50 protein-coding genes and 1 pseudogene (2 of these 51 cut by a window edge) are annotated in these 57,671 nt (G+C 34.5%); 21 read left to right on the top strand and 30 right to left on the bottom strand.

Translation table 11 applies throughout. The features are described 5' to 3' along the window. The 4 genes from ABDW27_RS11705 to ABDW27_RS11690 all read left to right on the top strand — a co-directional run. Window positions 1-932 carry the 3' portion of a lycopene cyclase family protein gene (locus ABDW27_RS11705; RefSeq protein ID WP_343696072.1) on the top strand. Its footprint begins 241 nt before the window's first position, so the window shows 932 of its 1,173 coding nt (coding positions 242-1,173); the start codon falls outside the window, past its left edge; the stop codon is at window positions 930-932. 15 nt (window positions 933-947) lie between these two features. After that, on the top strand, window positions 948-1,748 hold the full coding sequence (locus tag ABDW27_RS11700) for a tetratricopeptide repeat protein (protein ID WP_343696071.1): 801 nt from the start codon (window positions 948-950) through the stop codon (window positions 1,746-1,748). Window positions 1,749-2,061: 313 nt separating this feature from the next. Then, window positions 2,062-2,493, top strand: coding sequence for a metalloregulator ArsR/SmtB family transcription factor (locus ABDW27_RS11695; RefSeq protein ID WP_343696070.1), 432 nt, complete (start codon window positions 2,062-2,064; stop codon window positions 2,491-2,493). 151 nt (window positions 2,494-2,644) lie between these two features. Further along, window positions 2,645-3,055, top strand: coding sequence for a BrxA/BrxB family bacilliredoxin (locus ABDW27_RS11690; RefSeq protein WP_343696069.1), 411 nt, complete (start codon window positions 2,645-2,647; stop codon window positions 3,053-3,055). Between the two features lie 333 nt (window positions 3,056-3,388). On the opposite strand, the gene ABDW27_RS11685 is transcribed toward ABDW27_RS11690, so the two are convergent. The 3 genes from ABDW27_RS11685 to ABDW27_RS11675 are packed head-to-tail and all read right to left on the bottom strand — an operon-like array spanning window position 3,389 to window position 9,054. Further along, window positions 3,389-4,753 carry an efflux transporter outer membrane subunit gene (locus ABDW27_RS11685; protein ID WP_343696068.1) on the bottom strand — a complete coding sequence of 455 codons (1,365 nt, stop codon included), beginning with the start codon at window positions 4,751-4,753 and terminating at the stop codon, window positions 3,389-3,391. Further along, window positions 4,750-7,896 carry a multidrug efflux RND transporter permease subunit gene (locus ABDW27_RS11680; RefSeq protein WP_343696067.1) on the bottom strand — a complete coding sequence of 1,049 codons (3,147 nt, stop codon included), beginning with the start codon at window positions 7,894-7,896 and terminating at the stop codon, window positions 4,750-4,752. Before ABDW27_RS11680 ends, ABDW27_RS11685 begins: the two co-directional genes overlap by 4 nt. A gap of 3 nt (window positions 7,897-7,899) precedes the next feature. Then, window positions 7,900-9,054 carry an efflux RND transporter periplasmic adaptor subunit gene (locus ABDW27_RS11675; RefSeq protein ID WP_343696066.1) on the bottom strand — a complete coding sequence of 385 codons (1,155 nt, stop codon included), beginning with the start codon at window positions 9,052-9,054 and terminating at the stop codon, window positions 7,900-7,902. Window positions 9,055-9,315: 261 nt separating this feature from the next. On the opposite strand from ABDW27_RS11675, the gene ABDW27_RS11670 reads away from it, so the two are divergent. The 4 genes from ABDW27_RS11670 (at window position 9,316) to ABDW27_RS11655 (ending at window position 12,871) form a co-directional block, all read left to right on the top strand. Next, window positions 9,316-10,674, top strand: a complete 1,359-nt coding sequence (locus ABDW27_RS11670) for a rhodanese-related sulfurtransferase (RefSeq protein WP_343696065.1) — start codon at window positions 9,316-9,318, stop codon at window positions 10,672-10,674. Between the two features lie 24 nt (window positions 10,675-10,698). Continuing rightward, on the top strand, window positions 10,699-11,133 hold the full coding sequence (gene tnpA, locus ABDW27_RS11665) for an IS200/IS605 family transposase (protein WP_343696064.1): 435 nt from the start codon (window positions 10,699-10,701) through the stop codon (window positions 11,131-11,133). Between the two features lie 266 nt (window positions 11,134-11,399). After that, window positions 11,400-12,641: a peptidase U32 family protein gene (locus tag ABDW27_RS11660; protein WP_343696063.1), complete on the top strand. Its 1,242-nt coding sequence runs from the start codon at window positions 11,400-11,402 to the stop codon at window positions 12,639-12,641. Beyond that, window positions 12,641-12,871: a ferredoxin gene (locus tag ABDW27_RS11655; protein ID WP_343696062.1), complete on the top strand. Its 231-nt coding sequence runs from the start codon at window positions 12,641-12,643 to the stop codon at window positions 12,869-12,871. The genes ABDW27_RS11660 and ABDW27_RS11655 overlap by 1 nt, the downstream gene beginning before the upstream one ends. 92 nt (window positions 12,872-12,963) lie before the next feature. Here the strand turns inward: ABDW27_RS11655 and ABDW27_RS11650 are convergent, their stop codons facing one another. Continuing rightward, window positions 12,964-13,767, bottom strand: a complete 804-nt coding sequence (locus ABDW27_RS11650) for a hypothetical protein (RefSeq protein ID WP_343696061.1) — start codon at window positions 13,765-13,767, stop codon at window positions 12,964-12,966. Between the two features lie 352 nt (window positions 13,768-14,119). Between ABDW27_RS11650 and ricT the strand changes: the two genes are divergently transcribed. The 7 genes from ricT to ABDW27_RS11615 all read left to right on the top strand — a co-directional run bounded on the left by ricT (window position 14,120) and on the right by ABDW27_RS11615 (window position 23,804). After that, complete coding sequence (gene ricT / locus ABDW27_RS11645) at window positions 14,120-15,499, top strand: regulatory iron-sulfur-containing complex subunit RicT (protein WP_343696060.1); 1,380 nt, start codon at window positions 14,120-14,122, stop codon at window positions 15,497-15,499. After that, window positions 15,483-15,962 (top strand): gliding motility lipoprotein GldH, encoded by a 480-nt coding sequence (locus tag ABDW27_RS11640; protein WP_343696059.1) that lies wholly within the window; start codon window positions 15,483-15,485, stop codon window positions 15,960-15,962. Before ricT ends, ABDW27_RS11640 begins: the two co-directional genes overlap by 17 nt. A 10-nt stretch (window positions 15,963-15,972) precedes the next feature. Beyond that, window positions 15,973-18,279 (top strand): transglycosylase domain-containing protein, encoded by a 2,307-nt coding sequence (locus tag ABDW27_RS11635; protein WP_343696058.1) that lies wholly within the window; start codon window positions 15,973-15,975, stop codon window positions 18,277-18,279. Between the two features lie 410 nt (window positions 18,280-18,689). Further along, window positions 18,690-19,391 carry a CoA transferase subunit A gene (locus tag ABDW27_RS11630; RefSeq protein ID WP_343696057.1) on the top strand — a complete coding sequence of 234 codons (702 nt, stop codon included), beginning with the start codon at window positions 18,690-18,692 and terminating at the stop codon, window positions 19,389-19,391. A 97-nt stretch (window positions 19,392-19,488) separates the two neighbouring features. Next, window positions 19,489-20,145 (top strand): CoA transferase subunit B, encoded by a 657-nt coding sequence (locus ABDW27_RS11625; RefSeq protein WP_343696056.1) that lies wholly within the window; start codon window positions 19,489-19,491, stop codon window positions 20,143-20,145. A 127-nt stretch (window positions 20,146-20,272) separates the two neighbouring features. Further along, entirely contained in the window at window positions 20,273-20,710 is a 438-nt protein-coding gene (locus ABDW27_RS11620; protein ID WP_343696055.1) for a hypothetical protein, read from the top strand. A 322-nt stretch (window positions 20,711-21,032) separates the two neighbouring features. Next, window positions 21,033-23,804, top strand: a complete 2,772-nt coding sequence (locus tag ABDW27_RS11615) for a M4 family metallopeptidase (protein WP_343696054.1) — start codon at window positions 21,033-21,035, stop codon at window positions 23,802-23,804. Window positions 23,805-24,220: 416 nt separating this feature from the next. Here ABDW27_RS11615 and ABDW27_RS11610 read toward each other — a convergent pair whose 3' ends face one another. Further along, window positions 24,221-26,875 (bottom strand): TonB-dependent receptor, encoded by a 2,655-nt coding sequence (locus tag ABDW27_RS11610; protein ID WP_343696053.1) that lies wholly within the window; start codon window positions 26,873-26,875, stop codon window positions 24,221-24,223. 190 nt (window positions 26,876-27,065) lie between these two features. On the opposite strand from ABDW27_RS11610, the gene ABDW27_RS11605 reads away from it, so the two are divergent. Next, window positions 27,066-27,953: an S-adenosyl-l-methionine hydroxide adenosyltransferase family protein gene (locus ABDW27_RS11605; RefSeq protein ID WP_343696052.1), complete on the top strand. Its 888-nt coding sequence runs from the start codon at window positions 27,066-27,068 to the stop codon at window positions 27,951-27,953. Between the two features lie 72 nt (window positions 27,954-28,025). Here ABDW27_RS11605 and ABDW27_RS11600 read toward each other — a convergent pair whose 3' ends face one another. Beyond that, window positions 28,026-28,553, bottom strand: a complete 528-nt coding sequence (locus tag ABDW27_RS11600; protein ID WP_343696051.1) for a DUF6646 family protein — start codon at window positions 28,551-28,553, stop codon at window positions 28,026-28,028. Window positions 28,554-28,602: 49 nt separating this feature from the next. Then, entirely contained in the window at window positions 28,603-29,337 is a 735-nt protein-coding gene (locus ABDW27_RS11595) for a metallophosphoesterase family protein (RefSeq protein WP_343696050.1), read from the bottom strand. A gap of 141 nt (window positions 29,338-29,478) precedes the next feature. Between ABDW27_RS11595 and dinB the strand changes: the two genes are divergently transcribed. Both dinB and ABDW27_RS11585 read left to right on the top strand, forming a co-directional pair. Next, window positions 29,479-30,561: a DNA polymerase IV gene (gene dinB, locus ABDW27_RS11590; protein ID WP_343696049.1), complete on the top strand. Its 1,083-nt coding sequence runs from the start codon at window positions 29,479-29,481 to the stop codon at window positions 30,559-30,561. Between the two features lie 95 nt (window positions 30,562-30,656). Further along, window positions 30,657-31,157 carry a PAS domain-containing protein gene (locus ABDW27_RS11585; RefSeq protein ID WP_343696048.1) on the top strand — a complete coding sequence of 167 codons (501 nt, stop codon included), beginning with the start codon at window positions 30,657-30,659 and terminating at the stop codon, window positions 31,155-31,157. Between the two features lie 136 nt (window positions 31,158-31,293). Here the strand turns inward: ABDW27_RS11585 and ABDW27_RS11580 are convergent, their stop codons facing one another. The 8 genes and pseudogenes from ABDW27_RS11580 to ABDW27_RS11545 all read right to left on the bottom strand — a co-directional run bounded on the left by ABDW27_RS11580 (window position 31,294) and on the right by ABDW27_RS11545 (window position 39,454). Then, complete coding sequence (locus tag ABDW27_RS11580) at window positions 31,294-32,898, bottom strand: fumarate hydratase (RefSeq protein ID WP_343696047.1); 1,605 nt, start codon at window positions 32,896-32,898, stop codon at window positions 31,294-31,296. An 84-nt stretch (window positions 32,899-32,982) separates the two neighbouring features. After that, a complete protein-coding gene (locus ABDW27_RS11575) occupies window positions 32,983-34,422 on the bottom strand; it encodes a nucleoside recognition domain-containing protein (protein ID WP_343696046.1) in 1,440 nt (479 codons plus the stop codon). 120 nt (window positions 34,423-34,542) lie between these two features. Further along, on the bottom strand, window positions 34,543-35,616 hold the full coding sequence (locus ABDW27_RS11570) for a winged helix DNA-binding domain-containing protein (protein ID WP_343696045.1): 1,074 nt from the start codon (window positions 35,614-35,616) through the stop codon (window positions 34,543-34,545). Window positions 35,617-35,694: 78 nt separating this feature from the next. Then, window positions 35,695-36,408, bottom strand: coding sequence for a 3'-5' exonuclease (locus ABDW27_RS11565; RefSeq protein ID WP_343696044.1), 714 nt, complete (start codon window positions 36,406-36,408; stop codon window positions 35,695-35,697). Between the two features lie 84 nt (window positions 36,409-36,492). Beyond that, window positions 36,493-36,970, bottom strand: a pseudogene (locus ABDW27_RS11560) (methylated-DNA--[protein]-cysteine S-methyltransferase). A 171-nt stretch (window positions 36,971-37,141) separates the two neighbouring features. Further along, complete coding sequence (locus tag ABDW27_RS11555) at window positions 37,142-37,975, bottom strand: NAD-dependent epimerase/dehydratase family protein (protein ID WP_343696043.1); 834 nt, start codon at window positions 37,973-37,975, stop codon at window positions 37,142-37,144. A 142-nt stretch (window positions 37,976-38,117) separates the two neighbouring features. Beyond that, window positions 38,118-38,567 (bottom strand): GNAT family N-acetyltransferase, encoded by a 450-nt coding sequence (locus ABDW27_RS11550; RefSeq protein ID WP_343696042.1) that lies wholly within the window; start codon window positions 38,565-38,567, stop codon window positions 38,118-38,120. Then, entirely contained in the window at window positions 38,552-39,454 is a 903-nt protein-coding gene (locus ABDW27_RS11545; RefSeq protein ID WP_073415343.1) for a LysR family transcriptional regulator, read from the bottom strand. Before ABDW27_RS11545 ends, ABDW27_RS11550 begins: the two co-directional genes overlap by 16 nt. Before the next feature lie 146 nt (window positions 39,455-39,600). Between ABDW27_RS11545 and ABDW27_RS11540 the strand changes: the two genes are divergently transcribed. Further along, window positions 39,601-39,996, top strand: a complete 396-nt coding sequence (locus tag ABDW27_RS11540) for a rhodanese-like domain-containing protein (protein WP_343696041.1) — start codon at window positions 39,601-39,603, stop codon at window positions 39,994-39,996. 49 nt (window positions 39,997-40,045) lie between these two features. Here the strand turns inward: ABDW27_RS11540 and ABDW27_RS11535 are convergent, their stop codons facing one another. Genes ABDW27_RS11535 through ABDW27_RS11520 form a run of 4 tightly spaced genes read right to left on the bottom strand, consistent with a single transcriptional unit; the run spans window position 40,046 to window position 44,766 of the window. Beyond that, window positions 40,046-40,465 carry an SRPBCC family protein gene (locus tag ABDW27_RS11535; RefSeq protein ID WP_343696040.1) on the bottom strand — a complete coding sequence of 140 codons (420 nt, stop codon included), beginning with the start codon at window positions 40,463-40,465 and terminating at the stop codon, window positions 40,046-40,048. 18 nt (window positions 40,466-40,483) lie between these two features. Then, the gene (locus tag ABDW27_RS11530; RefSeq protein ID WP_343696039.1) at window positions 40,484-42,883 is read right to left on the bottom strand and encodes a M28 family peptidase; all 2,400 of its coding nucleotides are present in this window, start codon (window positions 42,881-42,883) and stop codon (window positions 40,484-40,486) included. A gap of 9 nt (window positions 42,884-42,892) precedes the next feature. After that, complete coding sequence (locus tag ABDW27_RS11525; protein WP_053473094.1) at window positions 42,893-43,240, bottom strand: hypothetical protein; 348 nt, start codon at window positions 43,238-43,240, stop codon at window positions 42,893-42,895. Next, window positions 43,237-44,766, bottom strand: a complete 1,530-nt coding sequence (locus ABDW27_RS11520; protein WP_343696038.1) for a bifunctional GNAT family N-acetyltransferase/carbon-nitrogen hydrolase family protein — start codon at window positions 44,764-44,766, stop codon at window positions 43,237-43,239. Before ABDW27_RS11520 ends, ABDW27_RS11525 begins: the two co-directional genes overlap by 4 nt. A gap of 176 nt (window positions 44,767-44,942) precedes the next feature. Here ABDW27_RS11520 and ssb point away from each other — a divergent pair, with 176 nt between their 5' ends. After that, window positions 44,943-45,275, top strand: coding sequence for a single-stranded DNA-binding protein (gene ssb, locus ABDW27_RS11515; RefSeq protein WP_343696037.1), 333 nt, complete (start codon window positions 44,943-44,945; stop codon window positions 45,273-45,275). Window positions 45,276-45,348: 73 nt separating this feature from the next. Here the strand turns inward: ssb and ABDW27_RS11510 are convergent, their stop codons facing one another. The 10 genes from ABDW27_RS11510 to metG form a co-directional block, all read right to left on the bottom strand. Then, window positions 45,349-46,041: a DUF2461 domain-containing protein gene (locus tag ABDW27_RS11510; RefSeq protein ID WP_343696036.1), complete on the bottom strand. Its 693-nt coding sequence runs from the start codon at window positions 46,039-46,041 to the stop codon at window positions 45,349-45,351. 89 nt (window positions 46,042-46,130) lie between these two features. Further along, window positions 46,131-46,316, bottom strand: coding sequence for a hypothetical protein (locus ABDW27_RS11505; RefSeq protein WP_343696035.1), 186 nt, complete (start codon window positions 46,314-46,316; stop codon window positions 46,131-46,133). 82 nt (window positions 46,317-46,398) lie between these two features. Then, window positions 46,399-46,917 carry a ferritin gene (locus ABDW27_RS11500; RefSeq protein WP_343696034.1) on the bottom strand — a complete coding sequence of 173 codons (519 nt, stop codon included), beginning with the start codon at window positions 46,915-46,917 and terminating at the stop codon, window positions 46,399-46,401. A gap of 94 nt (window positions 46,918-47,011) precedes the next feature. Continuing rightward, the gene (locus ABDW27_RS11495) at window positions 47,012-48,475 is read right to left on the bottom strand and encodes a hypothetical protein (protein WP_343696033.1); all 1,464 of its coding nucleotides are present in this window, start codon (window positions 48,473-48,475) and stop codon (window positions 47,012-47,014) included. Between the two features lie 166 nt (window positions 48,476-48,641). Continuing rightward, on the bottom strand, window positions 48,642-49,772 hold the full coding sequence (locus tag ABDW27_RS11490) for an OmpA family protein (protein ID WP_343696032.1): 1,131 nt from the start codon (window positions 49,770-49,772) through the stop codon (window positions 48,642-48,644). Between the two features lie 99 nt (window positions 49,773-49,871). Continuing rightward, window positions 49,872-50,510 carry a chloramphenicol acetyltransferase gene (locus ABDW27_RS11485; RefSeq protein WP_343696031.1) on the bottom strand — a complete coding sequence of 213 codons (639 nt, stop codon included), beginning with the start codon at window positions 50,508-50,510 and terminating at the stop codon, window positions 49,872-49,874. Then, complete coding sequence (locus ABDW27_RS11480; RefSeq protein ID WP_343696030.1) at window positions 50,510-51,217, bottom strand: HAD family hydrolase; 708 nt, start codon at window positions 51,215-51,217, stop codon at window positions 50,510-50,512. The genes ABDW27_RS11485 and ABDW27_RS11480 overlap by 1 nt, the downstream gene beginning before the upstream one ends. A 170-nt stretch (window positions 51,218-51,387) precedes the next feature. Continuing rightward, window positions 51,388-52,275 carry a DMT family transporter gene (locus ABDW27_RS11475; RefSeq protein WP_343696029.1) on the bottom strand — a complete coding sequence of 296 codons (888 nt, stop codon included), beginning with the start codon at window positions 52,273-52,275 and terminating at the stop codon, window positions 51,388-51,390. 78 nt (window positions 52,276-52,353) lie between these two features. After that, window positions 52,354-53,958, bottom strand: coding sequence for a hypothetical protein (locus ABDW27_RS11470; protein WP_343696028.1), 1,605 nt, complete (start codon window positions 53,956-53,958; stop codon window positions 52,354-52,356). A 121-nt stretch (window positions 53,959-54,079) separates the two neighbouring features. Beyond that, entirely contained in the window at window positions 54,080-56,137 is a 2,058-nt protein-coding gene (metG, locus tag ABDW27_RS11465; RefSeq protein ID WP_343696027.1) for a methionine--tRNA ligase, read from the bottom strand. A gap of 432 nt (window positions 56,138-56,569) precedes the next feature. Between metG and ABDW27_RS11460 the strand changes: the two genes are divergently transcribed. Then, on the top strand, window positions 56,570-56,797 hold the full coding sequence (locus ABDW27_RS11460; protein ID WP_343696026.1) for a CDGSH iron-sulfur domain-containing protein: 228 nt from the start codon (window positions 56,570-56,572) through the stop codon (window positions 56,795-56,797). Window positions 56,798-56,850: 53 nt separating this feature from the next. Here the strand turns inward: ABDW27_RS11460 and ABDW27_RS11455 are convergent, their stop codons facing one another. Then, window positions 56,851-57,671: the 3' portion of a PhzF family phenazine biosynthesis protein gene (locus ABDW27_RS11455; RefSeq protein WP_343696025.1), read on the bottom strand. Its footprint extends 79 nt past the window's final position; the window shows 821 of its 900 coding nt (coding positions 80-900); its start codon lies off the right edge, out of view; the stop codon is at window positions 56,851-56,853.

The raw sequence follows: 57,671 nt of genomic DNA, 5'->3' as shown, positions 1-57,671 counted from the left end.
TTAAACGCCATTTGACGTTAAAACCTTATCAATACAGCCAAATTAACGGAATTGATTTTTACAGTTTTGTTTTCGAAGAGCTTTTAAAGCATTCCAATATTATTTTTCTAAATGAAAAAGTAACCGATATCAACGAACTCAAAACCCATGTTTTTGTGGGTACCGAAGAAAACCGATATACATGCAATTACTTATTCAACAGTATTTACACAAAAGCTTTCGCTAAAGCTCAAACTAAATATCCTGTTTTACAACAGCATTTTGTAGGCTGGTTTGTAAAAACAGAAACAGATGCTTTTAATCCGGATGAAGCCACTTTCATGGATTTTTCTATAGAACAAAAAGGCAATACGAGGTTTATGTATGTTTTACCCATTTCTAAAACAGAAGCTTTAATAGAATATACTTTATTTTCAGAAAAACTCCTTCAAACAGTTGAATACGAAAATGAGATTCAGAAATATCTTGAGCAATTAGGAGCAAATCAGTTTGAAATTCTGGAAAAAGAGCAGGGAAGCATCCCAATGACCAGTTATCCTTTTTGGGAGAAAAATACAAAACGGGTTCTCAATATTGGCACCGCCGGCGGGTGGACGAAGGCCAGTACAGGTTACACATTTAAAAACGCAGATAAAAAATCTTCTCAATTAGTACAATTCATTCAAAAAGAAGATTTCAAAATGAATGATTTTCATAAAAAAAACCGATTCTGGTTCTATGATTTACTGCTTCTGGATATTCTTTATCATCAAAATGAATTAGGAAGCCGTATTTTTTCTTCTTTATTTAAAAAAGCATCTCCAGCTTTGATCTTCAAGTTCTTAGATGAAGAAACTAATTTTATTGAAGATGTTAAAGTTATTTTAAAATGCCCAAAAGTTCCATTTTTAAAAGCGTTATTTAGAGTGATTTTTCTTTCAAATAAAGTTTAACCTAAAACACAGCCTTTGAAAAATATTACTTTAGGATTTTGTTTCTTTTTTACTTTTTTATCTTTTGGTCAGGTTTCTTTAAACAAAGCGCATGATGGCATCATCGAAGAATATTTAACAAATTGTGCCGAAAAACATAACTATAATATTGAAATGTCTGAATGGCAGACCTGTCTCGATGAAGGTTTGAAGAAAGACAGTACAGTTGCTTATTTGTGGCAGGAAAAAGCAATGCCGTATTTTAAATGTAAAAAATACGAAGTTGGAATGCCATATTTAGATAAGGCAGTTATGTATAATAAACAGGAATGGCTTCCGTACCGTGGTTTTATTAAATGCATTTTTGCAAAAACATATCAGGATGCCATAAAAGACTTTGAAGAATGTATCAAGCTTTACGGAAATAGCTATGTAATGGATCATTCCTACAACTTTTATATCGCTTTGTGCTATTTACAATTAAATGAATATAATAAAGCAGAGAAACTTTTGGATGACTACGTAAATGATATTTATAAAAACAGAGATCACTTAGAACATCCTACAGCTTATTTTTATCAGGGAATTGCTAAATATGAACTGAAAAAATGGGACGAAGCAATTGCAATTTTTGATAAAGCCTTAAAAATCTATCCGGAGTTTTCAGATGTTAAGTTCTATAAAGCAATCTGCTGGTTTAAACAAGGAAAACCGAAAGAGGAATTCATGGCTTTAGTAAATAATGCTAAAGAAGATGCCTCAAAAGGATTTTCTATTAATGAAGATAATACGGTTTATGAAACCTATCCTTATCAAAGGAAATTCATCAAACAATAATCATAAAATTCCTTTTATCGTTAAAAATAGTGCATGCCTTAAAAATAAGGCTGCGAACTTTGTTTTGTACTGAAAAATATACCCTATTTTCTTCTTTTATTGACTTTTTGAGGAGGTAGTGTAAACCGGTCGGGTTTTAATTTTGTTTATTCAATAACAATGCTCAATTCAATTTTTGAAAACAATAAAAAAGTTTTTTTAAGAATGATTGAATGAGTAAAATAAAGAAGAAAAATAAACAAAATAACGGTCTTCAAGATTATTATAAATGTGGTATGATCGGTTATTTACGATTAAGATGATTGTTTGATTTATGGGAATTACGAAAAACTTAAATTTTGATGCAGAAACTGCTGCGATAGGAAAAATATGTAAAGCACTTGGGCATCCTGCGCGAATTCAGATTATGACACTTTTGTGGAAAAAAAACAACAGAACTTGTGGTGAAATAGTAGAATTGATTCCGTTAGCGCAGTCAACTATATCCAAACATTTGTTAGAGTTAAAAAAAGGGAATCTGGTAAATATTAAAAACGAAGGAAAAAAGACAATTTATTCAATTGAGGTTGACAATATTGAAAATTTAAAAAAATTCTTTACCAGTTATCTTTCTACTATGGAAGTTTCTGAAAAAGAAAAAGCAACCGTTTTAACTACCAGACGTAAAATCAAAGGCAAAAAAAACTATTTGAAGCAATACAATTACGAGTTTGAACATAAAAAAACAGATAAAGTGGCGGTTTAAATTTTCTAGCAGTATTTGCGTTGCAAGGCAAACTTTACCAGACTAAAAATTTAATATCGAACTATAACAAAACTTTATACTTCAAATTAACTAGTTGCGAGTAAACTTTGTAACTTTGCAGATCAAAAGTAAAATTTTAAAAGACAAAAATATGTATCCACTAGATATGGTAAAACCAATGGAAGCTGAATTAACAGCTGCTGGGTTTCAAGATTTACATAGTGCTGAAGCTGTTGAGAATGCTATCAAAGCTGAAGGTACCACTTTAGTTGTTGTAAACTCTGTTTGCGGGTGCGCTGCAAGAAATGCACGTCCGGGAGCAAAAATGAGTTTAGAAGGAGCTAAAAAACCAGATCACCTTGTAACTGTTTTCGCTGGTGTTGACAAAGAAGCAGTTGATGCTGCAAGACAACACATGTTTCCTTTTCCTCCATCATCGCCATCTATGGCTTTATTCAAAAACGGAGAATTGGTTCATATGTTAGAGCGTCATCACATCGAAGGACGTCCAGCTGAAATGATCGCTGAGAATTTGCAAGATGCGTTTAACGAATTCTGCTAATTTTTTTTAAGGTGCTAAGGTTCTGAGTTGCTGAGGTTCTAAGGTTTTAGATACAAAGTGACAAAGGTACAGAGTTACAAATATTAAAAAAGGGTTGTTTCATTTATGAAACAACCCTTTTTATTTTAATGTTCTATAGGAATGTTTGGTTAGTAGAAAATTTGTATTGTTGTCATTGTTTAACGTTCTGGATGAACGTTTGATTGCTATTTTTTTCTACCGACGAAACATTCCTACGGAATGATGGCATTATTTAAAAAGCTGAGTTTTTATTAAATGCGCTGAGAAACCTTAGAATCTTAGCACCTTAGTACCTCAGAACCTCCAAAAAAACTAATTCCATCCCCCGCCGAGTGCTTTATACAGCTGAACCATAGAACTCAATTGTTTTTGGGTTAACTGTGAAAGACTTAACTGCGCTTCAAACAACGATCTTTGTGCGTCTAGTACTTCCAGATACGAAACATAACCGTTGTAATATCTTGCGTTAGATAAATCATAGTTTTTTTGTGCGGCAACCACTTGTCGGTTTCTGGCGGTCCATTCTTCTTTGAACATGGCAGTATTTTGAAGTGAATTTTCTACTTCTGCAATTGCCGTTAGGTATGTTTTCTGAAAGTTGAATTTCATTTCCTCGGTTAACTTTCTATTGTAATCCACACGGCGTTTGTTTTTTCCAAAATTGAAAATAGGTCCGGTAATGCCACCACCAACATTTTGGATGTAAGAGCCATCATTAAACAAATCATTAATCATAATGTTGGTAAAACCTGCGATAGCTGAAATGTTAAATGATGGATATCGCATCGCTTGCGCAACGCCAATTCTTTCAAACGAAGCTTTATATAAATATTCCTGACGTTTTACATCGGGTCTGTTTTCTAATAAAGCCGATGGAACAGAAGTTGGAAATTCAGTAAGAATTAATAATTCGCTATTGGTTTTTCCTCTCGGAATGGCTTGCGGAATCTGTCCAATCAAAACCGAAATAGCATTTTCTAAAGCCGTAATTTGTCTTTTGATTAACGGAATATTCGCTTCGGCGATGGCAACCTGTTGTTCGATTTGTACTTTATCCAATTCGGCAACATAACCACTTATAAAACGTTCGTTGATGATGTCATAAGCTTTTTGTCTGGTTTCTAAAGTATGAATGGTAATTTCCAATTGATTGTCGAAATCACGCAGTTCGAAATAAGAAATGGCAATGTTGCTGACAATTGTAGAAAGAACTACTTTTCTGGCTTCATCAGTTGCTAAAAGCTCATTTTGAAGTGCTTTTTTCTGATGGCGGTATTTTCCCCAAAAATCCAATTCCCAAGACATATTAGCCAATGCAGCCGAAGGCCACTGAAAAGTTTGAGCACTATTTACCTGACCAGAATATTGAAAAGATGGAAATAAATCAGCTTTTGCCATTCCGAGATTGGCCTGTACTTGCTCCAAACGAGCAATTGCAATTTTAAGATCGTAATTGTTTTGGATTCCTTTTTCAATTAAACCAATCAAAACATCATCGTTAAATATCGATGACCATTTTATAGTCGTAACCGATTTTGTAGTATCAGCAGGCTGATTGCTATATCGGAAAGAATCTGCCTGAGGCTGTTCTGGTTTGGCATATTTTGGTCCGACCATACATCCGTAAGGAAAAACAGCTATCAAAAAGAGCGCTAAAAATATCTTTAGAGTTTTCATTGTTCTTCTGTTTTAGGTTCATCGGTTTCCTCGGTTTTTTTCTTTCCGAATGTTTCAATAAAAACAAATAAGACGGGAATCAAACAAACTCCCAAAATGGTCGCTACGAGCATTCCGCTGAATACGGTCATTCCCATCACTTTTCTGGCTTGAGCTCCGGCACCGGTTGCAGTTAACAACGGAACAACTCCCAAAATGAAAGCAAAAGCGGTCATCAAAATAGGGCGGAAGCGCAGTTTTGCAGCGTACAAAGCAGCGTCTTTTGCGGGCATTCCTTTTTCATATTCTTCTTTGGCAAATTCTACAATCAGAATCGCATTTTTGGCAGCAAGTCCGATAAGCATTACCAATCCGATTTGAGCAAAGACATTGTTTACATAATCGGGACTCAGCAATCGACAAATGTATAATCCGAGAAAGGCTCCAAAAACAGCAAAAGGCGTCCCGAGTAAAACGCTGAAAGGCAGTTTCCAGCTTTCGTATTGCGCAGCGAGAATTAAAAACACAAAAAGCAATGCCATGAGAAAAACGGTGTTTCCTTTTCCTTCAGCCTGTTTTTCCTGATAACTCATGTTTGCCCATTCGTAACCCATTCCTGCAGGAAGTACTTTAGTTGCAGTTTCCTGTAAAGCAGTCATGGCTTGCGCCGAAGTAAATCCGGGAGCGGGAGTTCCGCCAATTTCGGCTGCTCGGTACAAATTGAAACGGGTTGTAAACTCGGGACCGCTTACTTTTCGAATTGTGGCTATACTTGTGATCGGAATCATTTTGTTGTCTTTGCTCCGAACAAATATTTTATTAATGTCTTCGGGATTTACAGTATAACTCGGATCGGCCTGAAGCAGTACGATATATTGTCGCCCGAATTTGTTGAACTCGTTAATATATTGTCCTCCTAAACTGGCTCCAATAGCGAGATTCACATCAGATAAAGAAAGATTGAGTTCGGTGACTTTTTCCCGATCGATATCCAGACTAATCTGTGGTACATTTGGATTAAAAGTCGTTCGAATGGTTCCAATTTCAGGCCTCTTTTTGGCTTCGGCCATAAATTGCTGCGCGTTTGCAAAAAGATACTGCGGTGTATTTCCTTCCCGATCCTGAAGCATCATCGAGAATCCGGCTGCATTTCCGATTCCCGTAATAGGCGGAGGACCAAAAGCAAAGACTGTAGCTTCGGGAATTCCGAAAACTACTTTTCCATTGACTTCTTTTAAAATTTGAAAAACATCTTGTTCGCGTTCTTTCCATTCTTTCAAAGCAACAAAGAAAAATCCGTTATTAGTAGCCACAGAATTTTTGATTAAACTAAATCCGGCAACCGAAGTGTAATATTCAACACCTTGATTTTGAGAAAGAATATGTTCTACTTTCTGAATCACTTTTCCTGTTCTTTCTAAAGATGAAGCACCAGGAAGTTCAATATTCACAAACATATATCCCTGATCTTCTTCGGGAACGAAACCGCCCGGAATTTTTCCTCCCAAAAGAATAATAGCTCCAACCACAATTCCGATGAAGATTAAGCTTCGTGCTGTTTTTTTAATTAGAAAACCTGAAAAGCCAGTGTATTTATTGGTGAATTTTCCAAACTTATCATTAAACCATCCGAAGAATTTTCCAAGCCAGCCTTTTGCTTCCTGATTCGGTTTTAATAAAAGAGAACATAAAGCCGGACTTAAAGTTAAAGCGCTTAATGCAGAGAAAATCACAGATATAGCAATTGTAATAGCAAATTGCTGATACAATCTTCCCGTAATTCCGGGCGTTAAAGCTACGGGAATAAATACGGCTGTCAATACAATTGCAATCGCAATTACAGGTCCGGAAACTTCTTTCATTGCCTGATTGGTAGCATCCCGTGGCGACATTCCTTGTTCGATATGATGCATTACGGCTTCAACCACCACAATGGCATCGTCGACGACAATTCCGATGGCCAATACTAATCCTAAAAGGGAAAGTACATTTATGGAAAAACCAAGCAAAGGGAAAAGCATAAAAACCCCAACTAACGAAACAGGAACAGTCAAAAGCGGAATTAAAGTCGCACGCCAGTTTTGAAGAAAGATAAAAACCACGATAATTACCAGAATAATCGCTTCGACCAAAGTGTGCATGATTTCGTTGATACCTTCAGAAATGGCAAGAGTTGTATCTAAAGAAACACGGTATTTTAAATCCTGCGGAAATCTTTTGCTGAGTCTTTCTATAGTATTTTTTACATTTTCGGCAACTTCCAATGCATTCGAACCTGGCATTTGTTTGATTCCGATTGTTCCGGCAGGGTTTCCGTTTAATTTGGCAATTGAAGCATAACTTTCGGTTCCTAAGGTTACCGTTCCAACATCTTTTAAACGAACCTGCTGATTGCTGATATTGGATTTTAAAATAATATTTTCAAAATCTTCAGGATTTACCAAGCGATCTTTCAGCATAACATTATAAGTAAACTCGTTATTTTCGGTTGCTGGCGGAGCACCAAATTTTCCTCCAGGCGCAATAGCATTTTGATCTTGAATGGAGCGAATGATATCAGGAACGGTCAGATTGTATTTGGCCATGATATCGGGCTTGACCCAAATTCGCATCGCATAATTGCTTCCTCCGTAAAGTGTAACTTCTCCAACTCCTTTAATACGTGCCAAAGCATCTACAATGTTGATATTGGCATAATTGGTTAGAAAGTTTCCGTCGAAAGTTTTGTTTGGAGAATACAAGGATAAAATCAGCATGGGCATTGAGAGCGACTTTTTGGTCGTAACTCCCGTTGTTTTTACGTCATTTGGAAGTTTATTGGTTGCTTCGTTAACTCGGTTTTGGGTCAGCATAGTGGCGTTATCCAAATCGGTTCCCATGTCGAAAGTAATGTTAAGCGTCATACTTCCATCACCTGTATTGGTAGATTGCATATAAAGCATATTTTCAACTCCGTTTACTTTTTGCTCGATTGGTGTGGCAACTGCCTGCTCAACATTTAGGGCATTGGCACCACGATAACTCGTAGAAACTTGTACCAAAGGCGGGGCAATTTCCGGATATTGAGCAATAGGAGTCGAAAGGACAGAAAGACCTCCAATTAAAACAATGAAAATGGAGAGAACAATAGCAACGATTGGTCTGCGTACAAAGAAATTATCCATAATCTAGTTGTTTAGAGATGATGCAATCTGCTTTTTATCTTTGTCGGCAACATAAGGAACCGGAACAACGGTTGATCCGGGCTGAATAAACTGATTACCAATAATGGCTACTTTTTCGTCGGGTTTTAAACCTTTGGTAATGATCCAGTCGACACCAATTTTCTGGCCAACCTCGACCATTCGGGTTTGAATGGTGTTTTTTTCATCTATAATGGAAACCTGAAAAAGTCCCTGAATTTCAGTTACTGCTTTTTGCGGAATCACTATAGCATCTTTTTGAGTACGAATCAAAACACGCACTTTTGCAAATTGACCAGATCGTAAAGTACCGTCAGGATTTGGAAATTGTGCTTCGATGGTTACAGTTCCGGTTGTGGGATCTATTTTGGTGTCGGAGAAATTTAAAGAACCTTTATAAGGATGTGTGCTTCCGTCTGAAAGAATTAAAGCAAGATCAGTAATACGTTCTCCGGCTTTGACTTGTTTTTGATAACGAAGATAATCGGCTTCGCTCACTGTAAACTGAACTCTGACTTTTTCGAGTTTAGAAACGGTATTGAGTTTAGAATCATTTCCAACTCGGGTAATATAATCTCCCAATCTGGCATTCGAAAGTCCGATAACGCCATCAATTGGAGATTTTATATCGCAATAACCTCGTTCAATTTGCTGATTTCTCAAACTCGCCTGCATACTATTTAGGTTCGAACGTGCCGCTTTGTCTTTCGCGACAGCGGCATCCAACTCTCGTTTACTTACGGCATTCATATCGGCAAGCGGGCGGATTCTTTTAAGTTCTTCTTCGGCATTTACCAAATTGCTTTGAGCACCGGCAACTTGACCGCGAACCTGCTCTACTTTGGTATCATATTCTAACGGGTCGATGGTATACAAAAGTTGGCCTTTTTTGACTCTCTGGCCTTCTTTAAAATGAATTCCGGTGAGAATACCATCAACTCTTGCGATTAATTCAATGTCTAAATCTCCAAAAGTCTGTCCTGCAAAATCTTTATAAATGGGGACATCTTCACTTTTGACCGTAACAAAAGGAGCCTGCATTGGAGGAGGTGCTTTGGGCTGTTCTTTTTTGCAGGAAGTAAATAAGGTAAAAAGAATGAAGAGGGGAAGGATTGGTTTTGGTAGTTTTAAAGCATTCATGATCATAAATGTTAAAATTATACCACATAAATTTAATGAATTTTTGTAACCAATTGATAAACAAGGGCTGTTTTTTGTTAAAGCAACTTTGTTGCGTATAAAAATCGCTTTAATAATGAACTTACATTTCTTAGTATGGTTCCAAAAATCAAGCATTTTTATTGTTTTTAAAATTGAAAAGAAAGCCTTACCTTTGCGCCCGAATTTATTCCATTTATAGATTCGTAATTAATTTATTCTTAACTTAAAACTGTTTATAGCATGCAACTGTATAACACTTTAAGCGCAGAAGAAAGAGCCATCATGATCGATGATGCGGGTAAACAACGACTAACGTTGTCTTTCTATGCGTATGCCAAAATTCAAGATCCACAAAAATTTCGTAACGATTTGTTCATTGCCTGGAATGCACTAGATGCATTGGGAAGAATTTATGTTGCCTCTGAAGGAATTAATGCTCAGATGAGTGTTCCTGCCGAAAATTTTGAAGCTTTTAGAGAAACTCTTGAAGCTTACGATTTCATGAAAGGTATACGATTGAATGTTGCCGTAGAACAAGACGATCATTCTTTTTTAAAATTGACCATCAAAGTGCGACACAAAATCGTTGCAGACGGTTTAAACGACGAGACTTTTGATGTTACCAATATTGGCGTTCACTTAAAAGCCAAAGAATTCAACGAAATCCTTGATGATCCAAACACAATTGTAGTAGATTTTAGAAATCATTACGAAAGTGAAGTTGGACATTTTAAAGGCGCGATTACTCCAGATGTAGAGACTTTCAGAGAGAGTTTGCCAATTATCAACGAACAGCTTAAAGATCACAAAGACGATAAAAATCTGGTAATGTATTGTACTGGAGGAATCCGTTGCGAAAAAGCTAGTGCGTATTTCAAACACCAAGGTTTCAAAAATGTTTATCAATTGGAAGGCGGAATTATTAATTACGCTAAACAATTGAAAGAAGAAGGTTTGGAAAGCAAATTCATTGGAAAAAACTTCGTATTTGATAATCGTCTGGGTGAAAGAATTACAGATGATATTATTTCGCAATGTCACCAATGCGGAAAACCTTGTGATAATCACACGAACTGTGAAAATGACGGTTGTCATTTATTATTCATCCAATGTGATGAATGTAAAGCGGCAATGGAAAACTGTTGTTCGACAGAATGTTTAGAGATTATCCATATGCCATTGGTGGATCAGGTTCGTTTAAGAACTGGAAAACAGGTTGGAAATAAAGTATTCAGAAAAGGAAAATCTGAAAATCTGAAATTTAAACACTCAGGCGAACTACCAGAAACTGCGTTGGCGACTGCACAAAAGCCAGCGGATATTCGTCAGAAAATAAAAGTAAAGAAAGTACTTCTTGGAAAAGCAGAACATTATTATGTAAAAGCACAAGTTGGACAGTTTACAATCGAAAACCAAGAGTTAAGCAGTGGTGATAAAATCTTAATTTCTGGTCCAACTACTGGAGATCAGGAAATGATTTTAAATAGAATCATTGTTAATGGTGCAGAAACTCAAACTGCTAAAATTGGAGATAAGGTTACTTTTGAGGTGCCTTATCGTATTCGTTTGTCAGATAAATTGTATAAAATTGTAAATTAGCGGTTTTTTAAACCCTAATTTACAATGTCACATTCTTTTACCAAATTATGGATTTATGCCATTTGGGCAACTAAAAATCGTAAGGAATTAATTGATTTTTCAATTGAGAAAAACGTGCATGATTATATTCACGATGAATTAATTGACTTGGATTGCCCTGTTAGAATCATTAACGGAATGACTGACCACATACATGTTTTATTTTTATTAAATCCGAAAAAATCTCTATCAGATATAATTCGTCAAGCAAAAGGAGGATCTTCTCATTGTATAAATGGAGTAAATCTAATTCCTGAAAAATTCGCGTGGCAAACTGGTTACGCAGCTTTTGCAGTAAGCGAATCTCAGTTAGATGCTGTTTATAATTATATAAAAAATCAAAAACAACATCATCTGAAAAAAAACGGACAGCAAGAATTTGATGAATTTGTAAAATTACATGGATTGTATACACCATAAAGATATTCAACCAACACAGCATATAAACATAGCCCACGGTTTCAACCGTGGGTACACAATGCAAATCCTTAACGTTGCATAACAATACGTTTCCCACGGTTGAAACCGTGGGCAATGTTTAACAAAAATTGTCTAACGCTTTACAAATAATTTTTAAAATATAAACTATGATAAAAGTCATAGGAATCTAATCTACCACCACATTATTTTTGTCAATTCTTAGATGACTGATCAAAAATCATTTCATTGGAATAATAGAATCAAAAATGACAATTAACAATACAATCGAACTCATGTCTCCGGCTGGAGATTTTGAGTCACTTCAGGCTGCTTTAGATAATGGCTGTAATTCGGTATATTTTGGAGTTGAACAGCTTAATATGCGTGCGCGTTCGACAATCAATTTTACGATTGATGATTTAAAAGAAATTGCCAATCGATGCGAAGCCAAAAACGTTCGAAGCTATCTTACTTTAAACACGATTATTTACGATCACGATTTATCAGTCGTAAAAACATTATTGACGAAATCCAAAGAAGCCAATATTACAGCCGTAATTGCGTCAGATCAAGCTGTCATTGCGATGGCGAGATCTATCGGAATGGAAGTTCATATTTCGACACAATTGAATGTAACGAATATCGAAACCATAAAATTCTACAGCTTATTTGCCGATACAATGGTTTTAAGTCGTGAATTAAGCTTACGTCAAGTAAAAAATATCACCGACCAAATTGAAAAAGAACAGATTAAAGGGCCAAACGGAAATTTAGTAGAAATCGAAATTTTTGGACACGGAGCACTGTGTATGGCGGTTTCAGGGAAATGTTATTTGAGTTTACATTCTCATAATTCTTCTGCGAATCGCGGTGCGTGCAAACAAAACTGCCGAAAAAAATATACCGTTATCGATCAGGAAACAGGTTTTGAAATCGAATTGGATAACGAATACATGATGTCGCCAAAAGATTTATGTACACTGCATTTCTTAGATCAGGTTATCGATTCTGGAATTAAAGTTTTAAAAATTGAAGGACGTGGCCGTGCACCAGAATACGTTGCAACAGTAACTAAAACGTATCGAGAAGCGATTGATGCGTATTACGAAGGCACTTTCTCAAAAGAAAAAACAGCAGTTTGGATGAAAGCTTTAGAAACCGTTTACAATCGAGGATTTTGGTCTGGATATTATCTGGGTCAGGAATTAGGCGAGTGGAGCGATATTCCAGGATCAGCGGCAACGCAGAAAAAGGTTTATGTTGGAAAAGGAATACATTATTTCCCAAAAGCCGAAGTTGGACAGTTTAGGATTGAAGCTTATGACATTAAAATCGGAGATAAAATTTTGGTAACCGGACCAAGTACAGGCGCTCAGGAAATGATTATTGATGAAATGTTTGTAAACGATGCTGCGGCAGAAAAAGCAACAAAAGGTGATGATTGCAGTTTCAAAATGCCATTCAGAATCAGAATGTCTGACAAACTGTATAAAATTGTTGAAGCATAATGGTTGTAGTTACTTTACAAAGAGATAAATGCATTGGCTGTAATTACTGTGTTGAAATGGATCCTATTCATTTTCAAATGTCCAAAAAAGATGGAAAATCGGTTTTGATTCATTCGCAGAATGCAAAAGGCTTTTTTACATTGAAATCAACAAATCATACGATTGTTGAGAGTTGTGAATTGGCGGCAAAAGCTTGTCCGGTTAAGATTATTACGGTTAAGGAAACTTAGAAATCATTAAATAAAAACAAAAATCCCCTTTTTGAAAAACAAAATAGGGATTTTTTGCTGTTACCTCATGTAACTTAAACATTATCGACGATTTATTCAATAGTTGAGTAACTCTTAATTTGAATGTAATCATCTTTGTTTTCAGTATCTCTAAAAAGAAATACAACATAATTGCTAAAAAAATCAGAAAGATTACGATCTTCAATTATATTTAGTTCACTGTTGTAAAATCGGGATGAATGTACGAAACTTTCTAAATTAAGTATTTTTTTAGATTTAAATCTTGGTCGGGTTTGTACATCGAATTCTTCAAAGAAAAAAGTACCGGTTTTAGATTTTCCGCCATCTTTTAATAAATATCTTTTTGGTGTACAATGCTCAGGTTCGTAAATGTATTTATTGTCCAGTTTAAAAAAAAGCGTATCCTTTCTTCTGTTTTCTACAATTTTTAAATCTTTTTGAATTGGATAATAAGAAATATATTCTAAATTTTTAGACTTAATCAATTCATTACCGTTGACAAAAAAGATAACGTACTTATCAGTTAATGAGTCTTTAAGTTTCCATTTGTCGACTATTTTATTATGATTGCCGTCATAATAAAATTTCTTATTTTCAATATAATCCTTTATTGATAATATTTTCTTGGGTTTAATTTCTTTCTGAGGAAGAGAATCTGCAGTAAAATAAATGTAGCCGTCTGTGTTTGTCTGTCTAAATTGCATTTTTTGAAATGCCAGCTTTTGAGTATATTTTTCGTTTGACTGTTTTAGTTCAATCGATGACGATATTGTATAATACTTATCGAGATTAAAAAAAAGAGTATCTTTTTCCTTAACTTGTGCTGTAAGGATAATAAATTTTAAGGACGATATAATTAAGAGAAATGTTTTCATTAGTTAAATCTCAATGATTTGTTGTTTTTAGAAAATATTAATTATTTTAAGCCTAAATTTTGTCTTTATGATAAGACAATTTCAAAAGCTGACAAATGTATCTATAAATTTCTTACAAAAAACTTAATGCTTCGTGAAAATTAAATTAAACGTAAGTTAAAAGCTTTAAAATTGAACGAAGAAGAGTTTGTAAGTGATTCAGATACAGTGGTTTTTCTTTAATAAAAAGCCGGTTAATCTTTTAACACCCCTTTAGAATTAATCTATAAATAGCCAAATAAAAAAATACTATCTTTACCGATCAAACGTTTATGAACTTAAGCTGTATTTTGGCAGCACTACATATATAATTATGGCATGTACAAGTTGTTCAACCTCAGATGGTGGCGCACCAAAAGGTTGTAAAAATAATGGGACTTGCGGCACCGATAGCTGCAATAAATTGACGGTTTTTGACTGGCTTTCAAACATGAGTCCGTCTAATGGAGAGTCGATTTTTGATTGTGTTGAGGTTCGTTTTAAAAACGGACGTAAGGAATTTTTTAGAAATACAGAGAAATTAACTTTAAGTATTGGCGATATTGTAGCAACTGTTGCTTCGCCGGGACATGATATTGGAATTGTTACTTTGACAGGAGAATTGGTAAAAATTCAAATGAAGAAAAAAGGAGTAAATCCGGATAGTAATGAAGTTCCTAAAATTTACAGAAAAGCATCTCAAAAAGATATCGATATCTGGTCTGTGGCACGTGATCGTGAAGAACCAATGAAAGTTCGTGCACGTGAATTGGCTATTCAGCATAAATTAGAAATGAAAATTTCGGATATTGAATTTCAGGGAGACGGATCAAAAGCAACATTTTACTATACGGCAAATGACAGAGTTGATTTTAGACTTTTGATTAAGGATTTTGCTAAAGAATTCAGTACAAGAGTCGAAATGAAACAAGTAGGTTTCCGTCAGGAAGCAGCTCGTTTAGGTGGGATTGGTTCTTGCGGACGTGAACTTTGCTGTTCGACCTGGCTGACTGATTTTAGAAGTGTCAATACTTCGGCAGCACGTTATCAGCAATTATCATTGAATCCACAAAAACTGGCCGGACAATGCGGAAAACTAAAATGCTGTTTAAACTATGAGTTAGATACTTACATGGATGCATTGAAGGATTTTCCGGATTACGATACAAAGCTAATAACCGAAAAAGGAGATGCAGTCTGCCAGAAACAAGATATTTTTAAAGGATTGATGTGGTTTGCGTACACGAATAATTTTGCCAACTGGCACGTTTTAAAAATAGATCAGGTAAAAGAGATTATTGCCGAAAATAAACAAAAAAACAAAGTTTCATCTTTAGAAGATTTTGCAATTGAAGTTACTTCAGAACCTGAAAAAGACTTTAACAATGCAATGGGTCAGGAAAGTTTAACGCGTTTTGATCAGCCAAAGAGAAAGAAAAAACCAAATCGCAAGAAAAAACAAAATGCTGAAACAGCAGCTGTTGCGACAACTGAAAAACCAAAACAGGTACATAATCACAATAATAAACCTGCTGGCGGCGAAAATCCAAATCAGCAGAATAATAAATCAAACAACCCAAATAAACCAAATCATAAGAATAAGCACAAAAATTCGAATAAATCAAACAATCCGAATAAGCAGAATTCTAATGAAAACAAACCTAATGAACCTAGAAAACCTATAATTAATACAAAAAATGAGAATAAAAAATAGCGGGATTCTTCTTTTGGCAGCGATACTTCTTTTTTCGTGCGACAAAAAGAGAGTATTCGATGAGTATAAATCTGTTGGAAATGCCTGGCACAAAGACAGTGTTGTAACTTTTGACCTGCCGGTTTTAGATTCTAAAAAAAATTACGATTTATTTGTAAATGTGAGAGATAACAATAATTATCCCTTCAATAATTTGTTTTTAATTGTAGCTATCGAAACGCCAAGCGGTTTTACAAAAGTGGATACTTTAGAATACCAAATGGCTAATCCTGACGGAACATTGATGGGAAATGGTTTTACGGATATTAAAGAAAGTAAGCTTTTTTACAAATCAAATGTTAAGTTTAAAGGGAAATACAAAGTTCACATTAAACAAGCCGTTAGAGAATCAGGTAAAATTACAGGAGTTGAAGCTTTAGAGGGTATTACAGACGTAGGTTTTAGAATAGAACAAAAAGATTAGAAAAATAGTTATGGCTGCCAAAAAAAACAATCAAACCAATACCGTAAAGGATATTAATTACTACAAAAAGAAGTTTTGGAGAATTTTCGCCTATTCACTTTTAGGGGTTCTGGCTTTCTTTTTATTTGCCTCATGGGGATTTTTCGGTTCTATGCCTTCTTTTGAAGATTTAGAAAACCCAGATTCAAATTTGGCAACCGAGATTATTTCTTCAGATGGAGTTGTACTCGGTAAGTATTTCAAAACTAACAGATCACAGCTAAAATACTCAGATTTACCAAAAAGTCTGGTTGAAGCTTTGGTTGCAACAGAAGATGCGCGTTTCTATGAACACTCTGGAATTGACGGGCGTGGTACTTTAAGAGCTGTTTTCAGTTTAGGAACAAATGGAGGAGCAAGTACATTAACGCAGCAGTTAGCAAAACAATTATTTCACGGAGAAGGATCTAAATTTCTTCCTTTCAGGATTGTACAGAAAATAAAAGAATGGATTATTGCCATACGTTTGGAAAGACAATACACTAAGAACGAGATTTTGGCCATGTATTGTAACGTTTACGATTTCGGAAACTATTCAGTAGGAGTAAGTTCTGCGGCACAAACGTATTTCTCAAAAGATCCAAAAGATTTAACAATGGACGAATCGGCTATTTTGGTTGGTATGTTCAAAAACTCAGGCCTTTATAACCCGGTTAGAAATCCAGAAGGTGTAAAAAACCGTCGTAATGTTGTGCTTGCGCAGATGGCAAAAGCAAAAATGATTTCAAATGCTGAAAAAGAAAGATTGCAGGCATTACCAATCGCATTAAAATTCAAGTTAGAAAGCCACCGTGAAGGAACAGCTACCTATTTCAGAGAATATCTTCGTGATTACATGAAAAAATGGGTGACTGAAAACAAAAAACCAGACGGAACAGAATACGATATTTACAAAGATGGTTTAAGAATTTATACTACTATCGATTCAAGAATGCAGCAATATGCAGAAGAGGCAGTTTCTGAGCACATGAAAAACCTTCAGCAGCAATTTTTTATTGAAATGAAAACCAATAAAAATGCCCCATTCGTAAATATCACACAGCAAGAAACAGACAGAATCATGATGCAGGCCATGAAAAATTCTGTTCGCTGGGCTCAAATGAAAGATGCGGATAAAAGCGAAGATGATATTATTGCTTCTTTCAAAGTAAAAACAAAAATGCGAGTATTTACCTGGAAAGGAGAACGCGATACAACAATGACACCACTTGATTCTATTCGTTATTACAAACACTTTTTACAGTCTGGTTTAATGGCGATGGAGCCACAAACAGGAAATATTAAAGCGTGGGTTGGTGGAATCAATTACAAATATTTCCAATACGACCACGTAGGTCAGGGAGCAAGACAAGTAGGTTCTACATTTAAACCTTTCGTTTATGCTACAGCTATTGAGGAATTAAATATGTCACCTTGTGATTCTATTCTTGACGGACCTTTCATGATTCATAAAGGACGCCACCACGTAACAGAAGACTGGGAACCAAGAAACTCTGACAACAGATACCGCGGAATGGTTACTTTAAAACAAGGTTTGGCCAACTCTATCAACACCGTTTCGGCAAAATTAATTGACAGAACAGGGCCGGAAGCCGTTGTTGACTTGACAAGAAAATTGGGAGTAAAAACTGAAATTCCGGTACAGCCTTCAATCGCATTAGGAGCAGTTGATATTACGGTTGAAGATATGGTTGCGGCGTACAGCACATTTGCCAATCAGGGAGTTTATGTAAAACCACAGTTTTTAAGCAGAATCGAAAACAAAAGCGGTGAAGTTATTTACGAACCAATTCCGGAATCTCATGATGTTTTAAATAAAGATATCGCCTTTGCCGTAATCAAATTATTAGAAGGTGTAACCGAAACTGGTTCTGGAGCACGTTTACGTACGCAGGGCGGAGGAAGTGGAGATAATCGCTGGACAGGATATCCATACATGTTCAAAAACCCAATTGCAGGTAAAACAGGAACAACACAAAACCAGTCAGATGGTTGGTTTATGGGAATGGTTCCAAACTTAGTAACCGGAGTTTGGGTGGGTTGCGAAGACCGTTCGGCACGTTTCAAAAGTTTAACTTACGGACAAGGTGCAACGGCAGCTTTACCGGTTTGGGCTTATTTTATGAAACTTTGCTACAAAGACGAAAGCCTCCAAATTTCTAAATCAGAATTTGAGCGTCCGGCAAACCTTTCTATAAAAGTAGATTGTTACCAAAGACCGGCAGTTGTAAAAGACACAACGCAGACAGAACAAAATACAGACGAATTCGAGTTATAATTTAAATTCGTTTTTTAAAATAATAAATCCTCTTATGATCTTCTAAATATGGAAGAATATAAGAGGATTTTTTTGGATATCAGTTTTATTCTTAAGCTCTATAAAAAATATTTTCAATACTCCGTTAGGAGTTAAATATCGGCAGCGTATAATGATAAAACTTCGAAAATGTCCCGTAGGGACTACACGTTTACAAACTTTTGATGAACTTTGTGTATAGTCCCTACGGGACAAAAATACTATAACAAATAAATTTTCTACCAATATTTAATCTCTACGAAATATTTCCTATGATATAATTGATTGTAATTAATAATTTATTTCAAATTTTATTTTTTACGAAATCGATATAATTTAATCTAAAAATCTTATTTTTATCAAAAAATATACGGTAATAAAGACAGTTTGTTATGATAACAAAAAAAGTAAATAATGTTCAGGACGCAATTAAAGGAATCGAAACCGGAATGACGATTATGTTTGGCGGATTTGGTTTATGCGGAATTCCGGAAAATACAATTGCGGCTTTAGTAAATACTTCAATTTCAGATTTAACTTGTATCTCAAATAATGCAGGTGTCGATGATTTTGGTTTAGGATTGCTTTTGCAGAAAAAGCAAATCAAAAAAATGATTTCATCTTATGTAGGTGAAAATGCCGAGTTCGAGCGTCAGATGCTTTCGGGAGAACTTGAAGTAGAATTAACGCCGCAGGGAACTTTGGCAGAAAAATGCCGCGCCGCTCAGGCCGGAATTCCTGCTTTCTTTACACCAGCTGGTTACGGAACTGAAGTGGCAGAAGGAAAAGAAGTCCGTGAGTTCAATGGCAAAATGCACATTATGGAAGAAGCCTTCAAAGCTGACTTTTCAATCGTAAAAGCCTGGAAAGGCGATGAAGCCGGAAATCTAATTTTTAAAGGAACTGCCAGAAACTTTAATGCTTGTATGGCGGGTGCCGGAAAAATTACAATTGCTGAGGTTGAAGAACTGGTTCCGGTTGGAACTCTTGACCCAAATCAAATTCATATTCCGGGAATTATGGTACAGCGTATTTTTCAGGGAGAAAAATTTGAAAAGAGAATCGAACAGCGTACGGTAAGACAAAAAGCGTAATTAGATAATTAGAAAATGTGATAATTAGATAATTATTGGATTGCACAAAGTATGGCATTATCTAATTATCTAATTTCCAAATTGACACATTAGAAATATGGCACTTAATAAAGAAGATATAGCGAAAAGAATCGCCAAAGAAGTAAAAGACAGATATTTTGTAAACCTAGGAATTGGAATTCCAACTTTGGTTGCAAATTATGTGAGAGAAGATATTGCGGTTGAATTTCAAAGTGAAAATGGCGTTCTCGGAATGGGGCCTTTTCCTTTTGAAGGAGAAGAAGATGCCGATATTATCAACGCGGGAAAACAAACCATTACAACATTACCGGGAGCCAGTTTTTTTGATTCGGCTTTTAGTTTTGGAATGATCCGAAGCCAAAAAGTAGATTTAACTATTTTGGGCGCAATGGAAGTTTCTGAAAATGGAGACATTGCCAACTGGAAAATTCCGGGAAAAATGGTAAAAGGAATGGGAGGCGCAATGGATTTAGTGGCTTCCGCCGAAAACATTATCGTAGCCATGATGCACGTTAATAAAGCGGGAGAATCAAAAATTCTTAAAAAATGTACTTTACCCTTAACAGGTGTAGGATGCGTTAAAAAGATCGTAACTGAACTTGCTGTTCTGGAAGTAACTGAAAAGGGTTTTAAGCTCTTAGAACGAGCGCCAGGTGTGTCGGTTGAGCATATTATAGCTTCAACTGAAGCCGATTTGATTATTGAAGGTGAAATTCCCGAAATGGATATCTGATTTTAATCTTACAATTAATTTATATAAAAGAGAATTTTCATTATTGAGGATTCTCTTTTTTTATTTTTAAGATGAAATAACAAGTAATCTTTTTATTTAGATTTGCTGTGAATTAAAAAGCGCACATTTGGAAAAGTTTGAAATAGATATTAAATGGGGAAGTTATTTGTTTATAGTAAATGTTGTTTCTTCAATTTGTATAATATTAGTAATATGTTTAATAGATATTAATAGTTTGGAATATCTTTATAATATTCTTATACCTCTTTTTGTACTTCAACTCATTTATTTTACTGTTAAAGCTATTATCGAAAATAATAAATATGATTTAAGTAAAGGTTTTCGAAAGATTTTTGTATTTGTTAGACTTTTGGTTTTCTATTATTTATTGGCAATGTTTCCAAGCGCAACAACAAATGATACGAATAGTTCAATTTTCTTCTTATTCCTTCCTTATAGAAAAAAAGATATTTCAGAATTAATTCAAGATGATTCAAATGAAGAAGATGAAATTACATTGAAAGAGTTTATTTTTAAATTAAAAAGAAAGTTTTCCAGACCTTAATTTATTTGCACATATTAAAATATAAACCGCCTTTTTGAGCGGTTTTTTTTATTGATTTATCTTTCAGAAAGCTTTTTTATCTGTATTTAAGTACTTTAAAATTAATTGATATATTAATTTTCTCACATATTAGCTGCAAAATTCTTAAAGTATGTTATATAATTGTGAAATTTAAGTAAAAAATGTTGCATTTTATCGATTAACGGCAAATTTCATCGATTATCTAACAAAATTAAAATACTTTTATCTCGAATTTAAGTATTTACTTACTTTTAATTTATTTGATTTTTAATCATTTAACTTAACTTAAAACCCCCTTATTATGAAGAAAAAATTACCAAAAATTGCCGCAACAGCCGTTGTGCTAACTTTTTCGTTTTCTGCCTTCGCTCAGGTTCAAACTGACAAACGGATCAATCAGAAAAGCATTTCAGAAAACGGCCAGCCAAACTTAATTACATTTAACGAACTTTCGACTTATAAAAGTTCAGAATCACAAAAGGTTTTTAAAGAACAGCTGGGTTTAAAAGATTCTCAAACTTTCACAAAAATTAGAACCGAGTCGGATAAACTGGGTTATACGCATGAAAAATTTCAATTGTATGAACAGGGTATCAAAGTAGAATTTGCAAATTATACTTTACACTCAAAAGATGGAAAATTAGTTTCAATGAACGGTGAATATTACAACATCGAAAATGTGAAACTTACTCCGGCACTATCTTCACAAGATGCATTTAATAAAGCATTAAGTTATACACATGCAACAGAATATCTTTGGGAGAAACCACAAGATGCTATCGAATTGGGTTACGAAAAACCTAAAGGAGAATTGGTTTTACTTCCGGATATGGAACAACAAGGTTTGAAAAGAGGTAATGATAAACTTCGCCTGGCATATAAATTTGATATTTATGCCACAAAACCGCTAAGCCGCGGAGATCTTTATATTGATGCCGAAACCGGAAAAGCTTTGTTTTATAATGCAACAATAAAGCACCTGAATGACAATGTTCATGGAAGCAAGATTTCAAGTTCAGCTAATAACAATGCCGCTGCATCAAAAATGGCGTTCGTTGCAGCAAATGCTGAAACTCGTTACAGCGGAACGCAGACAATTCAAACTACTTTAAGCGGATCATCTTATATTTTATCAGATACATCTCGTGGTTTGGGAATTCAAACGTATAATTCTGCGAGAACAGCAACGTATCCAACAACAAACTTTACAGATGCTGATAATAACTGGACAGCAGCAGAGTACAATAATACTAATAAAGACAATGGCGCTTTGGATGCACATTGGGGCGCTGAAAAGACGTATGATTATTGGTCATCTGTTCACGGAAGAAACAGTTTTGATAATGCCGGTGCAAAAATTAAAAGTTATGTACACTATAACCTGATTGCAGCTGGTTACTCAAGCAACAATAATGCATTTTGGAACGGAAGTGTTATGACTTATGGAGACGGAAGCGGTACAGGCGGATTTGATATTTTAACTTCTCTTGATGTTGCCGGACACGAAATTGGTCACGCAGTTTGTACGTATACAGCGAACTTAGCGTATCAAAAAGAATCGGGAGCGATGAATGAAGCTTTCTCAGATATTTGGGCAGCTTGTATTGAATACCATTCTGCACCAACAAAATCAATTTGGCTTGTAGGTGAAGATATCGAAAGAAGAAGCGGACACGTAGCTTTACGTTCTATGAGTGATCCAAATGCAGAAGGACAGCCGGATACTTACGGCGGAACTTATTGGGTAAATGTAAACTGTACGCCAAGTAATAGTAATGACCAATGTGGTGTACACACAAATTCTGGTGTTTTAAACCATTGGTTTTATATTTTATCAGTAGGTAAATCAGGAACTAATGATCTTGGAAATGCCTATAATGTAACAGGAATTACTCTTGATAAAGCTGAAAAAATTGCTTTCCGTTTAGAAGATGCTTATTTAGGAGCAAACTCAACTTATGCTAACGCAAGAACTTACGGAATACAATCGGCTATTGATTTATACGGAGCAGGTTCTGCTGAGGTTATTGCCACTACAAATGCATTTTACGCTGTAGGAGTTGGAGCTGCATATTCTGGAGGAACAGATACAACTGCACCATCTGCGCCAACTAGTTTAGCTGCTTCTGGTACAACAGGAACAACTACAAATTTAACATGGACAGCTTCTACAGATAACGTAGCGGTTACTGGATATGATATTTACCAGGGAACAACTCTTAAAGGTTCTTCAACTACAACTTCATACACAGTTACAGGATTAACTCCTTCAACAGCGTATACTTTTAGCGTAAAAGCTAAAGATGCTGCAGGAAATGTTTCTGCAGCTAGTAATACAGTAAATGTAACAACTACAACAACTTCTGTAACATATTGTAATTCACAAGGAACTAGTGCTAGTGATGAAAGAATTGGTAAAGTAGTTTTTGGTACAATCAACAATACATCTACAGGAACAACAGGATATGAAAACTATACTTCAGTTTCTACAAATGCTGCGAGAAGTTCTGCTTATACAATTACGATAACTCCAACCTGGACATCGACTATTTATAACGAAGGTTATGCAGTATTTATTGATTATAACCAAGATGGAGATTTCTCAGATTCTGGAGAAACAGTTTGGACAAAATCAGCATCAAAAACAACTCCGGTAACAGGAACAATTACAATACCGGCAACTGCAGCTTTAGGAACTACCAGAATGAGAGTTTCTATGAAGTACAATGCAATTCCAACATCTTGTGAAGGTTTCTCTTATGGACAAGTTGAAGATTATTCAATTAATATTACCGCTGCCGGAACTATAGAAGCTGTAGAAATTGCAGCTGGTTTAGTAGAAACTTCGGCACCAGTTGGTTTTGCATTATATCCAAATCCGGTTGAAAGCGAATTGAATGTTTCTCTTTCTGAAGAAAATTATTCATATAAAATCATAAACGCATTAGGGCAGCAGCTGGGCTCAGGACAAGTTGCAGGTTCTATTGATGTAAGTAAATTAAGCACAGGAATTTATCTTATTGAATTAAATAACGGTGATAAAAAAATTGTGAAGAAATTTGCTAAAAAATAAGAGAATTGAATTAGTTAGTTAAAATAGAAAAGTCTCGCAATTTGCGGGGCTTTTTTTTGTTTTTAACCGCAAAAAGGTTTTAACGTAAAGAGAGCTAAGGTTTTTCGCGAAGTTCGCCAAATTTTTTTTAATCTCGCAAAGTCGCGGAGTCGCAAAGTCGCCAAGTTTTTATTAATTGCCTCCTGCTTTAGCTGGAGGAAGTATAATTTATACACAAAAGGGCTTTAGCCAAACATAATCGTTTGGCTAAAGCCCTTTTCCTTTTGATTACTTTTTCATCCAGCTAAAGCTGGACGCTATTGAATCTAAACAATGAACTTTGCGGCTCCGCGACTTTGCGAGATTAAATCTCTCACAAAGAAAAATAACTCTGCTAACTTTGCGAGAAACCTTAGTGCCCTTTGCGGTTAAAATGCCTACAAAGAAAAACTCATTCTTCCAAAGTAATAAGCTCCCGTAGTTCCCATTTGAACCGGTGCATATTTGAATACTCCGTAATAACTGTTTTCATAGATTTGTTTATCCGGGAAAACATCAAATAAATTGTTAGCACCCAAAGCAAACTGAACTCTAGGCGTAATTTTATAAGCAACGGTCAAATCAGTAACCACTTTGCCATTATGTTTCTGGATTCCGCCAAAAGGGAAACCATCTCGAATAACTTCACCAAAATAAGTATTTCTCAGCAAGAAATTCCATTTATCAATACTGTAATTAACAGCAAAAGTTCCTTTGTGTTTAGGAGTATTCGATTCGATTAGACTTCTTTCCTGCGGTCCGTAATAAACATCTTCCTGACCAACAAAAATGGCCGGAATATTGTTTAACTGATTATCAACCTGATTGTTGTTGTAATTGTATAATAAAGAAAGATTCAATTTACCACGTCCGGCATTCAAATCATAATCGATAACAACGTCAAGACCATCTGTAGTAGTATTAATTGCATTAGTAAAGAAACGTCCCGTTTGCGCCCCATATTGAGCAAATAAATTACGAAGTTCAGGAACAGGATCTCCATAAGCATCGTTTCCTAAATTTCCGGTCAAAATGATTCGGTTATCAATTCGAATATGATAATAATCTGCAGTTATATGCAAATTTTTTGTTGGAGAAAAAACAACTCCAAAACTGTAATTTCTAGACGTTTCTTCTTTTAATTTCGGAATTCCGAGTTGTTTTGCTACGTCGCTGTCATTTCTAAAAATACCCGAATTCAGAAGTTCACCATCAACAACATCTGTTGCGATATTATTGAAATATTGCTGATGTAATGAAGGCGCTCTAAAACCAGAACTAATCGCGCCGCGCACAAAAAGATTATTCAGGATTTTATATCTCAAAGATAGTTTACCGTTTATAGTATTTCCAAAATCGGTATAATCTTCATAACGACCCGCAATTCCAACTAAAAACTTATCAGTAATATCCGCTTCAACATCAGCATAAATACCAACACTGTTTCTATCTTCGTTAACTTGATTTAGAGGAGAAAATCCTGGAAAAGACTGCGCGCCGCCATCAATATAAGAAGCTTCTTCGCCTGGAACAATTTTATATTTCTCATAACGATATTCGGCACCAAAAGCAACATTCAATCCGCTGAAAATATCTTTATACAATCTTGAAATGTCAGCATTTACCGTATTTTGAAGAAAAGAATGATTTCCGGCTTTAAATTCTGTCGGACTGGCATCTCCCAGAGAAAAGTTGTTCGTGTTTGAAACATCATAAACAAATTTGTTTTCTCCAATTGTATTACTTAAATCTAGTTTCCATTCGCCAAATTTGAATTTGAATCCAAAAGAAGAAGACAGATCCGTAACAACCGAGTTTAATTCAGGCTGAAAACCAAATGGAAAAATAGAAGCCACAACACTTTCAGTTTCACTTGGTAAACGTCTAAAACCGTAACCTGTTCCTTTTCTATGGCTCACACCTCCAGAAGCATAAAATTCGATTTGATCGTTTAACGGAATTGAAGCATTAAAGAAGCCCTGAATATTCTGGATTTTAGCATCTCCAATCTGAAAATTAAAATCATCACGTTTCAATCCGTTTTGAGCTAAAAGATTATCATCAATTTGACGTGATTGTGCAGGATCATCGGCAAAATCATAAGCAAAGAAATTACCTTCTGCCGATTGATCAAAAATAATAAGGTTATGATTTTGAGAACGATTTGTTTTCTGACGGTCATTAAATTCTGCCGAAAGATTTATAAAACCGCCTTTATTGCCAATTTTTGTTCCGTAATTTAAATTCAAATTTGTGGTTTGACCGTCATTTCTGGAAGTCGAACCATAAGTGGCATTGGCTTCTAAACCTGCGTTATCTTTTAAAACTAAATTTATAACACCAGCTATCGCATCAGAACCGTATTGTGCTGCCGCGCCATCACGTAAAACTTCAATTCGTTTAATTGCCGAAGCCGGAATTGCGCTTAAATCAGTTCCAACAGAACCATTTCCAACCGTGTTTTGATAATTTACCAAAGAAGTTGTGTGTCTTCTTTTTCCGTTAATCAAAACCAAAACCTGATCCGGACCCAAACCTCGTAAAGACGCCGGATCAATATGTTCCGTCCCGTCTGCCGAAGATTGTCGGTTTGAATTGAAAGACGGAATCAAATACGTTAAAATGTCATTTGTTGTCGTTTGCGGTGTTGTGTTTCTAATTTTAGCCAGATTTACAACATCAACAGGAACGGCGGTTTCGAGTTTAGATTTCTTTGGGTTTCTGTTTCCGACCACTACAATTTCATCTAAATTATTATTTTCTAAAATCAATTGAACATCCACAAAATGATCTTTTGCTACAATTTCTTTGGTTTGATAGCCAAATAGCGATATAATAAGTGTTGGGTTATTTATTGAAGCTTGGATTTTAAATTTTCCCAACGCATCGCTTGTTGCGGTTGTTTTTGAACCTTTTACAAGAATAGTAGCAAACTCTAACGGAATTCCGGTTTCAGTTGTGATTGTTCCGCTGATTTCGTGATTTTGGGCAAAAAACAAACTGCTCGACAATGTGAGAACGAGTGTTATAATAAGTTTTAATTTTTTTCTCATAATAAAAATGGTTTTGTACTAAAAGTATTGGAGAGATTATTTTCCTACTATTTATATAGGATAAAGAATAAAATGCAAATGTAATTGTAAAAAACTAAAATCGATTTATAAAATCTTGTTTTTTGTAAATTCATTATATGATTTTTTGATTTTAATGAAATATCTTTGCATAAATTCAAAAATAGAAAAAATGAAATTAAGAGTATTACTTTTTTTGCTTGCTATTACATTTAATGGTTTTTCGCAAAATAATGTATTGGTTTTTCAATCTGATTTTGGTTTGAAAGATGGAGCGGTTTCTGCTATGAAAGGAGTTGCAATGGGTGTTTCTACCGATTTGAAAATATTTGATTTAACGCACGAAATTCCGGCTTTTAATATTTGGGAAGCAGCTTATCGTTTATCACAAACAGCTCAATATTATCCAACGGGAACTGTTTTTGTTTCAGTTTGTGATCCGGGAGTAGGAACAGCAAGACATTCTGTAGTTTTATTGACAAAATCGGGTCATTATTTTGTAACGCCAGATAACGGAACTTTAACTTTAATCGCTGAACAATTAGGAATTCAGGAAGTTCGTGAAATCGATGAGGTTAAAAACCGACGTCAAAACTCAAATGAGTCATATACTTTTCACGGACGTGATGTGTATGCTTTTACAGGCGCGCGTTTAGCATCAAAAATAATTACTTTTGAAGAAGTTGGGCCAAAATTGGCGAATGAAGTAGTTAAAATAGATTATCAAAAAGCAGTTTTTGAAAACGGAGTTATCAAAGGCGGAATTCCAATTCTGGATATTCAATACGGAAATGTGTGGACAAATATTGATAAAAAGACATTTGCAAATCTTGGTTTAAAAGCGGGAGACTTTGTTAAAATTCAGATTTTCAACGGAACTAAAAAAGTATATGACGGAAAATTAAAACTGGTAAATACTTTTGGAGAAGTTCCTGTAGGAACAGATGTTACGTATTTCAACAGTCTTTTGAATTTTTCATTAGCCGTAAATCAGGGAAGTTTTTCAGCCAAGCATAAAATTTACAGCGGCGCTGACTGGACAATTCAGTTAAGCAAATAATGTTGTTTTACATAAAAAGAAAAACCGCTCAATTGAGCGGTTTTTTTATAAAATTTTGCGAGATAAATTCTCTTATAAATTAAAAGAAGCTCCTAAACTAAAAGTAGCCTGATTATTTAAGTGATCGAACATATCGTTGTTGTCGCTGTATTTTGCAATAGGGAAACCAATTTCTGTAAAAACACCAAATCCGTCAGTAAAAAAGTAACGTCCTCCAATGTGTCCTCCAAAGTTATGTAAACCTAAGCTTAAACCTGGATAAACATCTAATTGCTCAACACCAATAACACTGCTTAAATTCGCATTGATTCTTGCTTTTGCATCAAAACGATCTTTAAATTCCGGTTTGTAATCGTTGTAATAAGTTGGTCCTCCGTGGTAGTAACCATTGAAATTATCTACTCCAAGTAAGTAAGTAGAAACAAATCCGAAAGAGAAATTTTCTCCTAAACCAAAGTCGATAGAACCTTGAATTCCTGATCCTCCATCTTGTAGATTAGCACCTACGTTTACTTTCATATCGCCTTTTCCGCTAAAAGCTTTTTGCGCATGAATAAATCCAAACGATACTAAAAACAATAATGTGATAACTTTTTTCATAAACTTAAATATTAATTATTTTGCTGTGCAAATATTAAATTTTTATATATCAATTCCTACCTTTTTCGTTAGAATACAATTCATTTAACGGTTCGCTCTGCCAGAATTCTTTTGTATCGATGTTCATAATCGTCAGAGGGCCTTTAAAAGCAGCTCCGGTATCGACATTCCAAACGCAGGCTTTGTTTATTGGCACCGTTTCTCCAATTCTGGTAACAGGCGTATGGCCAATATAAATCTCTTTATAAACTGTAAAACGTTTCGGGTAATATAAATCGTCAGGTTTTAAATTTGGGTCTAAAGCCAATGCTGATTCCCAAAGGGTTCTGTCCCAATAGAATAATTTAGGAAAGTATTCCCAGACAACACCGTTTAGATTCGTAAATCCGGCATGAACAAAAAGACGGTTTTCATCATCTAAATAATAATCCTTCAGCGATTCAAAAAAAGCAATATGATCTTTTTTTCTTTCTGGTGAAATTTTAGAATATCCTTCAACAGTAGCTCTTCCGCCATGTTTGTACCACATTTCTTCATCAAAATCTTCATGCCTGTTTTCAAGCCAGTCCAACGCCAGCTGATCATGATTTCCTCTGATGAAAATACAGTTTTGCGTTTTTTTAAATTCTATAAGAAAGTCAATAACTTCAGCCGATTGGCTCCAGCCGTCAACATAATCGCCTAAAAATATAAGAGTATCTTGTGTAGTAACTTCGGCTCTATTCAACACTTGCTCAAGTGCGCGTAATCCTCCGTGTATGTCGCCTATAACAAATGTTCGCATTTTAAAATATTTCGGGTAGTAACTACAAAAATAATTAAAATGATTTGTTTGGTATCATTTCCTTGTTAATCTTTCAAAATTGATACGATTTAGAACTATTAACTGCTTTCTTTTTAGTGCTTTCCTGTTTAAATTTGCAGAATGTCAGATGCGCCAACATATCGAAAAATAATTCATATAGACATGGATGCTTTTTATGCTTCGGTAGAGCAGATGGATAATCCTGCTCTGCGCGGAAAACCTGTTGCGGTTGGCGGATCAGAAAATAGAGGAGTAGTTTCGGCAGCAAGTTACGAGGCCAGAAAATTTGGTGTTAGAAGTGCTATCAGCGGGGTTTTGGCAAAAAAATATTGTCCGGAAATTATTTTTGTCCGGCCGAGATTTGATCGGTACAAAGAGATTTCTTCTAAGATTCATAAAATTTTTCATGATTATACCGATTTGGTTGAGCCGCTTTCGCTGGATGAAGCTTATCTGGATGTTACCCAAAACAAAAAAGGAAACCCAAGTGCAAGTTTATTGGCGCAGGAAATAAGATCCAGAATTTTAAATGAAGTTGGTTTAACAGCTTCGGCAGGAATATCTGTAAATAAATTTGTGGCCAAAATAGCCAGCGATTTCAATAAACCAAACGGACAGAAAACAGTAAATCCGGATGAAATTATCCCTTTTCTGGAAGAATTGCCTATCCGAAAATTTTACGGAGTTGGTAAAGTGACGACTGAAAAAATGTATCAGCTGGGAATTTTCACGGGCTTAGATCTTAAAAGTAAATCAGAGGAATTTCTTGAAAAACATTTCGGGAAATCAGGCGGTTTTTATTACAGAGTTGTTCGTGGAATTCATAACAGTGAAGTAAAACCGTATAGAATTACAAAATCTGTTGCAGCAGAGCATACTTTTGATGTTAATTTGTCTTCGGAGATCTTTATGCTCGAACAACTCGAAAGAATTGCTGTATCATTAGAAAAACGATTAAAAAAGCATAATATTTCGGGTAAGACTGTTACGCTAAAAATTAAATACAGTGATTTTACCCAACAGACGAGAAGTAAAACATTACCCTATTTTATCTCAGATAAAAGTTTGATTATGGAAGTTATTGAAGAATTACTCTATCAGGAAAAAATGAAAGATTCTGTTCGCCTGCTCGGAATTTCACTAAACAATTTGAACAATGAAGTTAAGAAAGCCGTTGTGGTACAGCTTAAGTTCGAATTTTAATTTTAGTAAAATTTTAGTAAATGAGGTTTTCCCGTAATTTATTTTGTAACTTTAGTTCTAACTTTGAGAGGAATGATTTCTAATATTCATTTAAAATGAAAAAACATAGCTCTGAAGATATAACAAGCCGTACTCTGGTGCCAATTTTGGCCTTAGATCTTCATTATGAGTACTTAAATGAATTGAAGGCGGTTTTTGCCGACATGAAAAAGGTAAATAAGATTTCTGCAGAATTTACCTGGAACGAAAAAGACTTACAAATTGAAGAACGAATTAAAGATGAAGTTGTTCTTATTACCGATTTGGATTTAAAAATTGTTTTTGCTTCGAACCGAATTAAAAGAATGACAGGATATTATGAAGAAGAAGTTTTAGGCAAAACACCTAAAATGTTTCAGGGACCTGATACTTGTAAATTCGTTTTAAACGAAATACGAGAAGCAATAGAATTAAAAGTTCCGTTTAAAAAAACGATTAATAACTACAAAAAAGACGGCAGAATATACAAATGCAACGTTGATGCAACTCCGGTTTATAACTCAAAAGGAGAAATTTCACACTTTATAGCATTTGAAAAAGAAGAAAAAAGCGCTTAGAGTTTTTAACCGCAAAGAACGCTAAGGTTTACGCAAAGAACACAAAGTTTATATAAAGAAAAACCGCCTATTTAGGCGGTTTTTATATTTTAAAAAAACTTAGTAACTCAGCATCTTAGTACCTTAGCCGCTAAATTTATAGATTTTCAAAAAAGTCATTTCCTTTATCATCTGTAATGATGAAAGCAGGGAAATCTTTTACTGTAATTTTACGAACAGCTTCCATACCTAATTCTTCAAAATCAACCACTTCAACTTTTAAGATATTGTCTTGTGCTAAAATTGCTGCAGGACCTCCAATAGAACCCAAATAGAATCCACCGTATTTGTTGCAGGCATCTGTAACTTGTTTAGTTCGGTTTCCTTTTGCAAGCATGATCATACTTCCGCCATGTTTTTGGAATTCATCCACATACACGTCCATACGTCCCGCAGTTGTTGGTCCAAAACTTCCAGAAGCCATTCCTTCCGGAGTTTTTGCTGGTCCGGCATAATATACCGGGTGGTTTTTAAAGTAATCCGGCATTGGTTTTCCGGCATCTAATAACTCTTTGATTTTTGCGTGGGCAATATCGCGGGCAACAATTACAGTTCCGTTTAGTTTTAAACGTGTTTTGATAGGATATTGAGAAAGTTTAGCCAAAATGTCTGCCATTGGCTGATCTAAATCAATTTCAACCGGAGCTTCCAGATGCGGAGCTGATTTTGGTAAAAATTGTTTTGGATTTACTTCCAATTGCTCAACGAAGATTCCGTCTTTGGTAATTTTTCCTTTGATATTTCTATCCGCAGAACATGAAACTCCCAATCCAACAGGGCAAGATGCTGCGTGACGCGGTAAACGAATTACACGAACGTCATGCGTGAAATATTTCCCTCCAAATTGAGCTCCAATTTCACTTTCCTGACAGATTTTCTGAACACGTTCTTCCCATTCTAAATCACGAAATGCCTGACCAGCCATATTTCCAGAAGTTGGCAAATGATCATAATATCCTGCAGATGCTTTTTTAACGGCACTTAAGTTTGCTTCCGCAGAAGTTCCGCCAATAACCAAAGCCAAGTGATAAGGCGGACAAGCCGAAGTTCCTAAATCTTTGATTTTTGCACGGATAAAAGCATCCATTGATTTATCGTTTAATAGCGATTTGGTCTGTTGGTACAAATATGTTTTGTTTGCAGATCCTCCGCCTTTTGCCATAAATAAGAACTCGTAAGAAGCTCCTTTTTTAGCATAAATATCAATTTGCGCCGGAAGATTTGAGCCTGAATTCTTTTCTTCAAACATCGAAATCGGAACAATTTGAGAATAGCGTAAATTACGTTTTTGGTATGTGTTGAAAATACCTTTGCTCAGCCATTCTGCATCATCAACACCAGTAAAAATGCTTTCGCCTTTTTTTGCCATTACGATAGCAGTTCCGGTATCCTGACAGCTTGGTAATTGACCTTCGGCAGCAACTGAAGCATTTTGAAGTAAATTATATGCCACAAAACGATCGTTGTCTGTAGCTTCAGGATCATCAAGAATTTTTCTTAGTTTTTGCAAATGCGTTGTTCTCAGCATGAACGAAACATCTGTTAAAGCCTCTTCAGCTAATAATTCTAAACCTTTTGGATCAACGGTTAAAACTTCACGTTCTCCAAATTTTTCAACTTTTACAAAATCAGAGGTAATTTTGCGGTACTGCGTATCATCCTTTAAAATTGGGTAAGGATCCTGGTATATAAAATCAATCATTTCTTTGTTTTTTTACAAAGTTAGAAATTATTTACCTAAGAAAGAATTTGAATTAGGGGTGTATTTATATGCGCAAAGATGATTTTAAAAAAACCAGGTAGCCACAAAAATAGCGGTAATCACACAAATTAAATCCACCAAAAGCATAGTACCCAAGGCATAACGGGTATTTTTGATATTCACAGAACCAAAATAAACCGCAATAACATAAAACGTACTTTCGGCGCTGCATTGAAAAATACTACTCAATCTTGCTGTTAAAGAATCGGCACCAAAAGTATTCATTGAATCAATTAAGAATCCGCGGGAACCAGCAGAACTAAACGGACGAAGCATAGCAACAGGCAGCGCATTCGTAATTTCTTTACTAACTCCCATATTCGAGAAAACAAAAGCAATTCCATCACTGATGATTTCAAATAAACCACTGTTTCTGAATAATGAAATCGCAACCAGCATTCCTAAAACGTAAGGAAAAATTGTAACCCCGGTTTTCACTCCGTTATTGGCACCCACAACAAAAGTTTCAAAAACGGTTGTATTGGCTTCGCTGAATTTCTTTTCATTTTTAAAAGAAAAAATCAAAGTAAAAGCAATAATGGCGATTAAAATTAATCCGGAAAGGTTAGAAGTAAAATAGTTTTTTCCAATTATATCCAAATGGTTAACATACATCAGCAAACCAACAATGGCGGCGATTAATCCCATTAAGACGATAAGAAGAGAAGCACTTTTGAAATTGATTTTTTGTTTGATTCCAACAATTAAAAATGCCGCAATTGTTCCAATAAAAGAAGTAATAATGCAAGGCAGCATAACATCGGCAGGATTACTTGCATTTGCAGCAGCGCGATATCCAATAATCGAAGTTGCAATTAAGGTTAGACCCGAAGCATGAAGACACATAAACATAATTTGTGCATCGCTGGCTTTGTCTTTATCGGGATTTATTTCCTGTAAACTTTCCATAGCTTTTAATCCAAATGGAGTTGCGGCCGAATCTAATCCGAGGAAATTAGCAGCAAAATTCAACGTCATGTATGAGATCGATGGGTGATTTTTAGGAATACTTGGAAACACTTTTACAAAAACCGGACTCAAAACTTTTGCTAGATTTCCAGAAGCTCCGGAAACAATTAAAAGTTCCATTAATCCGCAAAAGAAAGCCAGATAAGCAATAAGCGGCAGAATCAAATCAACCAAAGTACTTTTACAAGTTGGCAGTAAACCATCAGATTTTTGAAGTCCGCTGTAAATTTTTACCGTTTTGTTTTTATAAACATAAGTTGTATCGGCATTAAGCGTATCACGATTGATAATCATGGTTTGATCTGGCGCTTTTTTAATACTGTCTTTAAGAAAAGCCGGAAGTTCATGAATGTATTTTTCAGAAACTAAAATAGGATCGTCTTTCTTTCCATTTAAAACAGAATCAATAGTATAAGTATTGGCAGTAAATAAACTGACTACAATAAAAAGAATCGAAGAAATAAAAATAACTAACCAGAATCTGCTTAATACCATAATGAGAATTTTTTGTAAATGTAATAAATCAATTGTAATGACAATTACAAAAGTCAATTTCGTGATTTAAGACCAATTAATTCGTTTGAATTTATTTTTAAATTTTTGACTTTTTGAATCTCATTCGATCACAATTTTAGTTCCGAGATACTTTTCAAAGGACTTTATTCCTTCGAAAAGAATTTGTTTTTTAGAATTTTCAGTTTCATTAAAAAACTCCGTTTCAATTTTAGCATGATCTTTTTTGATGGTTCGTTTCCATATTCCGATAACTTTTCCATCTTCCAGAATTATCGGTTTGAAGATTCCATTATTGGTAAAAACCTTTGTTTGATGATCTGTTAAAAAGGAAGCTTCTCTGGTTTTATACGAAATCAAAATCTCATCAAAAGCTGGAAGAAAGTGAATGCTTTGCTTGAAGTTAACCTTTTCAATATTTTGATTTACAAAGTAATAATTTTGATTTTCAATTTCAACAAATTCTAGTTGCAACTTTATTGCATCAATAGCTTTTGCACAAATTGTAGGCGGAAAACCAGACCACCACGAAAAATCCAGCAAAGTTGCCGGGCCGTGACTTTCTAAATATCGTAAGGCTAATTTTGCCAAAGCTTCTTCTTTTGTCAATTTGGTTTTTGGTTTTTGAACGCGTTCTTCCAGCAAACCATAAGTAATTTTTTTACCTTTCATTCTTCCGTTGCAAACCAAACCATCTTGTTCGGCATGCATCATAATCGCGGCACTTAGAAAATCTTCTTTAGAAGTTCTTTTAATGCCAAGTTCCTGCATAATTTCATCTCGGGTTAAATGATTGTTTCCAGATAATAATTTTTCAATAGAATTATTAGCCTGCTCCAGTTTTTTAGAATCAAAACCAAATTTTTTGGCTCCGGATATCGTCATTCTTTTTACTTGAGGTCCTGCAAGATCTAACATCCAGTAAATATCTTCTGGAGAAACAAAGTGCCAGGTTGGCCGTAAAATATGAGTTCGAATTATTTGCGCAGAGTTTACTGCTTCTTCAATTTCTTTTTCAGATGCGTCACATCGGGAACCAATTGCCCATTTTGCCATTGCATAATCCTGCGCCTGCATTGCGCCAAAATGTTTTACAATTTCCTGAGGCGAACATTTGTCTGTTTTATACAGTTTCTGCGAAACAAGGCGATGATGTGAAATTTCCGAATGCGTCATAATATTAAACCATATAAGTTATATAAGTTCATTTAAAAACTTTGTCTCTCTGTCCCTTTGACCTTTGCACCTCAAAAATTATACATGAATTATTTCTTCATCAATCAATAAATCTTCTCTACGTAAACGAAGGAAAATCTGTGCTACGGCAATTGTATCTTTTTCGCAATACGTTATAATTCGGTCAATATCTTTTTCGACATAATAAACATGTGCGACCTGACTTCCGTCAATATCGCCTTTTGGCGATGGAACTCCGAGAATCTTGGTCAAAAGCTTTAGTGATGTAAAATGCTTGTAATCGCCAAACTTCCACAATTCCAAAGTATCAAGATGTGCAATTTCCCAAGGTTTTTTCCCGAATAAATTCAGTTTGTCGGGAATTGCAATTTGGTTTATAATCATTCTGCGAGCGATAAACGGAATATCAAATTCTTTAGCGTTATGTCCGCATAAAAGATGCTGCGGCTGATTGAAATGATTGTTCAGCAAATTATTAAAGTCTTTCAGAATCTTTTTTTCTTCTCCAAAAAATGAAGTTACTCTAAAATTGCGAACATCGCCTTTGATTGTAAAATACCCAACCGAAATACAAATTATCTTTCCGAATTCCGCCCAAATTCCGGCGCGATCGTAGAATTCTTCTGGTGTAAAATCGTCTTTTCGTTGATATTGTGTTTTTAAATCCCAAAGCGACTGCATTTCTGCATCAAGAGAATTGAAGTTTTCTTCTTCGGGAACGGTTTCTATATCAAGAAATAAAATGTTGTTAAGGTTTATTTTTTCAATCATTTTCAGACTTCTTAGATATTAGATTGTTAGACTTGTATTTTATGTTTTACAAATATGCGTAAAATTCTTACTATTTAAAAACTGTTAGAACAAACTTTGCTGTGGTGATGGACTTTCGTGTTCCAAAAGCCATTTTTTACGAGACAATCCACCAGCATAACCCGTTAAAGAACCATTTGTACCAATAACGCGGTGACAAGGAACAACAATCCAAAGCGGATTTTTCCCATTTGCAGATGCTACCGCGCGAATTGCTTTTACATCGCCCAGTTTTTTGGTTTGATCCATATAACTTACCGTTTTTCCGTATGGAATTTCCAGTAATGCTTTCCAGACTTTCTGCTGGAATTCAGTTCCTTGCGGATTTAGTTTTAAGTCGAAATCTTTTCTTTTGCCTTCAAAATATTCTTCAAGCTGCAAAACAGCATCTTTTAGAATTTCTGGAATTTTTTTTAGAAACTTCGTTTGTGCCAACATCAGATACCGAAATTATGGAAATACCATCTTCGTCTCCAACTATTTTGGTGATTCCTAAAGGCGAATTGACGAAAACTGTTTCCATAATTTTTTGCTTAATCACAAAGATAAAAAGGTTTCGCAATCCCGATAGCTATCGGGAGCAAAGTTTTTTTTTAAAACCATATGAGTTAAGTAAGTAATTTAAGTTTGTTGGTATTGCAAGGGTACAAAGTTTAGCACGCTTTATTTAAATAAACTTATATAACTTATATGGTTAATAATTCTCCAGTTTAAATTGATAATTTAAAATGTTTTCGATTTTTTCGCTGGAAATAACCTTTTTGATATTTGATTTTTCAGAACTGAATTTTGGTAAAACTAAGTTTTGCTCTTTTGCTTTTAGCGTATAATAATTTTCTCTTGATGGATGAAAAGGCGCAACGGCGTTGAAAACTTCATTCCATTTTTCCTGGTTTATGATTTCTTCAATAATGGCAATGCAGTCTTTTAGATGAATTAAGTTTATTGGAGCGTCGGGATTTTCGAGATTTTCTTTTCCGGCTAGAAATTTTACAGGATGTCGGTCTTCGCCGATTAATCCTCCGAAACGTAAAATTGTGGTTTCGAAGTTTTTGTTTTTTTGAAGAATTGCTTCCGCTAAAATCAATTGCTTGCCGCTTTCGGTTTCCGGATTTGGTATTGTTTCTTCGGTAATTAATTCGTTATCATCGCCATAAACCGATGTTGAGCTTATAAATAAGACTTTTTGTATGGTTGATTTTTCTATAAATGGATTTAGATTTTCCATTTTCTGAACAAAAATTTTATTTGAATCGGAAGAAACTGCTCTTAATTTGGGCGGAATATCAATAATCAGGATTTCGCTTTCAGCTAAAAAATCATCAATATTTCCAGAAATACTTTCACTTTCAATATTTCCTTCGACTTCGCTCAGGATGACAAGGAAAGGATTTATTCCTGCATTTTCTAAAATAGAAAGTTTGCTTTCAGAAGTTGTTGATCCGTTTACCGAAATTCCTTTTTCGATTAGTTTTTTCGCTAAAGGCAAACCTAACCAGCCGCAGCCTAATATGCTTATTTGTTTCATTTTGTTTTGAGGTTCAAAGGAGCAAAGATACAAAGGTTCAGAGGTTTTTGTTTCACGCAGATTTCAAAAGATTTAAGCAGATGGGAGCAGATTCTATAATTAAATTTAATCTGCTAAAATCTGCAGAATCTGCGTGAAAAAATTATAAAGTCAATGTAAATCTCACTTTATCTTTTCCTTTTGCACCAATTCTATTGTAAAATTTAATTGCTCTTTCATTAAACTCAGGCGTCTGCCATTGTATGTTTACGCAGTTATTCTGAGTTCCGATTTCTTTTAGTTTTTCAATTAGAACTTCTCCGATTCCGAAACTGCGGGCTTCTTCTTCCAGAAACAAACAATCCATGTACAGGAAAGTCGCAGCATCCCAAGTTGAATAATCAAAAGTATAGGAAACATAACCAACAATTGTTTCTTTTACGGCGACAACCAAACAAAACAGTTTTGGATTTTCGCTGAAAATTGCTTTTTGTAGATTTTCTAATTTTCCTTCCGGAGAAAAATCAGCTTTTTCAAATTCAGCGTGTTTTTGGCAGAGGATAACCAATTTTGGTAAATCGGTTATTTCGCAGTTTCTTATTGAATATTCCATTGTAGGTTAATTTCATTTTGAAGAAAATTAATAAAATGCTGAAAATAATCCGGATATGTTTCGTTTGCTCTTGTCGCTATGAAATGTTTTCGTTTTAAGCCATTTTTGCCCACTTTTACGGCTTTAATTGGATTATTCTTTAAATGTGGTTGCAATGCCCATTTTGCCATCGACATAACGCCCATATCCGCTTTTACCATTTCCAGGGAAGCTTCTGTCAGCGGAAGCGGTGTTATTTTCTTTGGTGTTACTTTGGCTGGGGCCAAAACAAATTGATGAATCGTAACGGTTTCCATTGGCAGGGAATGAATAATTAAATGTTCGTTGATGAAATCTTCTGCAACGACATATTTTTTATCTGCCCACGGATGATTTTCTGAAACGGCCATTACAACTTCATCCTGAAATAACTCGGTATATTTTATATGATTGTCTTTTATCGTGTCGCTTACAATGGCAATATCGATTGTGTTTTCTAAAAGTTTTTGCAGCGGAATATGCGTTGCTTCGGTTATAATTTTCAGTTCAACATTTGGGTATAAAAGATGAAATTGCTTTAAAACCGGAGGAAGCCAGTGATAACTTGAAAAACATTCTGTACTGATTCTGATTTCGCCGTATTCACCATAAACCATTTGTTTGATCTGAGATTGGGTTTCGGTGAGTTTGTCCAAAATTTCGTTAGCAAGTGCATAGATTTTTTCGCCTGCTTTTGTGAGAACCAGTTTTTTGTTGGTTCGTAAAAAAATAGCCGTACCCAATTGATATTCTGCTTCTTTGAGCTGATGACTCAAAGCCGATTGTGTCAAATGAAGTTTGTCAATCGCTTTTGTAATGCTTCCTTCTTCGACAATTGCTTTTATCAATTTTAAGTGGCGTATTTCCATTTTTTGAGATTTATATACAAAGGAACAAAATTTTAGGCTGCCATTTGCATGAAAAAATCTAATGCGGTTCATGAATTCTTTTCGTTTTTATGGCATGAAATGTTCTTCTACTTTTGAAAAAACAAAATCAACAAAACAACATTACTATGGAAGAGCAAATTAAATTTTATGAACATAAACTGGCTTTCGAAATGGATCCGTCAGATTTATTCGATGCTTTAAACAATGGTGAAAAAGTAATTGCATTGGATGCCAGAAAAGCTTTTGGATTTGAAGCAGAACATATTCCAAATGCTATTAATATTCCGCATCGCGAAATGTCTGTAGAAACTACAAAACATTTAGATAAAGATATTGTGTATGTTACATACTGCGACGGAATTGGTTGCAACGCTTCGACTAAAGGCGCTTTGAATATGACAAAATTAGGTTTTAAAGTAAAAGAATTAATAGGAGGAATTGAGTGGTGGAAGTTTGATGGCTATGCTACTCAAGGAACTAAAGGAATTGAATCAGGGTTAAAGATTCAATGTGCTTGTTAAATAGAAAGGCAGACTTGGTTGGTCTGCCTTTAAATATTTGAAAATAAATTTAAGATTCTACTACAGCTTTTAAAGCCTGAAGAATTGGATTTTCTTCTCCTTGAGGTTTTTCCTGAACCGCTCCCGGACGATTATCTTCCTGAATTATTTCGAGTTTTACTTTTTGATTTTCTTCAGATAAAACATAACTCATTATGAAATAATTCTCTGGTTTGTCTTCTAATTCCGGTCTTGGAAAAAACAGCGAATATTTTATTTTTTGATTTGGAGAAACTTCTAAAACTGTTCCCCATTGCTCAAAAACCTGACCTTCCCATTCATTCCTGAATCTGATTTCGTTACCGATTTTCCAATCTGTAATTAAATCACTTCCGTATTGCCATTGTTTGACCAATTCTGGTTTTGTCAATACGTTCCAGACTTTTTCTATTGGCGCACTTAAAAATATTGTAGAAACATTTGTTGCCATAGTATTCGTTTTTAGTTTTTATTCTGGTTTTTGAACAGCTGGTTTTATTAAACTGTCTTTTGCAATTACTGTGCTGTCCTGAATTGCTGCAGGCTGAATTGGTGGATTTATCGGAGCTGTATATTTTTTTATTTTTTGCTGAATTAAAACCGCATCATTTAAAACAAAAGGAGTCGGCATCATCCAGTCGCTTCTTGGTTTCACTTTCAATTCCGGGTTTGTCATTAAATCAAATGAACTTTCTATTAAATCCATATCAAAAATAGACGATTTATTGATGTAGAATTCCATAACAAGTGGTTCGTTTCCAACAACATAATAGCATAAAATTTTGCTGTCTTCACGTTGTAAGCGATTTCCTTTTTCGCCAAAAGTCGAAACGCCGTTTGCTTTAAAGTTATAAAACGTCATTTTTGGGTTGGCATAAATATCGTAACGATTTACTTTTCGGTTTGGTGTAATTTTAATTTTTAAATATCTGTTGCTGCCAATTACGCTGTCTCTTAAGAAAGCAATAGTTGGTTTTGGAACATCAATTAGAGGAGCAATCGCACTGTGCGTAAAAGTTGAGTTGTATTTACTTGAAATAGGAAAACTATTTAATCCCGGAGCTTTTTGATTTTTTTCGCCCAAATACGATTTTGTCCACTCATCCAGATTAACATCATAAGTTGCCCAAAGTGCTGAATTGGTATTGGCGTTATAAATGTACAATAAGCTGTTTGATTTTGCTTTTCCGTGTTCGTAGCCTGAATTATATCCGGCATAAATGAAAAATCCAATTGATGCGGCAAAGAAAACCATAATCCAGGCCCCTTTTTTAACAAAAGTATTGAATATCGGCAGTAATAATCCGAAAAGAAGTACGGTTAAAATAGCACTTACGAATAGAATTTTTAATCCTAAACCAACCGGAAACATTACAATAAATGGCGCTATGATAGCCAAAGCCGGAATACTGAAAATTAAATTCATTCCTAAACTGTAATGCTGCGTAAAAACAAAGATTCCGAACAAAAGAATTCCGAAATAAACCGGAACAATTAAAAATCCTGCACCGGTTAAGCTATTAGCCAAAAATGCATTTATGATAATCCAAAGCAGTAAAGGCGCTACAAAATGGTTCATCGTAATTTTGGCATCAGAAAAATGATGATAGAAAGCAAAACAAATGGCAATGCTTAAAGTTACAAATGCGCCAATGTAAGCGTGGCCGTTATATGTAAATCCATTTAACAGATCAGAATACTGCGGATAAATTTCTAAAATTATTTTCCATCCTAAAAACGTTACTAATCCAGCAATGATCAAAGAGCCTAAAAGCGGTACAAAACCTCTGAATATTTCTCTTAATGTAATCATTCTTTTGGCTTTTCCGATAAACATAAAAAGCACTAATAAACCAAAAGCGATTATGGTCATTGGCATTACCCACGAAAATGGATAACTAATGAAAGAAAATGGAGCGCTGAAATAAACGTAATCTTCAGTTGAAGCCGTTTGGTTTAAGTCAATATTGGCGAAGTATCTTAATAAAGGCATCAAATAAGAACCCTGATGCGCGAGAGTCATTTTGTTTAAATGCTGAACATCATCCTGCTGTGTGTGATAATTGTAATGTCCGTCGATGAAAGCAAAATTAAAGCCCTGAATATTTCCTTGTTCTCTAAAAACCGTTAAATCAGTATCATTGGGAAGCATTTTATAAATGCTGTACATCAAAGAGTTTGATACCGGATAAGATGGTTTTGCTTTTGTAAATTCTTCTACAAGTGCTTTATTGCCTTTGTTGGTTTCCATGAGCATGTAACTCGGTCCTGAACTTCCTCTGGCTTCGAAGTTTAAAACCAAACCAACATCTTTTGCCCACGGATGTTTGTTTACAAAAAGTGCCGCTCCGTTTAAACCTAATTCTTCGGCATCTGAGAAAAGAATGATGATGTCATTTTTCTGCGGTTCTTTAGCATATAAAAAAGCTCTGATTCCTTCAAGAATGGTAGCAACTCCTGAGGCATCGTCGCTCGCGCCTTTTGAAAAAGAATGCGGTGCACTGTCGTAATGAGAAAGTAATAAAAGTGCTTTTGTATTGTTTGTTCCCTTAATTCGGGCCAGAATGTTTTTAGATTTTACCAAAAGTCCTCTGTCGTTAAGAGTAAAACCTTCCTGAACACTGGTTTCTAATCCAATTCTGTTTAGCTCAAGTTTAAGATAATTAGCGACTAATTCATGATTTGTTGAACCCACATAATGTGGTTTTTGAGCAATAATTTCAACTTGATTTAATGCCCGTTCAGTCGAAAAATCAGCAAGCGCATCATCATTTTTTGAAATGTACTGCGGCATCATTGCAGCGTAAATGATACCTAAAATGGCTAGAATCAGGACAATTGCCAGAATTGAGGTGGGGTTTTTTCTCATGACATAAAACTAAATTTCTTTTTTAACAAGCATATAATAATCATTGTCCAAAGATCTATATCCTTGGTCATACAGGAAATAGTAGGTGTTTCCTGTTTTGGTTTGCAAGATATTAGTAAAGAAATCAAAATCAAAACCTTTATTAATCATTTTCTCCCTTGTTGCTTTTGATTTTCCATCAACATTTAGCTCAGACAAAATACGGTAATTTTTTCGTAATTTGTTGTTTACATTTCGCATGAAATTGTTGCTGTCTTTATTAATTTTATTGTTGTAGGCATTTCGGCAATTGTCTGAACAAAACTTTTTATCTTCTCTACCCACAAGTTTCTCCGAGCATTCGAGGCATGTTCTCATCGATTTAGTTTATTAATTTGATATAAATCAGTTCTTCGGTCTTTCAAAATTCGCACACTTCCGTGTTCATGAAGATTTTTCAATAAGTTTAAATCGACATCAACGATCAATGTCATTTCGGTATTTGGAGTGGCTTCTGCTTTAATTCCGTTACTTGGAAATGCAAAATCTGAAGGCGTAAAAACAGAGGCCTGCGCATATTGAATATCCATATTATTTACTTTTGGAAGATTCCCTACGCAGCCCGCAATCGCAACGTAACATTCATTTTCAATTGCACGTGCCTGCGAACAGTGTTTTACACGGGTATAAGCATTTTGAGTATCGGTTAAAAACGGAACAAAAAGAATGTTCATTCCTTCATCTGCTAATAATCTTGAAAGTTCCGGAAACTCGACATCATAACAAATCAAAATTCCAATTTTGCCACAATCGGTATCATACGTTTTAAATTCAGATCCGCCTTTCATTCCCCAATGATGTACTTCATTTGGCGTAATGTGTATTTTGTAATACATCTCAGAAGTTCCGTCTCTTTTGCATAAAAAACCAACATTATACAAAATTCCGTTTTCGAGATGTGGCATGCTTCCGGTTATGATATTGATATTGTATGAAATGGCAAATTCCTGGAAGCGTTTTCTGATTGGTTCAGAATGTCTAGCCAATTCCCGAATCGCTTCGGCTTCTGATAAATGATTAAAATCGGCCATTAGAGGAGCGGTGAAAAGTTCCGGGAAAAGCGCAAAATCACTTCCGTAACCGGAAACCACATCGATAAAGAATTCGGCTTGTTCAAAAAGAGCTTCTACATTGTTAAGCTGACGCATCTGCCATTGAATTAAGCCTAATCGGATAATGCTTTTTTCTGAATTAATTAATTTCGGACTTTCATCATAATAAACATTATTCCATTCCAGTAAAACAGCAAATTCTTTTGATTCTTCGTCGCCTTCCAGATAATTTTTTATAACTCTAAGTACGTGAAAATCATTGCTTAACTGAAAAGAAAGAACTGGATCGTGCAATTCTTTGTCTTTTACTTTTTCAATATAAGTTCTTGGAGTAAACTTTTTTGCGTATTGATTGTAATTCGGAATTCGACCCGCAAAAACAATCGCTTTTAAGTTTAATTGTTCGCAAAGTTCTTTTCGGGCATCATAAAGACGTCGACCTAAACGAAGGCCGCGATAGTTTGGATGAATGAAAACGTCAATTCCGTATAAAATTTCGCCGTCGGGATTATGAGTTGAAAAAGTATAGTCTCCCACAATTTGTCTGTAATTGTGTCTTTTATCGACTAATTTTTCATCGACAATTAGCGATAATGCCGATCCTACAACGACTCCGTCAACAAGAATTACTAATTGTCCTTCCGGAAATATTGAGAGTAATTTTTTTATATCATTTGATCTCCAATAAGAGTTGGCCATTTCTGGATACGATTCAACCATTGAATTTTTCAATTGTTTATAATCTTCAAACGCAAGGTTTCGTAACTCAACTTTTTTAATTTCTGTCTGCATATATGTACGATTTATCTCAAATATAGCAAAAATAAATTCCACTTACAAACGCTTACAAATATTTACAACCGAAAGTAAATAGTTTGCAACCGAATATTTTAGGGCGATGAGCGCAATTTTGCATCGTTGAATTTGATCAACGAATTTTTATATGAACATTTAAATAAGTATACGCCATGAATGCAATGAAAAACAGAGTACAATTAATTGGTAATGTTGGAAACAATCCGGAAATTAAAACCTTAGAAAGCGGAAAAAAGCTTGCTCATTTAACAATAGCTACAAATGACATTTATAGAAATGACAAAGGTGAAAAAGTAGAACAAACCGAATGGCACCGTGTAACGGCTTGGGGTAAAACTGCCGAAATTATCGAAAAATTTGTTGTAAAAGGAAAAGAGGTTGCGGTAGAAGGGAAGTTGACACACAGAAGTTACGAAGACAAAAACGGTGAGAAAAAGTATATAACCGAAGTTGTTGTAAACGAGATTTTATTGCTAAGTAAATAATTGTCGATTAAGATCAACGAAACCCGACAGGTTTTTAAAACCTGTCGGGTTTAACTTTTATGCTGAAATGTATTTATAAAACAGAAGCTCCGTTTATATCGGTCGAAAGCACTTCACTCATATAATCAAAAAATGGGCGCATATTTTTGAAAGTTTCCAAAGCTTGTTCCAAAAATAGCGGGCTTACTACTTCTTCATCTGTAAAATGTTTGATTATCAAAAACTGTTTAAATCGAAGTAAATCTATAGCTTCGTGGTCAGCATCAAAACCTTTTGGCGCAGTTTTAAGCTGTTCGCCTTGTAAAGTTCCGAAAGTATTTTTGAAGGTTTTCGAATTCAATATTTCTCTGAACGATTCATGATCATGAGCAAATTCGCTTCTTATGCGTTTTAAATCGGCAGCACTAGGTCCCCAAAAAGCACCAATTAAAGAAGTGTTTCCTTTTTCGATATGAAAATAATAACCACCGCGTCTTGCACTTGTTGCACGTTTATAACTCCCGCCCCAATAAGTTTTAAAAGGAGTTTTATCTTTTGAAAACCGAATGTCGCGATAAATTCGATAAACACTTTTCTTTCCGGATTGCGTTTCAAGAACATCAGTTTTAGAAAGTTCTTTTAGTAAAGCACCGGCAAAGTTTTCAATATGATTTAATTCGGTTAAATATTCTGATTTATGTTCCTCAAACCAGGGTTTATTGTTATTTTCTTTAAGTTGAACCAAAAAATCAAGAGTGGATTTTGGAATAAGAATTTTGTTTTCCATAATTAAATTGAACCGTTTTAAAATCAGAAGACGAATGTAAGTAAAATTAAAAACCCATCAGGTTTCTGATGGGTTTTTCTATATGTTTATTAAGCAGTTTTTTTGAATAAATCAAACATAGGACATCGTGTGCAGCGTTTTTTTTCGCTTTTCTTATATTTTTCACAACAAGAAGATTTACAGTTTTCAATCTTCTTGATTTTATCAAGGATATCTTTATTCTTTTTTTTCTTTTTATCCTTTTTCTTGTCCTTGTCTTTTTCTTTCTTGCCCAAAATTCCTCTGTATTATTAAAAACAGAGACAAATATAAACGAAAAAAGTTATTTTTAAATATTCTAAATAAACTTTAACTTTTTTATTTTGGATTTATAGCAATTGAGCTTGTAACTGTTAATTGCTGAATGTCACGGTCAAACAAGTAAAGTCCGCCTTTATCCTCACCAATCAAGTTGATTTTGTCCAGAATAGATTTAGCTGTTGCTTCTTCCTCGATTTGTTCAGAAACGTACCATTGTAAGAAATTATGTGTTGCATAATCTTTTTCTTCAAAAGTAATATGCACCAATTCGTTAATAGATTTTGAAACAAAAAGTTCATGATTATAAAGCTCCTCAAACATTTCCTTAAAAGTAGAGTAAGTTACTTTAGGCGCTTTTAAATCTGTAATTTGAGCGTGTCCTCCGCGTTCATTTACATACTTAACTAATTTAAGCATGTGTGCACGCTCTTCGTCTGACTGTGTGTACATAAATTGAGCGATTCCTTCTAATCCGTGTACTTCAGCCCAACAAGCCATAGAAAGGTAAGTTTGCGAAGATTCTGCTTCTATGCGGATTTGCTTGTTTAAAGCTGATTCAATATTTTTTGATAGCATAATGATGTCTTTTTTGTAAAATTAACAAAAATAATTCAAACCATTTTTTGGAAACCGCCAAAACATTGCACATTTGGATTAATTCTCAATAAAATTAACGGGTTTTTATTGGTTCAAAAGAAGCAGGTTTAGAAAATACAGATTTATTTATAATTGGGTTTCCGTCATCTAATCTGATAAAACCGTCTGTAAATTTTCGAATAACAAATTGCTTTAATGAAGTATCATAATAACTTAAAATAGAGAAATCTTTTAGTTTTACAATGTTTTGAAGAGCTGCATTTTTGTTGGTACTGAGATAATAATAAATATTGTCAATTGCCATCGGTTCTTGCTGTTTGGCATTTACAAAATCGAAATTGGAGTCGAATGTAGAATCAAAAAACACCATTTTGTTTTCAATTTCCTGAGACTGTGAGCCGAAGCCGGGAAATGCAACATCGTCGACACCATAGTATCGGGTAACAATATATTCAAGATAGCCTCCAAAAGTGGCGTAATAATTTTTATTGTTTTTAAAAACGGTAACCGCAACGCTTAAATCTGATAAATGCTGAAGAAATTTAGCGGTAGTTTTTAATTCTTTGGGTTTTTGATTGTTTGCTTGAACAAACAAAGGAGAATTTTTAAAACGAATTGTATCATTTTTTGAAATAGAAATGCTTTTTAATGTCTGCCCTGAATCAAAATCTTTTACATGATACAGAAACTCCTCGCTATTAGCTTTGACTTGAAATAATTTGCCATCACTATAAAATGAATTAGAGTTTCTGGACGATTTTTTTGAAATTGGCTGATCAAAAATTTTCTCTTTGACTTCACTCGTCTTTAAATTAAGATCAAAAGTCTGTGTGTTTTTAGTATTATAATCAAATGTCAAAAGAATACGGTCATCAAGAACGTACATTTTGTTTATGTTCGAAGTTTTGTCTAGAGTATTAAATGTATCGGGTTCTATTTTTTTAATTGAAAAAAGCGGAATGAGCCTTCCTAAAGAGGAAGACTGACCTCTTTCATTTTGAAATTTAAATGGAGAAAAATCAAACATTTTTATATCACATCTTCCATTTTGAAATTCATATAAAAGTAAATGCGGCTGGTCTTTTTCCTTTCCAAGAACATAAAAAATGTTGTCTTTTTGAAAAGTGTTTATGATATATTCGTTGTTTTCGGGAAAATCAAAGTTTAATGTTCGTGACATTTTTGAGTCAAGAAAAAACTTTACGATTTTAATGTTTTTTGTATTTGGGAAATTCCAATACAACAAGGGATTTCCGTCTTCACTAATACTATAGCCGATTAACTGCCTGTTTAATGGATTTTTTATAGAATCTGTAAATTGATCGGTAAGAAACAGTGATTTATTATACTTTAAAATACTGACTTTTTTTGTATCAGCTGCAAAGACGTAAATATTATGTGTTTTTACATCTTCGATATTTAAAATCTGACCTTCTTCTAAAGGATTGTCTAAGTTCAATGGAAATGAATTCAATACTGTTTGGCTCAACAATACTGATTTAGACAGTAAAAGCAAAAAGAGTAAAAGTTTTTTCATACATTTTTACGGGCAAATATTATTCCAAATTTAATGAAATAAACCTATGTCTTTTTACACAAATCAGCTCACATTATCGAAAACGAGTATTTTTAGATTAAAAAACACAAAAAAGCCCAAAAGATTTTCTTTCGGGCTTTTTAATCTTATTACTTATTCAAAAGAATTATTTTACTCTGAAAGTAACTCTTCTAGCCAATCTTCTAGCTTCATCAGAATCTTTTTGGATTGAAGTGTCAGCTCCGTTAGCAACAACATTTAATCTTGAGGCAGAAATTCCAGCCTGCGTCAAAATCTTTTTAACATTCTCTGCTCTTGCATTTGATAATTTCTCATTGTATTCAGCTTTTCCAACCTGGTCAGCATATCCAATAATATCAAGAGATGCAGAAGGGTTTTTTCTCAAATAAGATAAAACAACATCAATTGCAGCAGTTGAATTTTCAATAGGAGTAGCTTTGTTGAAATCAAAGTATACACTGTAATACTTGTCATTGATTAAGTCTTTAACAACATCTTTATCGTTAGTCACATTGTTTGTAACTGGTTTTTCTACGATAACTTGTTTTGAAGGGATGTTTTTGATTTGATTTTCAAGATCAGCAATCTTGTTTTCAAATTCAGAAAGATCAACATTTTCAGAAACTACAGTCCAGTCAGCATGTTTTGTATTTTTACCTAAGTAAACTTGTAAACCAACAGTACCATTAAAAATTAATCCTGAGTATCCTCTGTTTTCCGGTAAATAAGCACCATCAAAAGAACGATCTTGAGATGCGTTGAAAATGGTAGAAAAATCTCCGGTTAAAGCGAATCTGTTTGATAATTTTATTTGTCCGGTAAGACCAGCAATAAAGTTACCCATTTCATCTGCTCCTTTAAAGCTGTCGCTTCTTAATTGTGCATAACCAAAACCTGCATGTCCTAATAAACCAATAGTGTTAGTCCATGTTTCGAAGTTCATAATACGACCTAAGTTCGCAACTCCTTGTAAGTCTACTCTGTAGTATTTTGAATCAAAATCTAAAGAGTTGTTTTTGTTTGTAAAACTGTTGTAACCAAAATCAGCTTTTAAACCGAATTTGTTGTTAAACATGTAACGAACTCCTAAATCACCAACCCATGGGCTTGGCGTACTTGTAAAGTATCCACTAGAAAATGGTTTTTGTGGTTTATTTACACCACCAGCTAATTCTACAGACCACTTGTTGTAGTTGTCTGGAGATTTCTTTTCTGTTTGTGCATTTGCATGCATTAAGCTTAGCGCAAACGCAAGAGTGATGATAATTTTTTTCATCGTAATTTGAGTTTTAAAATTTTCCTCAAACCAACGATTTATTGCTGCCTGTATTATCCTTTAAAAGTTTTAAAAATGACAGAATAAGGTAATTGTAAGTTAAAGTTTATAGTTATTCATCTCTTCCTGAAAGATATCTACGAATTGTCCTAGATGTAAACCATCCATTAATCCGAGATGTACATGTACAGACATGGCAATGGTCCGTTTTCCGGTGTCAGAAGTAATCATTTTTCCGAAAGAAATTTTAGGACAGCTGTCTGGAAAGGTAAAACTTCTGGCATGCGAAAGCGAGGTGAAATTCAACCACGGAATTGCCGAGAAATGAATTACATTGTCATCATCAAAAGATCTTGTAAAAAGTCCTGTCGTATTTTGAATACGTTTAATTTCTGCCAGTGCATTTTGTTCAAAGATTTTAAAATCCGGATTATATTGAATTAAAGAAAATCCGAAAGTCCCATCTTCACGACCAATTGTAGCCGATGCATCAATACGGTCGTTGATGTATATTTTACCCTGGTCAATTCTGTATTTAAAATTTTCAACAGCATTTACTGCTGTTAATGTTTTGTGTAAATAGAAAATGAAAAAAGAGGTACCCAGTTCTTTGGCTGTCTGATAGGCTTTTGTACAGTCAATCTCGACGGTTGCACCAAAGAAAGGTTCTTCCATTCGGCTAAAATGAGCAAAATGCTCTTTTCTGTTCCAGTTTTCTAAGTCTAAAAGTGTTTTCATTATAATAAATTCGGAACCACTTCTGCAATAGTTTCAAAAGAACTAAAATGCTCGTGTTCTATAGTATGATTAATTTTTTCGTGTTCCCAAGTGGTATGGAAAGGAATATGAACTGCATATCCGCCGATTCCCAAAACTGGAAGAACATCTGATTTTAATGAATTCCCGATCATTAAAAATTCGTGCGCCTGAATATCTAAACGACCCAATAATTTTTGATAATCAATTTCCTGTTTGTCTGACATTACTTCGATATGATGAAAATAATGTCCTAATCCAGAACGATGTAATTTGCTGTGCTGATCTTTTAAATCACCTTTTGTAGCCACGACCAATTTGTATTTTCCGTGTAAAGCCTGCAGTGTTTCTTCAATTCCGTCCAGCAATTCGATTGGTTTTTCGAGCAGTTCTTTTCCGTACTGTATAATCTTTTCGATTACTTCAACCGGAATGGTATTATTCGAAATATTCATCGCCGCCTCGATCATCGAAAGTATGTAGCCTTTGATTCCGTAACCATAAAGCGGAAGGTTCGCAATTTCAATCTTAAATAATTCCTGCGAAATACCCTGATGCGAAAGATAATCTTCCATCAAAGCACAAAATTTATGTTCGGTTTCCTGAAAATAAGGTTCGTTTACAAATAAAGTATCATCGGCATCAAATGCGATTACTTTAAGGTTTGGAATTTTGCTTTTATGTAACATATTGTTTTTGTTTCAAGTTCAAGTTTTTTTGCCACAGATTGAAAGGATTAAAAAGGATTTTTTTTCGCCACAAATTTCACGAATTAACACTAATTTTTCCTCAGATACTTTTCATTAAATTAAAAAATAAATCTGCTGGATCTGCCAAATCTGCGAGAAAATTTCTAATCTCAATCTTTAGAAAACAATCTTTTCAAGGAAATTGTTTTATCATAAAAAGTAATTCGGATTCCGAAAAGTAAAATGATTCCGCCGAAAACCATCTGTAAAGTTATTTTTTCTTCTAAAAACAACCAAGCTAAAATTGAGGTAATTACGGCCTGACTCAATAAACTTAATGAAACTCTGGTCGCGCGCATGTGCTGCGTTGCGTAACTAATCGAAAGCCATGCACACAATTGGCAGATTAACGCCTGAAGAATCAATACAAACCAACCCGCATTTGAAAATCCTGTAAAAGGTTCGTTCAAAGAATAACACAAAATTCCCAAATAAATACTCGAAGCCGTTAAACTAATCGTCATAAACGAAAGAACATCTACTTCTGAAAGCACATTTTTACTCACCAAAAGATAAATTGAATATAAAATTCCGGATAAAACGGCAAAAAGAAAAGCCTGATCGAAGTTTAAATCGATAAAAAATTCAAAGCCAACTAAAGTTACCATTCCGAATAAAGAAACGATTGTACCGATCCAGAAATTTGTCGCTGGTTTTGATTTTAGAAACAAAAAAGAACCAATTCCTACCCAAACCGGAGACAAATTCGTCAATAAAGAAGCCTGAGTTGCACTCGAATCCTGAATAGCAATATTCCAAACCGCAACATCCGAAGAAAATAAAACACCGCAAAGCATCGCCAAAAGTGCAAATTTAAGACTCGGAGTTTTAAAATTTCCGCTTAAAAGTACATAAGGCAATAACAGAATTACGGCGAAAAACATTCGGTAAAAAGCCGAAATTAATCCTGGTGTTAAACGTAATTTAACCAATATCGGAAAAATCGAAATGCAGAGTATTCCGCAGATTAAAGCTAATCTTGGTTTGGTGAGTTTCATTTTGTTTTTTAATAAGTAAGTTTATGTTCGTTCTCTATAATTTTAAACAGAGGATAAATTTTAAAATACGGTTTTCCATTATTTAATTTTCATTTTGAAAAAATAAGTTTGAGCGGGTTCTCCCACTGTATTTGGCTGATGAGTTTTGCATGTAATTATAGTATTATCATCTAAAAATATAGTTGATTTTGTTTCGTCATTTGGTGGAAATGGCGGATAACTAAAAATTACTGAAAGATTATTATAATCATATACTTTTCCTATATCAGATAAATAAAGGTTGGCTGGACTAGAAGCAATCATTTTTGTATTGAATGTTCTTTTTACTTTAAGACTTAAGCTAAGTTGATAATTTTCCCAAAAAACAGATTCATTGTCATCTGAAATAAAAAGAAAAGGATCAGGAAATAATACACTATCTGGAAATACAGGATAATTATTTTCAATTTTTAAATCCTGATTGATATATGTACTGCAATAAATAGCTCCAGCAGAAGTATTGCTTTCTCCCATATATAATTTGCCATTTTTACTATTAAATTCTATATCTCCATGTCTATAAGCATTATAACTTGTTGAAATAGGATTGCCATTTGTTCCGTTGATTACATTTATACCAGTTGAACCTGAGGTTGGAGGAGTTATATGACAAAAAACAACATTATCGTTTCCAGCTTCAACTTTATGAAAACCCCAACCGTTTGTTGAAGTTGGAAAGGAGGTTACAGACATTGAAGTTAAATCTATTTTTGTTAATTTTTCAATATAATTTTGAGTGAGATATAAGTAGCGATTATCTGGAGAAAGATCTAAATCTGAAAATCGAATATCAGTTAAAATATGAGACTCAATTTTAAAAGTTTTACTATCAATTATTAATAGACCGTATTTATCAGCGCTGTCATACTTGCTTCTTGGAGAGGCCATTGCATATATTTTTGAACGTTGATTATCTTTAACCATTTTAGAGATATAATACGGAAATTCGATAAAATCTCCAGACATTTTACCCAGAATGTTACTTCCTAATATGCTATTATCCGATTTGTTTGTCTTAACTACAATTTGGTATTTTTGCTCTTTTATTAATGATTTAGTTTCGGGACATTCATATGTTAAAGTATTGATATTATTGATTTCGGTAATATATTTTGAATCCTCTCCATATACAAGATAGGATACAAAATCATTGCCCTCATATTTTGTCCAATTCAATTTTACAGATCTTCCAGTATCACTTACTCCTTCTAATTTAATAATGTTTGAAATTGTAATAGAATCTTTGGAAATAATCTTGTTATCTGTTGTATAGACTTCAAAAAATATTTTATGAATTCCTTTACTTAAATTGATATTAATCTCACTTTCTAATTTGTTGTTAGGTTTGCCTTCATACAATGATCCATCTATATCACTTTTCCATTTTACAATAAGATTGTCATTTGAAGTTGTATTTTCTTCTTCCAATATTATTTTTGCTGTCAGTTTTTTTTGAGCAGAAGGATCTTCAAAAACACCATATTTGCCATTATCGTAAAAAGTATAATCTCTATTTTTTATAGGTGCAGTAATTTCTGTTTTTAAATTAACAGTTGGGATTTCAATTTCAAATTCAGAATTCTTGTCACTACTACAGTTTACAAAAAGAACTAATAAAAGAATAGGCAAAAATGTTTTTTTCATGATATGTTTTTTTGGCGAATATCTTACTTTTTCTGAAATAATGTATCTTTAATCAAAAGAAAAAGCGTGAATCAATTTAGTCTTAATTGATTCACGCAATTGATATATAAATTATAGAACTTTAATTTACAGTCGCACCATTAGGCGCATCAGCATCAGGATTTACAAATACCAGTTTTCCTTCGGCATTTGTTGTCATTAAGATCATTCCCTGACTTTCAACTCCGCGTAAAGCTCTTGGAGCTAAATTAGCTAAAACAGAAACACGTTTCCCGATGATTTCTTCAGGAGAAAAACTCTCAGCAATTCCCGAAACGATTGTACGAACGTCAATTCCTGTATCAACTTTAAGAACTAAAAGTTTGTTTGCTTTTGGCATTTTTTCAGCCTCAAGAATAGTTCCGATACGGATATCCATTTTAGCAAAATCATCAAACTGAATTAAATCTTTTTGTGGTTCAGCTTGTTTATTTTCGGCAAGGTTAGCGGTTTTTGTAGCTTCCAATTTATCTATTTGTTTTTGTATTTCTTCGTCTTCAATTTTAGCGAAAAGCAATTCTGCTTCTCCTATTTTATGTCCGGCAGCAATTAATTCGTCATTTTCAGCTACATCAGACCATTTTAGATTCCCTTCATTTTTCAGGATTTTGGACAATTTAGCAGCTGTGAAAGGTAAAAACGGTTCAGCCAAAACGCTCAACGCAGCAACAATTTGCAATGCTACATACATTTGAGTTTTTACACGTTCAGGATTGTCTTTCATTACTTTCCAAGGCTCTTCGTCTGCCAGATATTTATTTCCTAAACGGGCAACATTCATTAATTCGCCTAAAGCTTCACGGAATCTGTAACGCTCAACTGAACTCGAAATAACTGCCGGATAAGCTTTTAATTCTGCTAAAGTTTGTTCGTCAACTTCTGTAAATTCATTTGGTGTCGGAATAATTCCGTCGTAATATTTGTTGGTTAAAACTACAACACGGTTTACGAAGTTTCCGAAAATAGCAACTAATTCATTGTTATTTCTAGCCTGAAAATCTTTCCAGGTAAAATCATTATCTTTTGTTTCCGGAGCATTTGATGTTAAAGCGTAACGCAAAACATCCTGTTTGTCTGGAAATTCTTCTAAATATTCATGTAACCAAACTGCCCAGTTTTTAGAAGTCGAAAGTTTGTTTCCTTCTAAATTCAGGAATTCATTTGCAGGAACGTTGTCAGGTAAAATATAACTTCCTTCGGCTTTTAACATCGCCGGGAAAATGATACAGTGAAAAACAATATTATCTTTTCCGATAAAGTGAACCAATTTTGTTTCTTCATCTTTCCAATATGGTTCCCAGTCTTTTCCTTCGCGTGCTGCCCATTCTTTTGTAGATGAAATATATCCGATAGGTGCATCAAACCAAACGTATAGTTTTTTCCCTTCGGCACCTTCAACCGGAACATCAATTCCCCAGTCAAGGTCACGCGTTACGGCACGAGGTTCTAATCCGGCATCGATCCAAGATTTTACTTGTCCGTAAACGTTGGTTTTCCAGTCATTTTTGTGACCTTCTAAAATCCATTCGCGTAAAAAAGCATCGTAACGATCAAGAGGTAAAAACCAGTGTTTAGTTGATTTTAAAATTGGAGTTTCGCCTGTAATTGTCGATTTCGGATTTATTAAATCTGTCGCATTCAAAGTCGATCCGCAATTTTCACATTGATCTCCGTAAGCTCCGTCATTACCACATCTAGGGCAAGTTCCAACCACAAAACGATCTGCAAGAAACTGATTTGCTTTTGCATCATACAATTGCTCTGTAACTTCTTCAATAAAATCGCCTTTATCATACAAAGTTCTAAAGAATTCTGAAGCTGTATCGTGATGAATTTTTGCAGATGTTCTTGAATAATTGTCAAATGAAATTCCGAAATCAGAAAATGATTTTCTGATAATTCCGTCGTATTTATCAATAACTTCTTGTGGTGTAATTCCTTCTTTTTTGGCTTTCATCGAAATTGCAACACCGTGTTCATCGCTTCCGCAGATAAATGCAACGTCTTTATTTTGCAATCTTAAATATCTCGAATATATATCTGCAGGCACGTAAACCCCCGCCAAATGTCCAATGTGGATTGGTCCGTTTGTATAAGGTAATGCTGCTGTAATAGTATATCTCTTTGGATTTTGTATCATAACTCAATTTTATTGAGTGCAAAAATAAGCAATAGAATTGAGATTTTATTATTACATGGAGATTCGCAGGCAATTTCGCAGAGTTGCACGAAGAAAAAGCGCAGAGATTCGCTAAGTTTTTAGTTTTTTTGAATCTCGCAAAGTCGCAGAGATGCAAAGTTTTTAAGTTATTCAATTGCCTCCAGCTTTAACTGGAGGTTATAAGAAGTCAATTTATCTGGCTTTAGCCAAAAGACATAGTTTGGCTAAAGCCGCTTTTGAGGACAATCATAAATTTCATCCAGCTAAAGCTGGACGCAATTAAATAAAAAACGTTGTGTATCTCTGCGGAATTAAGAATTAAAATAGAACCAGTTTAAACTAGCATTCGCATCAAAATCTTCAGAATATATTTCGCAATCTTTGCATCCGAAAAAAACAAAAAACAAGTTTATGAGCAAGACAAAACTAATCATCAATAAAAACGGATCAATCAAAATTGAAGGTGATTTTGAAATCATGGATCCGGAAGGAGTACTTTACGGATTACAAGGAAGACAAGCACTTGGACTTTGCCGCTGCGGACATTCTGCAAATAAACCATTTTGCGATGGAGCACACAGAAATAATTTCGAGCACGATTCAAAAGCGTTTGATTTACCGCCGATGAAAACGAACTAATTGGTTTTTAAAAATACAAAAAGCTGCATCCAGAAATGCAGCTTTTTTGTTTTCTATATATAAAGTTCCCCCTTCATAGTAATTATCGAAGAACCTCCAACCAAAATATCTTCCTCGCGATTCATAACTTCAATCATTGAGGCTTGTTTTAACCTTACGCCCTGAAGAATTTTATATTCTTTTTCAGATTTGGTGAATTTCTTTTGGGTTAAAAAACCAATTAAAGGACCCGCAGCTGTTCCTGTTGCCGGATCTTCAATTATGCCGATTATTGGATTGAAGAATCTTGTTTCGACTATATGTTCCTGACCTTCGGCAAGGGTGAAACAGTAAAATCCTTCAAAATTATATTCTTTTGAAATTTCGATTAAGAGCTGATTGTCTGGAACAAAGCTGTTAAGGATTTGACTATTTTTTATGGGAACCATCGCGTGGGCAACTTCTGTTTTAACTATTGTTGGAACAAAAGCATTTACGTCTAAATCTTCAATTTTTAAACCCAGAGCTACTGCAATTCTATACGTTGGAATTTCCTGTTTGATAACTGCCGATTTTTGGTGCATTTGAACAAGAGGATAAAACGTAACCGGATCAAAAGTAACTGTTAGCGGAATTGCTGAATCTTTCATGATTACAAAAAGTTCACTTTCGTTTTGTTCGTCAAAAATTGGCATTCCTTTTAACAAAGCACCGCAGACTGCGCCCAATAAATTATGTCCGGCACCGTCGATTTCGAATCCGGTTGGGGTAAACGAACGTACCATGAGCGCTTTTTCTCTAGGAGAATAATAGACAAATGAGGTTTCAGAATAGCCAAATTCCTTAGAAATATCCTTGTAAGTTTCCAGTTTTAGATTACCATCGGTAAAAACCA

The sequence above is a fragment of the Flavobacterium sp. genome, from assembly GCF_039595935.1.
Lineage (GTDB): Bacteria > Bacteroidota > Bacteroidia > Flavobacteriales > Flavobacteriaceae > Flavobacterium.
The sequence above is the reverse complement of the archived record's forward strand: the minus strand, read 5'-3'. Positions and strand labels throughout refer to the sequence as shown.

Excerpts from the sequence above, each read along its gene's own strand:
- ABDW27_RS11630 (WP_343696057.1), top strand. The coding sequence starts at position 18,690 with ATGATAACAAAAAAAGTAAATAATGTTCAGGACGCAATTAAAGGAATC.
- metG (WP_343696027.1), bottom strand. The coding sequence starts at position 56,137 with ATGATACAAAATCCAAAGAGATATACTATTACAGCAGCATTACCTTAT.
- ABDW27_RS11585 (WP_343696048.1), top strand. The coding sequence starts at position 30,657 with ATGAAAAAACATAGCTCTGAAGATATAACAAGCCGTACTCTGGTGCCA.
- ABDW27_RS11475 (WP_343696029.1), bottom strand. The coding sequence starts at position 52,275 with ATGAAACTCACCAAACCAAGATTAGCTTTAATCTGCGGAATACTCTGC.
- ABDW27_RS11520 (WP_343696038.1), bottom strand. The coding sequence starts at position 44,766 with ATGCAGACAGAAATTAAAAAAGTTGAGTTACGAAACCTTGCGTTTGAA.
- ABDW27_RS11535 (WP_343696040.1), bottom strand. The coding sequence starts at position 40,465 with ATGGCAACAAATGTTTCTACAATATTTTTAAGTGCGCCAATAGAAAAA.
- ABDW27_RS11580 (WP_343696047.1), bottom strand. The coding sequence starts at position 32,898 with ATGATTGATTTTATATACCAGGATCCTTACCCAATTTTAAAGGATGAT.
- ABDW27_RS11490 (WP_343696032.1), bottom strand. The coding sequence starts at position 49,772 with ATGAAAAAAATTATCATCACTCTTGCGTTTGCGCTAAGCTTAATGCAT.
- dinB (WP_343696049.1), top strand. The coding sequence starts at position 29,479 with ATGTCAGATGCGCCAACATATCGAAAAATAATTCATATAGACATGGAT.
- ABDW27_RS11605 (WP_343696052.1), top strand. The coding sequence starts at position 27,066 with ATGAAATTAAGAGTATTACTTTTTTTGCTTGCTATTACATTTAATGGT.
- ABDW27_RS11545 (WP_073415343.1), bottom strand. The coding sequence starts at position 39,454 with ATGGAAATACGCCACTTAAAATTGATAAAAGCAATTGTCGAAGAAGGA.
- ABDW27_RS11610 (WP_343696053.1), bottom strand. The coding sequence starts at position 26,875 with ATGAGAAAAAAATTAAAACTTATTATAACACTCGTTCTCACATTGTCG.
- ABDW27_RS11615 (WP_343696054.1), top strand. The coding sequence starts at position 21,033 with ATGAAGAAAAAATTACCAAAAATTGCCGCAACAGCCGTTGTGCTAACT.
- ABDW27_RS11510 (WP_343696036.1), bottom strand. The coding sequence starts at position 46,041 with ATGGAAAACAAAATTCTTATTCCAAAATCCACTCTTGATTTTTTGGTT.
- ABDW27_RS11565 (WP_343696044.1), bottom strand. The coding sequence starts at position 36,408 with ATGATTGAAAAAATAAACCTTAACAACATTTTATTTCTTGATATAGAA.
- ABDW27_RS11550 (WP_343696042.1), bottom strand. The coding sequence starts at position 38,567 with ATGGAATATTCAATAAGAAACTGCGAAATAACCGATTTACCAAAATTG.
- ABDW27_RS11460 (WP_343696026.1), top strand. The coding sequence starts at position 56,570 with ATGAGCAAGACAAAACTAATCATCAATAAAAACGGATCAATCAAAATT.
- ABDW27_RS11670 (WP_343696065.1), top strand. The coding sequence starts at position 9,316 with ATGCAACTGTATAACACTTTAAGCGCAGAAGAAAGAGCCATCATGATC.
- ricT (WP_343696060.1), top strand. The coding sequence starts at position 14,120 with ATGGCATGTACAAGTTGTTCAACCTCAGATGGTGGCGCACCAAAAGGT.
- ABDW27_RS11575 (WP_343696046.1), bottom strand. The coding sequence starts at position 34,422 with ATGGTATTAAGCAGATTCTGGTTAGTTATTTTTATTTCTTCGATTCTT.
- ABDW27_RS11555 (WP_343696043.1), bottom strand. The coding sequence starts at position 37,975 with ATGAAACAAATAAGCATATTAGGCTGCGGCTGGTTAGGTTTGCCTTTA.
- ABDW27_RS11685 (WP_343696068.1), bottom strand. The coding sequence starts at position 4,753 with ATGAAAACTCTAAAGATATTTTTAGCGCTCTTTTTGATAGCTGTTTTT.
- ABDW27_RS11485 (WP_343696031.1), bottom strand. The coding sequence starts at position 50,510 with ATGAAAACACTTTTAGACTTAGAAAACTGGAACAGAAAAGAGCATTTT.
- ABDW27_RS11690 (WP_343696069.1), top strand. The coding sequence starts at position 2,645 with ATGTATCCACTAGATATGGTAAAACCAATGGAAGCTGAATTAACAGCT.
- ABDW27_RS11640 (WP_343696059.1), top strand. The coding sequence starts at position 15,483 with ATGAGAATAAAAAATAGCGGGATTCTTCTTTTGGCAGCGATACTTCTT.
- ABDW27_RS11680 (WP_343696067.1), bottom strand. The coding sequence starts at position 7,896 with ATGGATAATTTCTTTGTACGCAGACCAATCGTTGCTATTGTTCTCTCC.
- tnpA (WP_343696064.1), top strand. The coding sequence starts at position 10,699 with ATGTCACATTCTTTTACCAAATTATGGATTTATGCCATTTGGGCAACT.
- ABDW27_RS11525 (WP_053473094.1), bottom strand. The coding sequence starts at position 43,240 with ATGAGAACATGCCTCGAATGCTCGGAGAAACTTGTGGGTAGAGAAGAT.
- ABDW27_RS11625 (WP_343696056.1), top strand. The coding sequence starts at position 19,489 with ATGGCACTTAATAAAGAAGATATAGCGAAAAGAATCGCCAAAGAAGTA.
- ABDW27_RS11595 (WP_343696050.1), bottom strand. The coding sequence starts at position 29,337 with ATGCGAACATTTGTTATAGGCGACATACACGGAGGATTACGCGCACTT.
- ABDW27_RS11695 (WP_343696070.1), top strand. The coding sequence starts at position 2,062 with ATGGGAATTACGAAAAACTTAAATTTTGATGCAGAAACTGCTGCGATA.
- ABDW27_RS11570 (WP_343696045.1), bottom strand. The coding sequence starts at position 35,616 with ATGACGCATTCGGAAATTTCACATCATCGCCTTGTTTCGCAGAAACTG.
- ssb (WP_343696037.1), top strand. The coding sequence starts at position 44,943 with ATGAATGCAATGAAAAACAGAGTACAATTAATTGGTAATGTTGGAAAC.
- ABDW27_RS11655 (WP_343696062.1), top strand. The coding sequence starts at position 12,641 with ATGGTTGTAGTTACTTTACAAAGAGATAAATGCATTGGCTGTAATTAC.
- ABDW27_RS11480 (WP_343696030.1), bottom strand. The coding sequence starts at position 51,217 with ATGTTACATAAAAGCAAAATTCCAAACCTTAAAGTAATCGCATTTGAT.
- ABDW27_RS11540 (WP_343696041.1), top strand. The coding sequence starts at position 39,601 with ATGGAAGAGCAAATTAAATTTTATGAACATAAACTGGCTTTCGAAATG.
- ABDW27_RS11660 (WP_343696063.1), top strand. The coding sequence starts at position 11,400 with ATGACAATTAACAATACAATCGAACTCATGTCTCCGGCTGGAGATTTT.
- ABDW27_RS11530 (WP_343696039.1), bottom strand. The coding sequence starts at position 42,883 with ATGAGAAAAAACCCCACCTCAATTCTGGCAATTGTCCTGATTCTAGCC.
- ABDW27_RS11675 (WP_343696066.1), bottom strand. The coding sequence starts at position 9,054 with ATGAATGCTTTAAAACTACCAAAACCAATCCTTCCCCTCTTCATTCTT.
- ABDW27_RS11500 (WP_343696034.1), bottom strand. The coding sequence starts at position 46,917 with ATGCTATCAAAAAATATTGAATCAGCTTTAAACAAGCAAATCCGCATA.
- ABDW27_RS11470 (WP_343696028.1), bottom strand. The coding sequence starts at position 53,958 with ATGAAAAAAACATTTTTGCCTATTCTTTTATTAGTTCTTTTTGTAAAC.
- ABDW27_RS11495 (WP_343696033.1), bottom strand. The coding sequence starts at position 48,475 with ATGAAAAAACTTTTACTCTTTTTGCTTTTACTGTCTAAATCAGTATTG.
- ABDW27_RS11635 (WP_343696058.1), top strand. The coding sequence starts at position 15,973 with ATGGCTGCCAAAAAAAACAATCAAACCAATACCGTAAAGGATATTAAT.
- ABDW27_RS11650 (WP_343696061.1), bottom strand. The coding sequence starts at position 13,767 with ATGAAAACATTTCTCTTAATTATATCGTCCTTAAAATTTATTATCCTT.
- ABDW27_RS11600 (WP_343696051.1), bottom strand. The coding sequence starts at position 28,553 with ATGAAAAAAGTTATCACATTATTGTTTTTAGTATCGTTTGGATTTATT.